Below are 56476 nucleotides of genomic sequence, written 5' to 3'. Positions count from 1 at the left end.
GCGAGCTCCGTGTCGTGGTGCACATCCTGGTAGTCGCGGGAGGCGACGGCCCCGGCGACAATCAGGGTGCGGGTGATGGGGATGGTGAGCGGCGGGAGTTCGTCACCGGCTTTCACGCGATGGCTCCTTTGCGAGCAACTGGCCCAGTTCGGCGAGGAGTTGTGAACCGCATCCGAGGTAGGCGTCCAACTGGCGCCCCCACAGGAAGTGCCGGTGGACGGGATGGTCCAGATCGGCACCCGTCCCGCCGTGCAGATGCTGCCCGGCGTGGACGACGCGTTTGCCGGCCTCGGAGGCCCACCATGCGGCGGTCAGTGCCTCGGCGGCCGCGTCCAGGCCCTCGTCCTGCCGCCAGGCGGCTTCGTAGGCCGTGACCCGTATCGCCTCGGTGTCCATGTACGCGTCGGCAGCGCGCAGCAGCACACCCTGATGGGTGGAGAGGGCGCGCCCGAACTGCTGACGGGTCGAGGTGTACGCGACGGCCCGGGCGAGCGAGCCCGCGCACACTCCGGCCTGCAGCCCCGCGAAGGCGGTACGGCCCAGGGACAGTACGGACTCATACGCACCTGGCCCGCCGAGCCGCTCGCCCGCCGTCCCGGACAGGACGAGCCGCCCAGCAGCCCAGGGCGCGGTGGTCTCCACCTCCGTCACCTCCGCGTCGGCGGTCCGTACGAGCCACAGCGCCCGGTCTGTGTCGGGGACCAGGACGTGGGTGGCGTCCCGCAGCCACGGCACGAACGGCAGCGAGCCACTCAACCGCCCGGGCGCAGCGGTCCGTACAGCACCGCCCGCCGGGAACGCCCCGGTCGCCACCGCCGTACCCTCCCGGAGAGCGGGCAGCAGCCGGGCCCGCTGCCCGTCCGTGCCGTGCGCGGACACTGCCAGCACTCCGTACACAGAGGTCGCCGCGAAGGGCACCTGCGCGGTGGTCCGCCCCTGCTCCTCCAACACCAGCACCAGCCCGAGCAGGCCTATGTCCTCGACGGCCCCGGGCAGCCCCGCCGCACACAGCGCCTTCCACAACTCCGTGTCCGTCCCGGTCCCGGCGGCGGCCAGCCGCTCATGTGTGGAGAGATCGCCGAAAATCTGCGCCGCCAGCTCCTGCGCGGCGGACTGCTCCTCCGTGGGCGTGAAGTCCATCAGCCCTCACCCCTGTCCGAGGCCCGGAAGACCGGCAGCTCCAACTCCTGGTCCACCCACAGGAATTCCAGCTGCACGGACATTCCGATCCGCACCTTGTCGTACGGCACGCCGACCACATTGCTGACCATGCGGACACCTTCCGACAGCTCGATCAGCCCAACCGCGTACGGCGGATCGAAGGCCGGGAACGGCGGATGGTGCATCACCACGTACGAGTAGACGGTCCCCGCGCCGCTCGCCTCGACCGTGTCCCACGCGGGCGACCCGCACGCACCGCATCCCGGCAGCCACGGGAAGCGCAGTGTCCCGCACCCCTCGCAGCGCTGGATCAGCAGCCGGTGCTCCGCCACCCCTTCCCAGAACCCGGCGTTGTCCCGGTTGATCACCGGCCGCGGCCGCTTGCCCGCCCCCTTCGGTTTCCGCCGGGCCGGCGCGTACTTGAGGATCCGGAACCGGTGCGTACCCGCCGGCTCCCCGTCCGCCCAGACGTCCATTCGCGTGGTGACGAAGTGGCCCGTGCCCAGCTTCGTCGTCTTGAGCTCCGAAACCGACTCGATCACCGCGTCGAACGTGATCCGGTCCCCCGGCCGCAGTGGCCGCAGATACTCCTGCTCACAGTCGGTCGCGACCACCGAGGTGTACCCCGCCCCGTCCAGCAGTGCGAACAGCTCGTCCTGCGCCGGGGACCGGTCCGTGTGCCCCGACAGACCGCCCATCGTCCACGCCTGCAGCATCGTCGGCGGCGCTGTGGCGTCCGGCCCGGCATACGCGGGGTTGGTGTCCCCCATCGCCTCGCACCAGTGCCTGATCATCGGCTCATTGACCAGGTCCTTGCCCACGCCCGAGACGGTGGCCGGCCGCCCCTCGTACGCCTTCAGCCGTGCGTACAACTCATCAGTCACCCTTTCCCCTCCGGTCATCTCTTCCCCCTCTTCATACCGAGCCGCATCGTCGCGACGATCTCCCGCTGCACCTCGCTCACCCCGCCCCCGAAGGTGTTGATCTGCGCCGCTCTGTTCATCCGCTCCAGCTCCCCGTCCCCCAGCGAACCGATGTCGAGCGAGCCCGGCGAACCGGCCCGGATCAGCCCCGCCTCCCCCGTGATTTCCTGGCACATTCGATACACCTCCACGGCGGATTCGGTTCCCACGAATTTCACGCCGCTCGCATCGCCGGGTGCCAGCCGGCCTGCCCCCACATCCCCCACCAAACGCCAGTTGAGCAGGCGTGTTGCCGACAGCCTGGCGTGCACCTCGGCCGCCCGGAATTGCACCCATGACTCGTCAATTCGGCGCTCACCCGTCACTGGATCAGGTGTACGCGCGCGCTGCAGTGCCGCCTCGTAGAAGTCCTCGGCCTGCATCCCGATCGCCGCCAGCGCCACCCGCTCATGGTTGAGCTGGTTGGTGATCAGTCCCCAGCCGCCGTTCTCCTCGCCGACCAGATTCGCGGCGGGCACCCGTATCCCGTCGTAGTACGTCGACGTCGTAGTCAGGCCGCCCACCGTCTCGATCGGCGTCCAGGCGAAACCCGGTGCGTCGGTCGGCACCAGGATGATCGAGATGCCCTTGTGTTTGGGTGCCTGAGAGTCCGTACGGCATGCGAGCCAGATCCAGTCCGCGTTCTGGCCGTTGCTGGTGAAGATCTTCTGTCCGTCGACGACCCAGGAATCGGAGTCAGCGGTGCGCTCCCGCACGGCGCGCGTCCGCAGCGAGGCGAGGTCGGTCCCGGCCTCCGGCTCGCTGTAGCCGATCGCGAAGACGAGGTCGCCGCTGAGGATGCGCGGCAGGAAGAACGACTTCTGCTCGGCGGTGCCGAACTTCATCAGGGTCGGTCCGACGGTGTTCAGGGTCACCATGGAGACGGGCGCGCCGGCCCGGTACGCCTCGTCGAAGAAGACGAACTGCTCGTCGGGACCGCGCCCCTGACCTCCGTACTCGACGGGCCAGCCGAGCCCGAGCATGCCGTCCGCGCCGATCCGCCGCAGCAGTCGGCGCTGCTCCGCTCCGGCGTCGGCGGGCGGCGGTCCGTCCGGCATCACATCGCGGAAGTACGAACGAAGTTCGGTGCGCAGCTGCTGCTGCCGCTCCGTCGGGGCGAGGTGCACGGCGGCCGCCTCCCGGGCGTACGGATCAGGATTTCTGACTGTCCGTCAGATCTGCGTCCGCTGTCAAGGTCACCGCCATGAAGACCCACCACCCCACCCGCACAACCGCCTGCGCGACGGCACCGAAGTACCGTCGCGCAGGCAGTGGTTCACCCCTTGGTCAAACCCCCCATCGGGCCGGCCGTCACCAGAGATTCGTGAAGTTCACGACGGCGTTGGACTGGTCGATGTCCGTGAAGCCGAAGCCGTTCACACTCGCGGTGTTGCTCTGGTTGGACGCGCCTGCGCCGCTCGCCACCTGCTGGGTGGTGGTCGAGTTGCCGTAGTTGTCTCCACCGACACCGCTGCCGATGATCGAGGCCACGGTCGCATTCGATCCGTCGTCCGCGAAGGCGCCGTTGTCGGCCTGGGCAATGCCCGAGAACAGGGCTGCCGTGAGGGGCAGAGCGGCGACAGCGGCGAGGACGCGGGCGGTGCGGATGCTTGCCATGTCATTTCCTCCAGGAACCAGAACTGCAGAAGTACGGCTAGTTCCAAGGCAGTTGGCCTACCGCCCCGGATCGTGGTCACGACGTCGCGAGATCAGAATTGCCCACCGAATCCCAGGCGAACCACCCCGGAGGCCCCAATTCCCCCTCAAGCGTGATGACATGTCGATAAACCCCCTTCGGCCCACAGAACCCCGACCCGGGGCGGAACGGACCCGGAACGGACCCGAGCCGGGCCCGGGAGCAACCCGGGAGCGACCGGGACACGACCACCGGGCCCGGTCGCCGCAAGAGATGAACCGTTCCGGCACGTTTTCGGGCAATCTCTCCCCCTTCCCTTCTTCGAACACTCGTACGAACATAGAGGTATGGCCACCACCGACCGGCAGTCCGTCACCCTGGCCCTCGCCCACGCTCTTTCCGCCGCCGAGCGCGGGCTCCCCGTCATACCCCTGTCCCCCACCAAGCTCCCCGCCCTGCGCTCTCCCCACCGTGGCGACCCCGAGCCGGTCCTGTGCCGCGGCGAATGCGGCCTCCCGGGCCATGGCGTCCACGACGCGACCACCGACCCCGCGGGCGTACGCGCCCTCTTCGCCGCCGCTCCCTGGGCCACCGGCTACGGCATCGCCTGCGGGCGGCCACCGCACCATCTGATCGGCATCGACCTCGACACCAAGTCCGCCACCTCATCGACCGACTCCGTGTCCGCGCTCCAGCACCTGGCCCTGCGGCATCTGTTCACGATCCCGGAGACGGTCACGGTCCTCACCCCCAGCGGCGGCCGCCACCTCTGGCTGACCGGACCGCCCGACGTCGTCGTCCCGAACTCCGCGAGCCGGCTCGCCCCCGGCATCGACGTCCGCGGCGCAGGCGGCTACCTCGTGGGCCCCGGCTCGGTCTCCGCCCACGGCGCGTACCGCCTCGCTCCCGGTACCGCCGAGCTGGCACCCGCACCCTGCCCCCGCGCACTCCTCCGCCTTGTCGCACCCCCGGCACACCCCCACCACCCCACCCGCACCGCACCGTCCCGACCACCCCAGGGCCACGGTCAGGGCCAAGGCCTGGTCCAGTTCGTGCTCGCGGCGCACGAGGGCCAGCGCAACACTCGGCTGTTCTGGGCGGCTTGCCGCGCGTACGAGAACGGCTTCGGCGAGGAACTCGCGGACGCCCTCACCGATGCGGCGGTCCACGCGGGCCTCACCGAACGCGAAGCCCGGGCGACGATCGCCTCGGCCGACCGACTGACCTCGGGCCGCCGCCACTGACCCGGTGCCCCTCCGCGGTCAGCCGGACCGGCCCCGGCCCCCGCGTGCCCTGCTCTGCACTGGCCCACCCGCCCGGTCGGGCCCACCCTGGATACAGGGGGGCACGATCCCGCCCGCAGGTGACTCACGGAGACCCGCCATGAGCATTCACAAGGTCGGAAGGGACATCACCGTACTCAGCGATTGCCTGGAGGTGCCCGGGATCGGCTTCCTCCCGGTCAACGCCTTTGTCCTGCACGCCGCCCAGCCCGTCGTCGTCGACACCGGCCTCGGGCTCCCCGACCGGAACTTCGTCGAGACGCTCAGCTCGGCCCTCGACCCCGCCGACGTACGGTGGATCTGGCTCACCCACCCCGATCGCGACCACACCGGCGGACTGTTCGATCTGCTCGCCGCCGCTCCCCACGCGCGCGTGGTGACCACGTTCATCGGCGCCGGGCTCATGTCCACCGAGCGGCCGCTGCCGCTCGACCGTATCTGCCTGGTCAACCCCGGCCAGACCCTGGACGCCGGAGACCGCGCCCTCATGGCCTTCCGGCCACCGCTGTTCGACAACCCCGCCACCGTCGGCTTCTACGACGAGCGATCGGCGGCCTGCTTCAGCTCCGACTGCTTCGGCGCGCCCATGCCCAGCGCCGAACTCGCCCTCACCGACAACGTCGGCGCCTTCCCCGCCGGCCAGCTGCGCGACGCGCAACTGCTGTGGGCCACGGTCGACAGCCCCTGGGTCCACGCCGTCGACATCGGTAAGTACCTCGCCACCGTCCAGCCACTGCGGATCATGGACCCCGAGGTCGTCCTCTGTACCCACCTACCGCCCGCGGTCGGCCTGGCCCCACAGATGACCGACACGCTCGCTGAGGCGCCCGACGCGAATCCGTTCATCGGGCCGGACCAGCAGGCACTCGAGAAGATGCTCGCCGGCTTCGAGCCGGGTGGCGGCAGCTAGCGGCGCGTGCACGGAGAGCGGCCGCGCGGGCGGGTCGCCGCGGCGGCTATGACCTTGCACCGCCACGGCGTGGTCAACGAGTCGGCAAGGGACAGAGCCATCTCCCAACGCGGGGTCCGACTAGGGCAGGGTCGGTCCATGACGGACTCCTTGTGGCTTTCATACGTGCTCGCCTCGACGAGGACATGAACCTGGCACTGGACTGCATCGTGAAGGACGGACGGTGGCGGGCTGAAGGAACCTCCCTGGTTCTCGACACCGCAGCCGAAATCGAAAGGGTCTACCTCGCGATCGCCGACCACATGGCGCGCCACGATCCAGCGCGCGTGATCCGCCGCGTTGAGGCTCACCGGGCCATCGTGGACGCCTACACGGATGCGACGGACCTGGGCACCGACGCCCGAGGTGCATTCGTCAGCGATCGAGCTACCGGCTTGGGCATCGCGGTGAAGAAGATGGCCGCAGAGCACAGCGATCACCCGGACTACGAGGCGGAATGGTCGGTTGAACCCGAGCCGGGTTCATAGGCCGGCGGAAGCCCTGGCCGCAGCTTGGCCACACGCCCTGGTCAACACCGGGATACCGGCGACCCGAAGTGAGACAGGCTGAACGCGGAAGGGGTGCCTCTCGTCGAGAGGCACCCCTTCTGACCAGCTCATACGCTGACCTGCGCGGTGGGTGTGGGATTTGAACCCACGGTGACATCGCTGCCACGACGGTTTTCAAGACCGTTCCCTTAGGCCGCTCGGGCAACCCACCCACGCCCCAGCCACCTGCGGCGGAGCGGGCTACAGACTACCGGCCCCGCGTCACGTGTCGCAGCACCGTTCCTCGGTACGGGCCTTGGGACGAGCAGCTGGAGCGGGCTGGAGCGGGCAGCAGTACGGGCAACCGGTGCCGGCGGGCCGGCGTCAGCTGTCGCCCTTGCGTTCACCGAGGACGAGGTCCGCCGTCTTCTCCTTGCCGTCGCGCTGGAACGTGAGCGTCACCTTGTCGCCCGGCTTGTGGTTCCAGATCTCGCTGATCAGGGTCGGGCCACTGTCGATCGGCTTGCCGTTGAACTTGGTGATGATGTCGCCCGGCTTGAAACCGGCCTTCGCGGCCGGACCGTTCGGGGACACCGCCGCGGTGCCGCCCGCGCCCTGGGTGGCGATCTTGGCGCCCGAGTTCTTGTCCGTCATGTCGACCGTGGCGCCGATCACCGGGTACACCGGCTTGCCCGTCCTGATCAGCTGCTCGGCGACGTTCTTCGCCTGGTTGATCGGGATGGCGAAGCCGAGGCCGATCGAGCCGGCCTGCGTCTGGCCGAGGCCGCTTCCCGCCGACTGGATCGCGGAGTTGATGCCGATCACCGCGCCGCCCGCGTCCAGCAGCGGGCCGCCGGAGTTACCCGGGTTGATCGAGGCGTCGGTCTGCAGCGCGCTCATGTACGAGTTCTTGCCGCTGGAGCCGTCGCCCGAGGCGACAGGCCGGTTCTTCGCGCTGATGATGCCGGTGGTGACGGTGTTCGACAGGCCGAAGGGCGCTCCGATCGCGATGGTCGAGTCACCGACCGCGACCTTCTCGGAGTCCCCGAGGGCCAGCGGGGCCAGCCCGGAGGGGGCGTTCTTCAGCTTCAGTACGGCGACGTCGTAACCCTGGGCCCGGCCGACCACCTCGGCGTCGTACTTCTTGCCGTTGGAGAAGATCGCGGACAGCGTGCCGCCGTCGGCCGCGGATGCCACCACATGGTTGTTGGTGAGGATGTGGCCTTCCTTGTCGTAGACGAAGCCGGTACCCGTACCGCCCTCGCCCTGGCCACTCTCACCCGTACCGCCGCCGCCCGCCTTTGCCTCGATCGTGACCACGCTGGGCAGCGCCTTGCCCGCGACGGCGGCGACCGTGCCGGGCTCCCGCTTGAAGTCCTTGGGTGCCTCGGCTGCGGAGACAGTGGTCGAGCCGGTCGTGTCGTCGTTGCGCTCGGCGGCCCAGTTGCCGATGCCGCCGCCGACACCGCCCGCGACGAGCGCGGCGAGGAGCACCGCGGCGATCAGCCCGCCGGAACGTTTGCGCGGCTGCTCCGGCACCTGAGCCGGCGCTCCCCAGACGGGACCACCGCTGCCGCCCCCGTAGGAGGGGAGGGCCGGCGGGGGCGGCGGCCATGCGGCTCCCGGTTGCTGCGCACCGGCAGGCACACCTCCATGCGCCCCCGCCGACGCGGCAGCGGGTACGGGGCCGGGCAGCGGCGCGGTGGAGGGCTCGGGCTGGGGGGACTGCCCGAGCCGCTCTGCCGCTGCCCGCTCATGAGCCTCACTGTGTGAGGCGTGCGCGTCGTGTGTCCCGTGTGTATCGGTTCCCGGAGCGGACGCATGCGTGCCATCGGGAGCGGCGGCCGGCACAGGAGGTACGGACGGGGCGGCCGGAACCGCAGTGCCCTCGTTGCCCTCGTTCTCAGTGCTCACAGCTCTTTTCTCCTCAGGTTCCACGTCAGTCTTCAGGTTCCACGTCGGTCTTCGGCTTGCATTCCGCTGTGCAAGTGTCTGCCGTCAGCTTTTCCCAGAGCGCGTCAGGCCACTGTAAGCAGGACCTGTGCGTATGCCCGCAATCCTTTACGTCCGACAAAAGGGACGCATCTTCAGGCTCACCTGACGCACTCGTCGGCCGCCGACGGCGTCGGCCCACCGGACGCTCGCCACTGGCTTGTCACCGGCTCCCCGCACACGCGCCTACCCCGCCACGGTGACACCATGACGCGGTGACCCAAGCACGACAGCACAACATCCAGGTCGTCGCCCACCGAGGCGCCTCCGAAGACGCCCCCGAGCACACCCTGGCCGCGTACAAGAAGGCGATCGAGGACGGCGCCGACGCCCTCGAGTGCGATGTACGCCTCACCGCCGACGGCCACCTCGTCTGCGTCCACGACCGCCGCGTCAACCGCACCTCCAACGGCCGCGGCGCCGTCTCCGCCCTGGAGCTCGCGGATCTGGCCGCCCTCGACTTCGGAACATGGAAGGGCCACGAGGACGCCACGGAGAGTCCAGACTGGGGAGACCCCTCGCTCACCTCCGTACTCACCCTCGAGCGACTGCTCGAGCTGGTGGCCGATTCCGGCCGCGGTATCGAGCTGGCCATCGAGACCAAACACCCGACCCGCTGGGCGGGCCAGGTGGAGGAGCGGCTGCTCCAGCTGCTCGGGCGGTTCGGCCTGGCGGACCCCGCGACGGCCGGCGACTCGCCCGTACGGATCATGAGCTTCTCGGCCCGCTCCCTGCACCGGGTCGCGGCGGCCGCGCCGAACATCCCCACCGTCTATCTGATGCAGTTCGTGTCCCCGAGGCTGCGCGACGGACGGCTGCCCGCCGGCGCGCGCATCGCGGGGCCTGGCATCCGGATCGTCCGCAGCCATCCCGGCTATATCGCCCGGCTGCACCGGGCGGGCCACCGCGTCCACGTCTGGACGGTCAACGAGCCGGAGGACGTCGAACTCTGCGCCCGCCTCGGCGTGGAGGCAATCATCACCAATCGCCCCAAACAGGTACTGACCCAGTTGGGTCGTATGTAACCCCGATTACAGGGAGTGCACCGGCGCGTTCGGTCCGTATTCGATCGTTACGAGTGCGTCACTGGCCCCGCCATGGCCGGTTTCCGGTCCAGTCCATTGGGGCATTCACACCGTGGCGTGGGGCAAAGGAGGTCTCGGGGGTGGCGTTGGTGGTGGCACAGGAGGTGCCCACGTCGTCGAGCATGGCCGTACCCCATGGTCCTGCGGGCGTGGGTGAGGCGCGACACCGAATGCGTGAGCAGTTGAGCCGCAGCGGGGTGTCGGAGACGGTCCTCGACGATGCAGTACTGATCCTTTCCGAACTGCTCAGCAATGCCTGCCGGCATGGCCGGCCGCTGGGGCACGCGGAGGTGGGCGACGGCGATGTCCGCGCCGCCTGGCGCATGGACAGAGCAGGCCGGCTGACGGTCGAAGTGACGGACGGAGGCGGTCCGACCCGACCGGTTCCGGCCACGCCTTCGGTCACCGCCCGCGGCGGCCGTGGGCTCAACATCATCAGCGCGCTGGCCCAGGACTGGGGTGTCCGCGACAGCGCGACCGGTGAGGTCACCGTGTGGGTGATTGTCACCGAGGGTCATCGGCGCGAGGATTTCGCTACGCGCGTCGCAGGCCCCAGCTTCGACTTCGGGGGGTCGTACGACGATCTCGACTGAACCGGGACCAACCGCTGTGGGGCGCTGCACCCCCGGGAAGGCGACGGACGGCTAGGCTCGCGCCCGAGACAAGCACCACCGCAGTCGGGAGAGAGCCACACCATGGCCAAGAAGCGCCCCCAGACCAAGGCCGCCAGGCCCCAGGTGATCAACGGCGAGGTTCCGGCCGTCGGGGCCCGTGAGCCCTGCCCATGCGGATCGGGCCGCCGCTACAAGGCCTGTCACGGGCGGGCCGCCGCGCACGCCGTGACCGAGCTGGTCCAGCGCCCCTTCGGCGATCTGGTCGGCGAGTGCGACTGGGTGGCCCTGCGGGAGCTGGTGCCCGCCGCGACCGTCGCGCTGACCCTCAAGGGCGGACTGCCCGAGGGCGTGCCGTCGGTGACCCTCGCGACCGTACTGCCGATGGCGTGGCCGGCACTGCGCCGCGACGACGGCTCCGTACTGCTCGGCCTGCAGAACGACACCTCGTCCGGCGACCTCAGCCGCCATCTCGCCGACACCCTGCAGCGGGCGCTGGCCGCCGATCCCGGCACCCCGGTCGCCGCGCAGCGCGTGCCCGCCGAAGGACCGCGTCTGCAGGATCTCCTCGACGAGAGCGCCGCCTTCGAGCCGACCGTCCACTCCGGCTTCGAGTTCTGGATCCCGGGCTCGGCGGAGAGCGCGTCCCCCGATGTGGCCGCATCCCTGGAGCGCGCCAACGCCGCGGCGATCCCGACCGTGAAGCTCTCCAGCGTGGACGCCGCGTACTGGTGCGAGACCCCGGAGAAGAACCACCTCCGCTGGGTCATGCCGCACCCCGAGGAGCAGCTCCTCGACGCGCTCGCCCGGCTGCACGCCGCCGGTACGTCCTCACTCGGCGATGGCACTCGACTGGTCGGCTCCTTCCGCGCACACGGGCTGATGGTCCCGGTCTGGGACCTGCCGAGCGGGATGGGGGCCGAGGAGTGCGAGAAGCCCGCGGCGGAGTTCGCGGAGCGGCTCACGAAGGCTCTGGAGACCGACGCTCCGCTGACCGCGGAGGAGCGCCGGTCGCGCGGCGGGCTCACCAACCGCCAAGTCACCCTGAGCTGAGAGTGACGGTTTCTGTCGACCGATAGGTGACTCCAGTCACAACTCGCCCTACGGGCCGGTAAATCCCTGTCCGAATACCCGAGATCGAATTTGCGAACTGCCGATCTCTTGTTACCGTTCTAGAAGCCCGGTCGCTGGTGCATCCCCCGTCGCCAGCGACCGGGCGCTTCCATTTCTGCGGAACGGTTCGTTCCGTCAACGACTCGCAGGAGCGCCGGAGTTACTCCCGGACCACAGCAGCAAGTGCTCTTCTCCCGCACCGTCCGCAGTTGCGAACTCCGCCACCACCGAATAGCCCTCGACAGGGTCGTAAGAGGGCTCACGAGGCGTCTCGCAGACGTCCGGGCGTCATCCGCCCAGACCGCCCAGTTGCTCTGCCGAGTGCGCCGGCCGGGGCCCATCGGAGTGAGTACGGAACCCAATTCCTGGCCCGTCGCATTGCGGTAGTAGGTACGTGCTCAGGTGCCGCGCCCCTCGGCCGGCACGCAGGTCTGCGCCTCGCCCCCGTCCGGAGAGGCGAGTTCCGGCCCACATCGCGCGGCCGTCTGCGGCAGTGGCCCCGGTCACACCAGAGACCTGGTCGGTGGGCACCAGCGCCGGCTCCTGGGCTGTTTTCAGCCCCGTTCGCGTACGGGACGGGCGGCAGGCAGCGCGGTGAACACCACGGCGGCGGCAGGCTCGATCGTGCGGAGATTCATGGGATCACCGCGCCGATTGCGCGGGAATTCCTCACGCTGGGCCGAAAATATCGACGGAATGCGGGCGCCCGGGTAGCCGCGCGCCCAATTCCGGTACAACTCGGTCCAGCGCTTACCCGTACGAGTGACAGAGCTGGACCGTGAGCACTCGAGCCCTCGATCGAGCTCAGTAGGCGAGCCGACTACCGCCGTCCGGTGCGCTGGTGCTCGCCTCGACCAGCGCGTCCACCACCGCCTCCACATCCGGCAGCCAGGGAGCCGCGGATCCCGGCAGCGGAGCGCGCTCCCAGCGCACCTGCCCCGTTCCCGTCTCCGAGGGCGGCAGCACCAGATAGCCGCCCTCGCCGTGGAAGCGCAGCGAACTGGGCACACAGTCCTTGACGAAGAGCAGTTCGCCGAGCTGTTCAAGGGTGTACGGAGCCACCAGCAGCGACCAGCGGGTCGGCGTCGCGACAACTGGTCCCAGCCGCATGCCCATCCGGTCGAGCGCCGAGAGCGCGAGCGCCCCGGCGACGGCCGGCAGGCTCACCGCGCACGGCGCAAGGCCGCCCGTGGCCAGCACGATCGGGGCGGTGGGCCGGTTGGTCCACCACCAGCGCACCATCCGCTCGTCGGTCGTCGCGGCCAGGATTGCGGGGTCGAAGGGATGCGCGCCGGGTACGACGCACTCGGAGTCGGGGCAGGCGCAGCCGCGCCCGCGGTCACCGCGAATACCGGCCGCTTTCAGTCCCACACCAGGGAGTACGGGCCATTGCCACTCGGCGGCGCAGGTGAGCGCCGCTTCAAGCTGTACAGGCCCCCTTTTGCGCCGGAACCGGAGCCTGCGTCGCCTTCCGAGGATCTCGCGCATGAGCGCTCGTTCCTTTCCGTTGAACGCCGAGGTCCACATCACACCATGTGTGCAGCTCTTCACTGTGCGTATAATCCGGCGCATCACCGCCCCTTGCCGGTGGCATGGGCAACCCCCCCGCTTTGCCTGCGGCAGGATCGCCGCCGGGGGCCGAACGTGGGCTGTAGTCCATTAAACGCGTGGCGAGGGGTGGCGCGCGCCTGGCGCTTGTAGTCCCGCTGTAACTTTTCCCCGCCACTCGGGGATGGGGCGCGGCCTACGGGCTTTAGGACGCCCGGTCCCGCCGCCAGGTTCCGGGGCGGTCCCAACTGCCCCTGGCCATCACCGTTTACGTACCCATCACGCTTGGAATGACGCTCTGCCGAACGACCTCAGTCGACCCCAGTAGACCGCCATCGGGTGCATTTTTCAGCCAAGTTAACGGTCTCGTAGACACCACCAATCCCACTGGTGCAATGCTGGACATCCCCTTACTTGTGCGTGTACATGTGGATGCATTGATAGCGGCGCAGAATGACATGGGGGTTTGCGATGCTATTGAGCGAAACGCACCAGTCGGAAAGCCGGCTGCCATGAGCGCCCCTCACCTGCCGAAAGTGGCTGGAATCGATTCAGCGGTTCCCGCACCCACGCACACTGCCCCGCCGCTGCCCGCGGTCCCGGCGGCACCGGCCCCTCCCGGAGCGGTGATTCAGGACCGGCTGGCCGGCTGGGTCTCCGATCTGACCACGCTCCACGAACTGACCGAGCGCCTGGCCAGGACCGGTTCGCTCGACGACGCCCTCCATGAAGTGCTGCGCGCCGGGGCCGCCCTGGTCGGCGCCCCCCGCGGCATGATCGTCCTCGAACCGTCGCACGCCACCTCACGGGCCGAATGCTTCGAGTCGGACAGCGGCCCCGCCCTCACCAAGGGCCTCGGGCTCACCCATGCCGAGCTCGGCCATATCGAGACAGTGCCGCGCGGCGCCACCGCATACGGCCGGATCCTGGACGGCAGACTCCCGGACGGGCAACCAGGGCCCACCGGGCCGCCGGAGGCCGTCGCCAACGCCGACCTCCTCGGCGACGAGACGCTCGACCCCCGATACCGCGAGGTCGCCGTCCGCCTCGGGTATGCCGCCAGCTACACCGTGCCGCTCGCCTCCCGGGCGGCCGGGACACTCGGCGCGGCCGTCTGGATGTACGACGAGCCGGCCGCCCCGGTGGAGCGCCAGTGCCATCTCGTCGGCCTCTACATGCGGTACGCCACCGAGCATCTGGACCGTCTCCTCGAGCTGGAGCACGCCCGCGCCACAGTGGCGACCGTTGCCGAAGAACTGCTGCCCAGCCGACTGCCCCGGGTGCCCGGCGTCCAGCTCGCCGCCCGGCACCGCGCAGGACCGCACGGCGGCGGCGACTGGTACGACGCGCTGCCGCTGCCCGAGGGCGCGCTGGGGCTCGCCGTCGGATCGGTCAGCGGCTCGGGGCCGAGCGCGCTGGCGGCGATGGGACGGCTGCGCGCCTCCCTGCGGGCGTACGCCGTGATGGAGGGCGAGGATCCCGTCGCCGTGCTCTCCGATCTGGAGCTGCTGCTGCGGCTGACCGAACCCGCGCGCACCGCCACCGCACTCTTCGCCTACGCCGAACCGGCCCGGGGAAAGATCGTGCTGGCCGGGGCCGGGCACACCCCGCCGCTGATGGTCGGCGAGCGGCGCACCGAGTTCGTCGAGACATCCCTGTCGGCGCCGCTGGGAATGCTCGCCTGCTGGGAGGCGCCGAGCGTGGAGCTCGCGCCCGAGCCTGGAGAAACGGTGCTGCTGTATACGGACGGGCTGCTGCGGCATACCGGAGATCCCATGGACCGGGCCTTCGCGCGGCTGCACGCAGCGGCCGTGAGCGTGCCGAAGGCCGCCCGCGACGATCCGGCGGCGATCGCCGATCACGTGCTGCGCACCGTGCTGCCCAAGGGGCTCAACGAGGCCGAGACCGGTGAGGACGTGGTACTGCTCGCCGCCCGTTTTGACTGATTTCCCACACGTTTTCCACAGGGCGCAGGGCCGTCTTCCCGTCGCACATACGATGGAAGGCGGTCCAGTGTCGTATCGAGGAGGCAGACGTGGCCGAGGAGCTCACCCCGGCGGAATCCGATCTTGCTGCTGACGCAGCGGGCCCGGAAGAAGAAGAGCAGCCGATCAAGCAGCGCAAGAACGGCCTGTACCCGGGCGTGTCCGACGAGCTCGCGGAGAACATGACGACCGGCTGGGCCGATACCGAGCTGCGCGATCTGGAGCCCATCGCGCAGGCCTCGCACACCGCCGCCCGCCGTGCCGCGCTCTCGGCGCGCTTCCCCGGCGAGCGCCTGGTGATCCCCGCGGGCAATCTGAAGACCCGCTCCAATGACACCGAGTACGCCTTCCGCGCCTCCACGGAGTACGCCTACCTCACCGGCGACCAGTCCGAGGACGGCGTCCTGGTGCTCGAGCCGACCGCCGGCGGGCACCGGGCGACCATCTATCTGCTGCCCCGCTCCAACCGCGAGAACGGCGAGTTCTGGCTGTCCGGCCAGGGCGAGCTCTGGGTCGGCCGCCGCCACTCCCTCAGCGAGGCCGAGCAGCTGCTGGGCATCCCCGCCAAGGATGTGCGCGAGCTGCCCGAGCAGCTGCGCCAGGCGACCGGCGCGGTCCGCGCCGTACGCGGGCACGACGCCGGCATCGAGGCGGCGCTGACCGACAAGGTCACCGCGGAGCGCGACGAGGAGCTGCGCGTCTATCTCTCCGAGGCGCGTGCCGTGAAGGACGAGTTCGAGATCGGCGAGCTGCAGAAGGCGTGCGACTCCACCGCGCGCGGATTCGAGGACGTCGTCAAGGTCCTGGACAAGGCCGAGGCGACCAGCGAGCGCTACATCGAGGGCACCTTCTTCCTGCGCGCCCGCGTCGAGGGCAACGACATCGGTTACGGGTCGATCTGCGCGGCGGGCCCGCACGCCACCACCCTGCACTGGGTGCGCAACGACGGCCCGGTCCGCTCCGGCGAGCTGCTGCTGCTGGACGCCGGCGTGGAGACCCACACCCTCTACACCGCCGACATCACGCGCACCCTGCCGATCAACGGCCGCTTCAACGAGCTGCAGCGCAAGATCTACGACGCGGTGTACGAGTCTCAAGAGGCGGGCATCGCGGCGGTGAAGCCCGGCGCCAAGTACCGCGACTTCCACGACGCCTCGCAGCGTGTGCTCGCTGAGAAGCTCGTCGAGTGGGGTCTGGTCGAGGGCCCGGTGGAGCGTGTCCTCGAACTGGGTCTGCAGCGCCGCTGGACGCTGCACGGCACCGGCCACATGCTCGGCATGGACGTCCACGACTGCGCCGCCGCGCGCACCGAGGCATACGTCGACGGGACGCTGGAGCCCGGCATGTGCCTCACGGTGGAGCCCGGTCTCTACTTCCAGGCGGACGATCTGACGGTGCCGGAGGAGTACCGCGGCATCGGCGTCCGGATCGAGGACGACATCCTGGTCACCGAGGACGGCAACCGGAACCTGTCGGCGGCGCTGCCGCGACAGGCCGACGAGGTCGAGGCCTGGATGGCCTCGCTCAAGGGCTGACCGAGCGACGGATACGGCGGAGGGCGCGCGGCTCAGGACACCTTGAGCAGCGCGTCCTCCCGCCACTTCAGGATCTTGTCGAAGCTGACCACCGCGCCCCGGCCCGGCCGGTTGCGAAAGTGGACATGGTCGGCGAGCTGCTCGATCAGACAGAGCCCGCGGCCGCTCTCCGCGGTCGGCGAGGCAGGCGTCATGGTGTACGCGCACTGCCCGCCGTGCCGCATCGGAAAGCCCGGCCCCGAATCGGCCACTTCGATACGGCACGTCTCGCCGTCCAGATATGCGGTCACCCGGTAGGCAGCCGAGGCTTCGCCGGACCCCCGGTCACCGCCGTGCTCGACGGCATTCGCGCAGGCTTCGCTCAGCGCGACCGAGAGATCGTACGAAATATCAGGATCAACCCCCGCGGTCTCCATCGTGCCGAGCAGCAGCCGACGGGCGAGCGGAACGCTCGCAGCTTCGCGCCTCAAGTGGAGAGACCACCAGATGCTCATGCTCCAGCCTCCTGGCTGCGCCTCGACATACCGATACGTATTGCCGCAAGACACGGTCCGTAAGCACACAGTTGACGTGATTCCGCTCATTCGGCGGATGCGCCCCCCGAGCGCGCCGGTGTATGTCGGAAAAGGGGATCTTCCGGACCTGCCGTATGGGCCGTCCCACCGCAGTGCGATGATGGCCCGGCCATGTCGTCCATCCCCGTTGCACGCGCCGGAGCCGGTCTACGGCTGCTGAGGGCCGCGGTGTTCACCGCGGTCTGTGTTGTGCTGTCCGCGACGGGACATGCGCTGGCCGCTTGTGCGGCCGTCCCCTGGTGGACGCTGGCGTTCGGCTTCCTCGCGGTGTTCGCACTGGTCGCGCCGTTCGCCGGACGGGCGCGCTCACTGCCGTCCATCGCCGTCGCGCTGACCGTCGGACAGCTCGCTCTGCACACTCTGCTCGGCCTCGGGCAGCAGCAGCAGCTGCGGCTGACGCCGACGGCCGACGACGCGCTGATCAGGATGGCCGCGAAGCTGGCGTGCGGCGCGGGCGCCTCGTCCCTGAGCCACACCGACGCGCAGCGGATCGTCACCAACGCGGGCATCGCTCCGGCGGGGCACAGCACCCACGTCCATATGGCGCAGACCGCCGCCGCATCGCCCGAGCTGCTGCCGACCCTCCCCATGATCCTGGGGCATCTGCTGGCCGCGCTCGCCACCGGCTGGCTGCTGCGGCGCGGGGATCTGGCGCTGCTCCGACTGATCAGGCTCTCTGCCGACTCGGCGCATGAGGTGGCTCAGGCGGCGTGGCTGCGTTCGCTGCGTGCCGCGCTCGTTCTCGTACGGGCGCTGCGTGCCGGGCTCCAGGGGGCGCCCGCGGTGGATCCGCGCGCTCCCCGGCCGTCCTCCGGTCCGCCTCCGCCACCGGCCGGTGAGGCGCTTCAGCACACGGTGATCAGGCGCGGGCCTCCCGCCCGCCTCGCTCTCGCAGCCTGACGCGGCCCACTCGACGGGAGTGGTGTCGCGGTGCCCGCGCACCCGTATGCGCCGTCACTCACTCGCCTCTCCTGATCCGGAGTGTCTTCTGCCATGAACGTTTCCCGTATCGCGCTCGCGACCGGCGTCGCCGCCTCCTCCGTACTGCTGCTTTCCGGCACCGCCTTCGCGCACGTCAGCGTGCAGCCGCAGGGCGAGGCCGCCAAGGGCGGCTACGCGACGGTCAACTTCAAGGTCCCCAACGAGCGCGACAACGCCTCGACCGTCAAGCTCGAGGTCAACATCCCCACCGAGCACCCGCTGTCGTCCGTGATGCCGCAGCCTGTGCCCGGCTGGAAGGTCGAGGTCACCAAGTCCAAGCTGGCCAAGCCGCTCCAGGTGCACGGCAAGCAGATCACCGAGGCGGTCTCCAAGGTCACCTGGACGGCGGACGGCTCCAAGATCGGGCCCGGCCAGTTCCAGCAGTTCCCGCTCTCTCTCGGCAAGCTTCCCGAGGACGCCGACCAGTTGGTGTTCAAGGCCCTCCAGACGTACGACAACAAGGAAGTCGTGCGCTGGATCGAGGAGGCGAAGGAGGGCGCCGCGGAGCCCGAGTCGCCCGCGCCCGTCCTGAAGCTGTCGGCCGCCACCGGGGACGAGCACGGCGGCGGCGCGAAGGGCGCGTCCGCGAAGGACGGCAAGAACGCCGGTCATGACGAGGACACGAAGTCCGAGGAGGCGTCGGACAGCAGCAGTGACACCACGGCCCGCATCCTGGGCATCGTCGGCATTCTCGTCGGTGTCGCGGGTGTTGCCTTCGGCGTCCTGGCCGGACGCCGCCGCACGTCCTGATGCGCCGCCCGACGCTTCGTACATCACCTTTGGGATATTTCTCCATGCGTAAGAAGACTGTGCTCGCGGCCACGCTCGTCGTGGCCGCCGGGCTCACGCTGTCCGCCTGCGGGGGCGACTCCGCCAAGAGCCCCGTCGCCGATGTCTCCGCCAAGGCGAACCGGCCCGCGACCCTGCTCGACCAGCCCTACACCAAGCCGAACCTCGTCCTGACGGACACCCACGGCAAGAAGTACGACCTGCGCGAGCAGACCAAGGGCAAGCCGACGCTGATCTACTTCGGCTACACGCACTGCCCCGACGTCTGCCCCCTGACGATGAGCAATATCGCCATCGCCAGGAAGAAGCTCCCCAAGGCCGACCAGGACAAGCTCCAGGTCGTCTTTGTCACCACCGACCCGGAGCGGGACACCGCGGCCGAGCTCGCCAAGTGGCTGCCGAGCGCAGGCGATCCGTCCTTCACCGGTCTCACCGGCGACTTCCCGACCATCCAGGCGGGCGCGCGCCAGATCGGCATCGGCATCGACCCGCCGAAGAAGGAGAAGGACGGCACGGTCGTCTCCATGCATGGCGCGCAGGTCATCGCGTTCTCCCCGAAGACCGACGCGGGCTACGTCCTGTACAGCCAGGACACCACGGCGGACGACTACGCCAAGGACCTGCCGAAGATCATCCGTGGGGAGAACCCGTGAGCCGCCGTTCGACCCTCGCCGGCGTCATCGCCCTGAGCGCGGGGCTGGCGCTGGCGGGCTGCTCGTCCGACGGCGAGCCCGAGTTGAAGGTCAATGGTGCCTTCATGCCACAGCCCGTCGGCGACGACATGGCAGCCGGGTTTCTGACGGTACACAACAGCGGGGGCACGGCCGACAAGCTCACCTCCGTCACCAGCGACCTCTCCGACGACATCACGATCCACGAGTCCAAGGACCAGAGGATGCAGGAGGTGAAAACCTTCGACGTACCGGCGGACGGCGAACTCAATCTCGAACGCGGTGGAAACCACATCATGTTCACGAACCTCAAGCAGAAGCCGAAGCAGGGCGAGAAGGTCACCTTGGAGCTGCGCTTCGAGAAGTCCGGCCCGATCAAGGTCGAACTTCCCGTGAAGGAACCCACCTACAGCCCGAAGAAGCACTGAGCACCGAGGGACTGATCACGCCATGACAGCCACCGCCCCGCGCTTCGGCCCTTCACCGGTCCGGCTGCTGCTCGCCGCGACCGTGCTCCTCGGCACGCTCATCGGCGCACTCCTGGCCGGCGCGAACCCCGCGTCGGCCCATGCCGCACTGACCGGGAGCAACCCGAAGGACGGGGCGGTGGTCGCCACCGCCCCGGGCAACGTCACGCTCACCTTCTCCGAGCAGGTCGCCATGGGCGACGACTCGATCCGGGTCCTCGAACCCAGCGGCAAACGCGCGGACAAGGCCAAGGTCCGCGACCTCGGCACCGGCGGCAAGGTCATGTACGGCGTCGATCTGCTGCCCGGACTGCCCAACGGCACGTACACCGTGGCCTGGAAAGCCGTCTCCGCCGACAGCCATCCGGTCTCCGGAGCCTTCACCTTCTCCATCGGAGCGCCCTCCAAGACCACCGCCGCCGTACCCGACCAGAAGGCCGGCGGAGGTGTGGTCGGGGTCCTCTACGACATCGCGCGCTACGCCTCGTACGCCGGTTTCGTACTGCTCACCGGCGGCGCGGCCTTCGTCCTCCTCTGCTGGCGGCGCGGTGCTTCCGTAAGGCCGCTGCAGCGCCTGGTCGTCCAGGGATGGGTGACGCTCACCGCGGCCACCCTTGCGCTGCTCCTGCTGCGCAACCCCTACACCGGCTCCGGAAAACTGGCGGACACCTTCGACCTCGGCGGGCTGCGGGACGTCCTTCAGACCAAGACCGGGGCCGCGCTCAGCTCCCGGCTGATGCTGCTCGGGGCCGCCGCACTGTTCATCGCCGTGCTCTTCGGGGCGTATGCGAAGCGGGAGGACGAGACCGAAAAGAAGGATCTGACCTTCGGTCTTGCCGTCGGCGGCACGGTCGTCGCGGCCGGGATCGCCGGGACCTGGGCGCTGTCGGAGCATGCATCGACCGGTATCCAGCCGGGGCTCGCGATGCCCGTGGACGTACTGCATCTGCTGGCCGTGGCGACCTGGCTCGGCGGGCTCGCGGCGCTGCTGACCGCGCTCTACCGGGCGCCGTCGATCGAGCGCGCGGCGGTACGGAGCTTCTCGAAGGTCGCGTTCGGCAGCGTCATGGTGCTCGCCGCGACCGGGATCTACCAGTCCTGGCGGCAGGTCGGCTCGTGGTCGGCGCTGACCGGGACGACGTACGGACAGCTGCTGCTGGCCAAGGTGGCGCTGGTTGTTGTCATGGTCGCCGTGGCGTGGATCTCGCGGCGGTGGACGGCGCAGCTCAGTGAGGCGCCGACGGCCGAAGCTCGGACCGACGAGGCCGAGCCGGAGCCGGTGACCGTCCCCGAGAACGCCGACGCCAAGGAAGCGGAGGACTCGCAGGTCTCGGGGCTCTCGCACGTCTCGGAGGTCTCGGAGGTCTCCGCCGACCCGGAGCGGGCGGCTCAACTTGCCCGCCAGCAGGCCGCGGTGGCGACGGCGGAGAAGAAGCGGAACCGGGACGCCGATCCCGAGCGCTCCGGACTGCGCCGTTCCGTGCTGGCCGAGGCAGGCATCGCGGTGATCCTGCTGGCCGTGACGACCGTGCTGACGAGCACCGAACCGGGCCGTACGGAGGAAGAGGCGGCCAAGGCCGGCAGCACTCAGGCGGCCGCCACCGTGCCCCAGGGGCCGACCGAGATCAAGATGCCCTTCGACACCGGCGGCCGGAGCGGCAAGGGCACGGTACGGCTCACCTTCGATCCGGCCACCTCGGGCGCCAACGAGATGCACGTCTGGGTCGACCGGCCGGACGGAAAGCCGCTGGACGTGCCCGAGGTGAAGGTCGCCTTCACGCTCAAGGCCAAGCAGATCGGTCCGCTGCCGATCACCCCCGACCGCATCACTGCCGGGCACTGGAGCGCGGCCGCGGTCCAGATCCCGATGCCCGGCGACTGGCAGGTCCAGGTGACCGTACGGACCTCCGACATCGACCAGACGACCATCGACAAGAACATCAAGATCGGCTGACGTACCCGTGAGTGACCCTGTGCGCGACAACGACATCTCCAGGCGGCGGCTGCTCGGCACCGTGGGCGCCGGCGCCACCGGTCTTGCGCTGGGCGCTGCGGGCGGCGCCGCCGCGTACGCCAGTGCGGCAGGCGAAGCCCCGCCCGCGCTGACCACCGTCGGCGCGACCGGCATCGCCTTCCACGGCGAACACCAGGCGGGCATCACCACGCCCCTGCAGGCGTGCGGCCATCTGATCGCCTTCGACCTGGCGCCGGGCGCGGGCCGCAAGGAGGCGGCCGCGCTGATGCGCCGCTGGTCCGCGCTCGCGAGCGAACTGATGGCGGGCAGGGCGGCCGGCGACGGCGACACAGGCGTCGCGCTGGACGCCGGGCCCTCTTCGCTGACCGTCACGTTCGGCTTCGGCCGCACCTTCTTCGACCGTACGGCGCTGGTGGCACAGCGGCCGCCGGAGCTGGATCCGCTGCCCGCCTTCTCCTCCGACCAACTGGACGCCAAGCGGTCCAACGGCGATCTGTGGGTGCAGATCGGCGCGGACGACGCGCTGGTCGCCTTCCACGCACTGCGCGCGATCCAGAAGGCGGCCGGGGACGCGGCCCGGGTGCGCTGGCAGATGAACGGCTTCAACCGCTCGCCGGGCGCCACCGGAAAGCCGATGACCGCACGCAATCTGATGGGCCAGCTCGACGGAACGGCCAATCCGAAACCGTCCGAGGCCGACTTCGACAAGCGGATCTTCGTGCCGTCCGAGACGTCGGGGACGAAGTACGACTGGCTGGCAGGAGGCTCGTACGCCGTTGTACGACGCATCCGGATGCTGCTCGACGACTGGGAGCGGCTCTCGCTGAAGAAGCAGGAGCTGGTCATCGGCCGGCGCAAGTCCGACGGCGCCCCGCTGACCGGTGGAACCGAGACCACCGAGCTCGCGCTGGACAAGACGGGGCCCGACGGGAAGCTGGTCATTCCGGACAACGCCCACGCCCGGATCTCGGCTCCGGAGCAGAACGGCGGTGCGGCCATGCTGCGTCGGCCGTTCTCCTTCCACGACGGGATCGGCGCGGACGGAACGCCGGACGCGGGGCTGCTCTTCGTCTGCTGGCAGGCCGATCCGCTGCGCGGCTTCGTACCGGTGCAGCGCAAGCTCGACCGGGGCGACGCGCTGTCGGCGTTCATCCGGCACGAGGCGAGCGGGCTGTTCGCGGTGCCTGGCGGGGCACGGACCGGCGAGTACGTGGGCCAGCGGCTTCTGGAGTCGTAAGGATCGCGGGCCCTTCGGATCCCGGGCCCATTAGGGTGACGGTATGTCGGCCACGCGCTTCACGTATCTCGGTCCCGAGGGCACCTTCACCGAAGCCGCCCTGCGCACGCTTCCGGAAGCAGCCACCCGCGAGCTCGTCCCGATGCTGTCCGTGCCCGCGGCGCTGGATGCCGTACGGAACGGGGATGCCGCGGCCGCCCTCGTACCGATCGAGAACTCCGTGGAGGGCGGCGTCACCGCGACCCTCGACGAGCTGGCCTCCGGACAGCCGCTGATGATCTACCGCGAGGTGCTGCTGCCGATCGCCTTCGCGCTGCTCGTGCGGCCGGGCACCAAGCTCTCCGAGGTGAAGACGGTGACCGGCCATCCGGTCGCCCAGCCGCAGGTGCGCAACTGGCTGCGGGCGAATCTGCCGGACGCGCTGTGGGAGTCGGCCGCGTCGAACGCGGACGGGGCGCGGCTGGTGCAGGAGGGGCGGTACGACGCGGCCTTCGCGGGCGAGTTCGCGGCCGCGACGTACGGACTCGAGCCGCTGGTCAGCGAGATCCATGACGCGGAGAACGCGGAGACGCGTTTCGTGCTGGTGGGCCGGCCCGCCAGGCCCGCGGCGCCGACCGGCGCGGACAAGACCTCGGTGGTCATCTGGCTGGGCGACGACCACCCGGGTGCGCTGCTGGAACTGCTCCAGGAATTCGCGGTGCGCGGGGTCAACCTGATGCTGATCCAGTCCCGGCCGACCGGAGCGGGCATCGGGAACTACTGCTTTGCCGTGGATGCCGAGGGCCATATCTCGGACCGGCGGGTGGGCGAGGCGCTGATGGGGCTGAAGCGGATCTGCCCGAAGGTGCGGTTCCTCGGTTCGTATCCGCGGGCGGGTGTTGCGGTGGAGGACGTACGGGCGCTGCGCGCGGGGACGTCGGACGCCGAGTTCACGGCCGCGTCGGACTGGCTGGCGCGCTGCCAGGACGGCCGGGCCTGAGCGGTCGGTGCTGAGGGATCGGAGCAGCCGGTCCTACCTGCACATTTTCGTTGTCCACAGAAGTTATCCACAGGCATGCTTCTCGACCTGGGGACAAGTCGACATCGGAGGGCGACATGGTCGACATATCGGCTCACTCACCCCACTTCCCTCCACAGAACGGCAGGTTGCCCCGCGTCACCTCAATTCCATTGATCAACCCTTTGGGGCGAGGAATTCCCACCCGAATGAGTGTGTGGGGTGGGTTCGGGTGAGGAATCCTTCGACCCGCGCGGGACTTTCGGAACGATCTCTTCCGTAGTCCACAGATCCCCCACACAGGCTGTGGATAACTTTACGAAGGCTCGCATCCCTGTGGACAAGGGATGTCCAAATCCCGGACAGGGCAAGGGGAGCAGGTCAATGCGGGCGCTCACCGGGTGCCCCATTTCGGCGAATAGCATCCCGTTTATTGACGCTTACGCCGGCGATTTACCCACACCTTTCTAAATTCCGGCAATTCGGGCAAAGTGACACGCAAGGCTATATCGAGTGAGGTGGCGCGAGTCCGCACCGGTAGCCTGGTGGGGTGATTGACCTTCGCCTGCTTCGTGAGGACCCCGACCGTGTTCGCGCCTCCCAGCGCGCCCGTGGAGAGGACGTCGACCTCGTCGACGCCCTGCTCTCCGCCGATGAGCGGCGCAGGTCGTCCGGCCTTCGCTTCGACGAGCTGCGCTCCGAGCAGAAGTCGCTCGGCAAGCTCATCCCCAAGGCCACTCCGGAAGAGCGCGCCGAGCTGCTGAAGCGGGCCGAGCAGCTGAAGGCCGACGTGAAGGCGGCCGACGCCGCACAGAACGAGGCCGACGAAGAGACCAGGCGGCTGCTGCTCCAGCTCGGGAACATCGTGCACGAGGACGTCCCGGTCGGCGGCGAGGAGGACTTCGTCGTCCTCGAGACGCACGGCACGATCCGCGACTTCGGCGCCGAGGGCTTCGCGCCCAAGGACCACCTTGAGCTCGGCGAGGCGCTCGGCGCCATCGATGTCGAGCGCGGCGCGAAGGTGTCGGGTTCGCGCTTCTACTACCTGACGGGCGTCGGCGCGCTGCTTGAGCTCGCGCTGGTCAACGCCGCGATCGCGCAGGCGACCGAAGCCGGTTTCATCCCGATGCTGACCCCGGCGCTGGTCCGCCCGCGCGCCATGGAGGGCACGGGCTTCCTCGGCCAGGCTTCGGAGAACGTGTACCACCTGGAGAAGGACGACTACTACCTGGTCGGCACCTCCGAGGTCCCCCTCGCCGCGTACCACATGGACGAGATCATCGAGGCCGACAAGCTGCCGCTGCGGTACGCGGGCTTCTCGCCGTGCTTCCGCCGCGAGGCCGGCACGTACGGCAAGGACACCCGGGGCATCTTCCGGGTGCACCAGTTCGACAAGGTCGAGATGTTCTCGTACGTCGCTCCCGAGGACGCGGAGGCCGAGCACAGGCGTCTGCTGGACTGGGAGAAGCAGTGGCTGACCGGCCTCGAGCTGCCCTTCCAGGTGATCGATGTGGCCACCGGCGACCTGGGTGCCTCGGCCTCGCGCAAGTACGACTGCGAGGCGTGGATCCCGACCCAGGGCAAGTACCGCGAGCTGACCTCCGCGTCGAACTGCGACAGTTTCCAGGCCCGACGGCTCTCGGTCCGGATGCGTGACGGCAAGAAGGTGCAGCCGCTGGCAACGCTGAACGGCACGCTCTGCGCCGTACCGCGCACGATCGTGGCGATCCTGGAGAACCACCAGCTGGCCGACGGTTCGGTGCGGGTGCCCGAGGTGCTCCGTCCGTACCTGGGGGGACGAGAGATCCTGGAGCCGATCTCCAAGTGAGCCCCGCCCCCTTTCCGTACAAGCTTGTTGCGACCGATCTCGACGGCACGCTGCTGCGTGGCGACGACACGGTCTCGGAGCGCACGCGCGCCGCGCTCGCCGCGGCCACCGCGGCGGGCGCCGCGCACATCATCGTCACCGGGCGTGCTGTGCCGTGGACCCGGCACATCCTGGACGACCTGGGGTACGACGGCCTCGCGGTCTGCGGCCAGGGCGGGCAGGTGTACCACGCGGGTGAGCACCGGCTGCTGACCTCGGTAACGCTGGACCGGCAGCTGGCCGGACTCGCGCTCTCCAAGATCGAGGCGGAGGTCGGGCCGCTCGCGGTGGCCGCGAGCCGCGACGGGCTCGACGGCGAGGTGCTGGTCGGTCCTGGCTACCGGGTGCAGGAAGGCCCGCTGCCGGTGGTGGCGTTCGAGGACCCGGCCGAGCTGTGGTCCGCGCCGCTGAGCAAGGTGTTCATCCAGCATCCGGAGCTCGGTGACGACGCGCTGGCACAGGCTTCCAGGGCGACGGTCGGCAGCCTGGTGAATGTGGTGGTGGCGGGGCCCGGCGTCGTCGAGATGCTGCCGCTGGGGCTGAGCAAGGCGACGGGGCTCTCGCTGGCGGCGCGGCGGCTGGGGCTGCGGGCCTCGGACACGATCGCGTTCGGTGATATGCCGAACGACATCCCGATGTTCGGCTGGGCCTCGCACGGTGTGGCGATGGCCAACGCGCACGACGAACTGAAGGCCGTGGCGGACGAGATCACGGCGTCGAACGAGCACGACGGCATCGCGGTGGTGCTGGAGCACTTGCTCGGCTGAGGCGGAAGAGGTGGGGGTCGAACCCACACGGGCATTCACATGCCCCAACACTTTTCGAGAGTGCGGCCGGCGCCTGCTGTCGGCTGGCTCTTCCCGTAGGTACTGCGTGACTGCCGGACCGGGCGACTGCGCAACTGCCGGACCGGGCGCCTTCGTGACTACGTAACTGCCTGACTGCGTGACTGCGTGACTGCGCGGAGGATGCGCGGATCGAACGCGCGCGGGGTTCACGGCCCCGACGACGGCTTAGCAAGCCGCTGCCTTACCACTCGGCCAATCCTCCGGGAGGGGGCGGCCCGCGCGGATGCGCGCTCGAAGCGGCCGCCCCCGGACAGTGCCCCTGGGCGGCTCGGCGGAGTGGTCGGTGGCTACTCCGCTGCCTGCCCGGGGCTGCCCTGACGGGAGCTCGACGGACTCGCACTCGTACTCTCGGTCATCGCCGCGCTCCTCTCCCGGTAGGTGACGCCGGCCGCACTGGCGTGCTCCGGCTCAACTACTGTGCCTCGGACAGCGGTTCGATGCCACCGAATTACGGTCCGGACGTACGGCTCGGTCCGTCCTTGCCGTCGCACGCCGGTTGCTCATGGCCCCGACGACCTGGTTGGTGGCGTCAAGCCGCCGGTCGAGCCGGTCGAGCCGGACGGAGATCCCGTTGATGACCGGCCCGAGATCCTGAAGCGCGTGCCCGACGGTGTCCAGGTTCACCTCGACCTTGGTGACACGTCGGTCGAGAGAGGCGTAGTCCTGGCGCCGGCCACCGGCCTCCTCGGCGTCGAGGAGGTACGTCCGGACGCAGCGGGCGATGTCGCTGTCGCGAAGCAGCATCGCGACATTGAGCACCGTGCGGCGGGTGTAGAGCCTGAGATGCGCGCGCCCCTGTGGATAACCTCTCGATCCGTCGCCCTCTGAAGTGGCCAAGTTGGCCACTTCAAATTCCTGCAGGTCAGACCCCCGGAGCGTGATCATCCCGCTGGAGCCCAGCTCCTCTCGGTGCCGCTTGACGACGCTGTTGATGGCCTCCCTGTGGATTTCGAAGTACCGCGCGACGCCCTCTGTGGATACGTGCATTCCGTCCCGGAGCATGACAAGCGCCTTCACCTTGTCCAGGACTTCGACCCGCCCTTGATGCTCGCCGCGCAGCGCGCGCGACTCGAGCAGGGCGACTTCCGATGGCATGAACAATGCCTTCCGTTCGTGAAACCGATCATGGACGGCCCTCTCCCCGGGCACAGGGGTGGAGGTCGGCTCACGGTGCTGCTCACCCAATGACCGGCCCGGCTTTCGATCCGGCACCGGCAATCCCCAATTTCACGAACTCTCGTCGCTACGAACTCCAGTTGCCTCCACGCACAGTGGACAACGAACCGATAAACGCACAGTTACGCGGATACGCGTCAACCCCCGCCCACCGGACGGGGGTTGACTTACCAGCGCGATGCTCTACGGTCACTCCTCGCCGGCGAGCTTCAGCACCCGCAGCTTCTGCCCCGCATACCAGGTCGCCACCACCGTGACCCCCACCAGCAGTGCCACCGCCAGCGGCAGGCCCACGTCCGAGCCGATCAGGCCCTCGCCGCCGATCTTCTCGGCGAGCGACAGCGACCACTGCTGCACACTCAGCGTGCGCGCGCCCGGGACCAGGCTGCCGAACAGCGTCTCCCAGACCAGCGCGTAGACGAGCCCTATGACCACCGCGTGCCGGCTGACCGTCCCGAGCAGCAGGAACAGCGCGCTGTACGCGATCGAGGCGACCAGCGCCGCCACCGTGTACGCCACCGCGACCTGCTGGCCGTTGCCGTTGAGGATGAACCCTGCGACAAAGGTGGGGAGCGCCGAGAATGCCATCGTGATCGCGATCGCGACGATCAGCTTGGTGAAGACGATCGTCGACCGCTTCACCGGCTTGGCCAGCAGATAGACGATCGAGCCATCGTCGATCTCGGGCCCGATCGCCCCGGTGCCCGCGATCACCCCGATCAGCGGCACCATCGTCGCGATGGCGAACCCGCCCAGGACATCGGCGGCGACCTGGTCGTCCAGGCCGTTGAAGCTGCGTACCGCCGCCGCGATGAGCAGCAGCAGACCGGGCAGTACGAACAGAATCGCTGCCCGCCGCTTGCCGAGCACGGCCCGATAGGTGAGCCGGGCGACTGTGGGGTTGTACATGGACGTCACAGCTCCTTTCAGGCCGCTACGAGGTAGGAGAAGACCGACTCGAGGGACTCGTCCGACGGCGAGACCGTGAGCAGCCGGATGGAGTGCTCGCGGGCGACCCGCGGCAGCAGTTGGGTGAACCGGCCGAAGTCGACGGCCTGGATGCGCAGCGCACCCTCGGTCAGGTCGACCTCGATGCCGGCCGTCGACGGGTCGGCGATCAGGGCCGCGGCGAGCGCCCGGTCGTCGCTGGACCGTACGAGATAGCGGTGCGGCCGGTCCGTCATCAGCCGGCGGATCTTGCGGAAGTCGCCGGACGCCGCATGCCTTCCGGCCACGATCACCTCGATATGGGAGGCGAGTTGTTCGACCTCCTCCAGGATGTGGGAGGAGAAGAGCACGGTGCGGCCCTCCGCTCCCATCCGCCGCAGCAGGTCCATCAGCTGCATGCGCTGGCGCGGGTCCATGCCGTTGAAGGGCTCGTCAAGGAGGAGTACGGACGGCTCGTGGACGAGGGCCGAGGCCATCTTCACGCGTTGCCGCATGCCCTTGCTGTACGTCGCGATCTTGCGGTCCTGCGCGTACTCCATCTCCACGGTGGCCAGGGCGCGTTGGGCCTCCTTCCTGCCCAGTCCGTGCAATTCGGCGTTGGCGACGACGAATTCGCGGCCGGTGAGGAAGTCGTACATCGCTTCCCGCTCCGGTACGACGCCGATCTGCCGGTAGACGGACTCGTTGCGCCAGATCGTCCGACCGTCGAGCGTGACGCTTCCCGTGGACGGGTTGAGGAAACCACCCATCATGTTGATGAGCGTGGACTTGCCCGCGCCGTTGGGACCGAGCAGACCCGTGACGCCGGGGCCGATCGTCATGGTCACGTCGTTGACGGCCACGACATTGCCGAACCACCGCGAGGTGTGCTCGATGTTGATGGTGGTCACAGCCCGACCTTTCGGTAGCGGCGCATCAGGACGGCGTACGAGCCGAAGACGAGCGCGAGGACGACGAGCAGATAGACCATGCCCACGCCGGCTTCCGGCCCCGCCTTGCCGGGGAAGGCGGAAGTGGCGCCGAGGAAGGCAGTCTGTACGCCGTCGATGAGCGTGACCGGCGAGAAGAGGCCGAACCACTTGATCACATCGGGCGAGCCCGTCTCCCAGGCGATGGCCTGGACAGTGGAGACGGCGCCGTACGTGATGGTCAGCGTGGCGATCACGGCGGCGACGCCGAAGCCGCGGCGCGGCGTGAGCGCGGCCATCACCAGGCCGAGGCCGCCGAAGAGGACGGAGAGAAGCGCGACGGAAAGCATCCCCTGCGCGAATCCCTTCGTCTGGTCCACGAAGTCCATCTTGGCGAGCAGCGAGCCGATGTAGAGGATGACCAGCGGTGCCGCGGTGAGTACGAAGAGGGCCGAGGCCATTGCCCCGTACTTGGCGAGGACGTAGTCGATGCGCTCGATCGGGCGCGAGAAGTACAGCGGCACGGTCTTGAAGCGCAGATCACGGGAGACGGACTGCGGTGCCTGTGCGGCCAGGAAGAGGCCGATGACCGCCTGGGTGACGATCGCGTAGCGCGTGTAGTCGAGAGGAAGGTCCTTGAGTTTGGTGGCGACGGCGACCGCGACGATGATCGCCGCGGGCAGGCACATCACCGCGAAAAGAATCATCGGCAGCACCTTGGACTTGGCCGAGCGCCCAAGTCCGTAAGCCCCGCGCAGGGACTGCGAGTAGAGGGAGCGGCGTGCGTACGCGCGGCCGAGCCGCGGCCCGTCGTAGTTCCGGTAGCCGATGTTGTGGATCCGGGTGGTCTCGGCCCCGGTCACGGTGTTGGTCTCGGTGCTCATCGAACCTGCACCTCCTGCTCCTGGGCGCCCTGCGCGCCCTGATCACTCTGTGCCTCGGGGCGGAAGACCTCCGCGATGTGGTGGCGGCGCTGTTCCATCCGTACGAGACCGAGGCCGAGCCCGGCGACGGTGTCGCGCACCACGTCGTACGTCTCCTCTCCCGTCGCCTCGAGGAGCAGGATGTGGCCCGCGCCGGGCAGACCGTCCTCCACGCGCGCGTGGAGCGTGATTCCGGCGGCGGCGAGTGCCTCACGGAGCACCGCGGTGCCGTCGGGATGCGTGTCCGTGTCGGTGACCTCGACCGCGAGGGTCGTGGTGATCTGGGTGAAGTCGCTGGTGGAACTGGAGCGCAGCAGCGATCCGCCGTCGATGACGACAACATGGTCACAGGTGCGCTCAAGCTCGCCGAGGAGATGCGAGGTGACCAGGACCGAGATGCCGAAGTCGGTGTGGACGCGACGGATCAGTCCCAGCATCTCGTCGCGGCCGACCGGGTCGAGACCGTTGGTCGGCTCGTCCAGGAGGACCAGCTTCGGGTCGTGGACCAGGGCCTGCGCGAGCTTGACGCGCTGCTTCATACCGGTCGAGTAGCCACCGATGGGGCGATACCGCTCCTCGTACAGACCGACATGGCGCAGGGTGTCTGCGGTGCGCTCGCGGGCGGCCGTGGGCGGCAGCCCGGACATGCGCGCCATGTGGACGACGAACTCGGTGGCCGAGACATCGGGCGGCAGGCAGTCGTGCTCGGGCATGTACCCCACCTGCTCACGGATGGCGCCGCCGCTGGTGGCGACGTCGAGTCCGAGCACCGCGGCCCGGCCTTCCGTGGCGGGGGACAGACCCAGCAGGATCTTGATCAACGTGGACTTGCCGGCTCCGTTGGCGCCCACCAGGCCGGTCACACCGGGTCCGATGTCCAAGGAGAGCCGGTCAAGAGCGGTCACCCTGGGGAACCGCTTGCTCAGGCTTTCGGTCGCGATCACAGTCACATTTCGAAGGTAGTGGCGCACGACACATCGGGCGTCAGCCCTGGCGGCTGGATCGGTGTCCGACTCGAGAGGTACGGACCCGTAGGGGCCCACGACGAAAGTGGACAGCCGGTCTCGGGGCCCATGACCTTCGGATGAGTTTTCCACAGGCGGGTTTTCCACAGGCTGACGCACGACTCTTGACGCAGCCGCCGAGCATTGTCACATTCATCAGTGTCAAGTTACGGACACGTACCGCACTCGGGACGGACGGTGGCATGGCCTCAGCAGTGGCAAGCGAACTGACCGCGGAACTGCGGGGGTTCAAGGAAGTGCAGCGCCTCGCGTACGCATGCGCGGAGGCGGTCGCGGCGCAGCTCAAGCCCGGAGTGACGGAGCGCGGGGCGGCGCGGATGCAGCGTGAGTGGCTGCGTGAGCGGGGTGTGCGCGACTGGTTCCACCTGCCCTTCGCCTGGTTCGGGGACCGTACGGCCTTCGTCAACTTCCGGATACCGCTCCAGTTCTTCCCGACCAACCGCGTGCTCGAGGCGGGCATGCCCTTCATCCTCGACATGGCCCCGGTCCACAAGGGCTACACCGCGGACATCGGTTACTCCGGCTGCCTCGGCCCGAGCCCCGTGCACAACAAACTGCTCGCCGATCTGGAGGCGCACCGCGAGCTGATCCTGCGCGAGGTGCGGGAGCGGCGTTCGCTGCGCGAGATCTACGAGGACGTGGACCGGCTGATGGTCCGGCAGGGGTACGCCAACCGGCACCGCGCGTATCCCTTCGGGGTCATCGCCCACAAGATCGACCGAGTGAAGGAGCGCCGCTTCTCGCCGCATCTCTTCGGGTTCGGCACACAGTCGCTGAAGGGGCTTGCCGGCGATGCGGTGCGCGGTCACCGGGACGGCTGGTCACCGCTGTGGAGCCCGTACAGGTTCTCCGACCACCCGCCCCGACCGGGCCTGTGGGCTGTCGAGCCGCACCTCGGATTCAGGGGTACGGGGGCGAAGTTCGAGGAGATCCTGGTGATCACCGACTCCAAGGACCCTCAGCAGAGCGCGTTCTGGCTGGACGACGATCTGCCGCATGTGCGGCGCTGGGCGGAGGAGACGACCGCGTGAGCGACGCACGGGGGACCGCCGGGCCGCAGAAGACCACGATGGCCATGGTCGCCGCGATCGCCGCAATGACCGCGAGGGCCGCGATCGCCGCGCCTCTGCGCCGAGCGGGCGGAAAAGCGAACGTCAAGGAGGAAGCGTGAGTCTCAAGGGGGCGCGGGAGCGCTGGGTCCGTACGGGCGGAATCGAGCTGTGCGTCGCCGAGCTGGGGGACGCCTCGCAGCCGACCGTGCTGCTGCTGCACGGCTATCCGGACAGCAAGGAGGTGTGGTCTCAGGTCGCGGAGCGGCTGGCGGACCGCTACCGGCTCCATGTAGTGCTGTACGACGTCCGGGGGCACGGCCGCTCGACAGCTCCGACCCCGCTGCGCGGCGGCTTCACGCTGGAGAAGCTGACGGACGACTTTCTGGCGGTCGCGGACGCGGTGAGTCCGGACAAGCCGGTGCATCTGGTCGGACACGACTGGGGTTCTGTGCAGTCCTGGGAGTTCGTCACGGTCAAGCGCACCGAAGGCCGTATCGCCTCCTTCACCTCGATGTCAGGACCGTCCCTGGACCACTTCGGGCACTGGATCAAGAAGCGGATGAGCCGGCCCACACCACGCAGGATCGGCCAGTTGCTCGGACAGGGTGCCAAGTCCTGGTACGTGTACATGCTGCATACGCCGGTGCTGCCGGAGCTCGCCTGGCGCGGCCCGCTGGGCAAGCTGTGGCCGAAGATCCTGCAGCGGGTGGAGAAGGTGCCCGGCGGCGACTACCCGACGGCCTCGCTGCCGCAGGACGCGGCGCACGGCGCCTGGCTCTACCGCGACAACGTCCGTACCCGGCTGCGCCGCCCCCGCTCCGACGCGTACGCACACACACCCGTTCAGTTGATCACGCCGACCGGCGATATTTTCCTGTCCGAGCGGCTCTACGACGAACTGGGCGGATGGGCCCCGCAGTTGACGCGCCGCTCGCTGCCGGCGAAGCACTGGGTACCCCGCACCCGGCCCGATCAGCTCTCGGCCTGGATCAGTGAGTTCGTCACGGCCAACGAGGACAGCGCGGCCGGAGTGGCCGGAGTGGCCGCGCTGGACTCCGTAGCCCGGGGTCCGTACGCCGAGCGGTTCGCCGGGCAGCTCGTCCTGGTGACGGGTGCGGCCAGCGGCATCGGGCGGGCCACGGCCTTCGCGTTCGCCGAGGCGGGGGCGCGAATCGTGGCCGTGGACCGGGACGCGGAGGGCGCAGCCAGAACCGCGGAGATGTCGCGGCTGATCGGCTCCCCCCAAGCCTGGGGCGAAACGGTGGACGTCAGCGACGAGCAGGCGATGGAGAGGCTCGCCGAGAGGGTCGCCACCGAGTACGGCGTCGTGGACGTCCTGGTCAACAACGCCGGCATAGGTCTCTCGGGCTCCTTCCTCCAGACCAGCGCCGAGGACTGGAAGAAGGTCCTCGACATCAATCTGTGGGGCGTCATCCACGGCTGCCGGCTCTTCGGCAGGCAGATGGCCGAGCGCGGCCAGGGCGGCCATATCGTCAACACCGCGTCCGCTGCCGCCTATCTGCCTTCGAAGACCCTGCCCGCATACAGCACCTCCAAGGCCGCGGTGCTCATGCTCAGCGAGTGTCTGCGGGCGGAACTGGCCGGACAGGGGATCGGGGTCTCGGCGATCTGTCCCGGCTTCGTCAACACCAACATCACGTCCACGGCGCGCTTCGCGGGCGTCGACGCGGCTGAGGAGAAGCGGCGCCAGAAGAAGACCGCCCGGCTGTACGGGCTGCGCAACTACCCGCCGGAGAAGGTCGCCGACGCGATCCTTCGCGCCGTCGTGAAGAACCAGGCGGTGGTGCCGGTGACGCCCGAGGCCCGTGGAGCCCTGTTCATATCCCGCTTCACGCCCAGGACGCTGCGTGCGATCGCTCGATTGGAGCCGCCGCTGTGAGCACCGAGGAGCACACCGGCCACTACGCCATCGCGCCGCGCCGGGTCTCGTTCGACTGGGACGGGACGCCGCTGCACTGGATACCGGACGAGCCCACCGCCACGCATGTCATCAATGTGCTGCATCTTCTGCTGCCGGCCGGCGAGCGGTGGTTCGTCAAGGTCTTCAAGGAAGCGCTGCCCCTGGTCGACGACCCGGAGCTGCTGAAGGACGTCAAGGGCTTCATGGGCCAGGAGGCCACGCACAGCGTGCAGCATGCGTATGTGCTGGACCACCTGGCCGCGCAGGGGCTCGACACCGAGGCATTCACCAAGTACGTCGACCTCCTCTTCGAAAAACTCCTCGGCGAGAAGCCGCCGTTCGGGGCGCCGGTACCGACCCAGGAGTGGCTGCGCTTCCGCCTGTCGGTCATCGCCGCGATCGAGCAGTTCACGGCGGTCCTGGGCAACTGGGTGCTGCACGCCGAAGGACTCGACCGGGCAAACGCCGACAAGATCATGCTCGATCTGCTGCGCTGGCACGGCGCGGAGGAGGTCGAGCACCGGGCAGTCGCCTTCGAGATGTACCAGCACTGCGGTGGCGAGGGACTGCCACGCTATGCCCGCCGCATCGAGGGCATGGCCGTCACCGCGCCCGTGCTGGCCTGGCTCTGGGTGTGGGGCACCGCCTACCTGATCCGGCACGACCCCCAGCTCGCCGGCCGGCTGCGTTACTCCCTGCGCGAGCACAACCGCGCGGTCGGCCAAGGACTGCTGCCCACGTGGCGCGAGCTGGGCGCGGCCATACCTCGATACTTCCGGCGGTCGTACCATCCCTCGCAGGAGGGCTCGCTGCGCAAGGCCGTCGACTATCTCGCGACCTCGCCCGCGGCCCGTGCCGCGGCGGGAGCGGTGGGCCGCGCCGCCTTGTCGTAGGCGGCCTGTCATCGAGGGAGCGGGCTTGTCCGAGCAGTCAGTCGCCCAGTCAGTCGCCGAGTACCGGATCGAGGACCTGGCGCACCACAGTGGCGCCACCGTCCGTACGATCCGCGCCTACCAGGACCGCGGGCTGCTGCCGAAACCGGAGCGGCGCGGGCGGGCCAATGTGTACGGGGCCGCCCATCTCGCCCGGCTGCGGCAGATCGCCGATCTGCTCGACCGCGGCTACACCCTGGCCTCGATCAAGGAGCTGCTCGAGGCCTGGGACGCCGGGCGCGGGCTGGGCGGGGTGCTGGGTCTGGTCGCCGAGGTGCAGGGACCCTGGACGGACGAGGAGGCGGCCCGGATCTCCCGCGCGGAGCTGGACGGCAAGTTCGGCGGGAAGCCGGACGAGGCCGCCGTCGCGGAAGCGGTGGACCTGGGGGTGCTGGAGCGCATCCCCGGCCGGGACGACGAATTCCTGGTGCCGAGCCCCCAGGAGCTGGCGGTAGCCGCAGAGTTGTACGCCGCCGGGGTACCGCTTCCGGCAATCTCCGGTCATCTGCGGGAACTTCGCGGGCAGGTCGAACACATCGCCTCCCGTTTCCTGGAGTTCACCACCGAGCATGTCTTCGCCCGCTATCTGGGGCATCGGCTGCCGACCGACGCGGATGCGGCTGAGGCGGCGTCCCTGGTCCGGCGGCTGCGCCCACTCGCACAACAGACGATCGATGCCGAACTGGCGCGGGCCATGAGGACGTTCGCCACCCGCCATCTTCAGCAGCACCTGAGTGCGGAAGGACCGCCACAGGTGGAGAGTGCGCTCTGTCCGGTGACGTTGCCTCCGGAGACAATTCGCTCGGTCCAGGCCCTGGTTGGCAAGGAGAACGCGGCAGCCTTCATCACCGCAGCGACCGAACGGGAGCTGCATGCCAGAACCTTGGATGCCCTCATCTCAACCGATAGCGATTCGCCGCAACTTGACCAAAGCCCTTAAATGACCCATGAGTTGTCCACAGAATCGCCAATTCCCCTGTGGATAACTACAGTTGGCTGTGGATCAAACCTGTGGAGCGACATTTTCGATGTGGAGCGATATTTTCAGTGGCGCTGTTGGCGAGCGGACGGGCACGCTGACGGGATGAACGCAAGACCCGAACGACCCGATGGGCCCGATGAGCCCGATGAGCGACGCACCGTGAAGGTGTCGAAGTACCTCTCGAAGCATCTGCGCCACCAGCCGGAGCGGATCGGCATCGTCCTCGACGAGAACGGCTGGGTGGCCGTCGACGAGCTGATGCGGGCGGCGGCCGAGCACGGCTTCCGGATCACCCGCGCCGAGCTCGACCATGTCGTGGCTGTCAACGACAAGCAGCGCTTCACGATCGACGGCACCCGCATCCGCGCCAACCAGGGCCACTCCGTCGAGGTCGACCTGGACCTGCCTCCGGCCGAGCCGCCCGCGTATCTCTACCACGGCACCGTCGCCCGCAGCCTGGACGCGATCCGCGCCGAGGGACTGCGCGCCATGAACCGCCACCATGTCCATCTCTCGCCCGACCGCGAGACCGCGACCCGCGTCGGCGCCCGCCGCGGCCGCCCCGTCGTCCTCTCCGTGCATGCCGGAGCGATGTATGAAGCGGGCCACCTTTTCCACGTCAGCGCCAACGGCGTCTGGCTCACCGCTGCCGTACCGCCGAAGTTTCTGCGCTTCCCAGGCCGCTAGATCCTCCTGCGGTGCCCTCCTGAGGGGGCCTCCTGCGGGTCAGCGACTCAGCTGGGCAAGCCCCTCCGTGGCGATCTGCTCGAAGACCGCCTGGTCCGCTGCGAAGTCCGAGTCCGGGATCGGGGCGTGGATCACGAGCTCCGTGAAGCCGAGCTCGAAGTGCTTGCCCGCGAAGTCCACAAAGGCGTCGAGGGACTCCAGCGGCCGGCCGGCCTCCGGCGTGAAGCCGGTGAGCAGGATCTTGTCCAGCTCGGCCACGTCACGGCCGATGTCCGCGCACGCCTTGCCGAGCTTGTCGATCTGCCCGCGGATGGCCTCGACGGACTGCTCGGGCGTACCCGTCTCGAAGAGCTTCGGGTCACCTGTGGTCACCCACGCCTGCCCGTGCTTCGCCGCGAGCTTCAGTCCGCGCGGCCCGGTGGCGGCGACCGCGAAGGGCAGCCGGGGCCGCTGGACGCAGCCGGGAATGTTGCGGGCCTCCACCGCCGAGTAGAAGCTCCCGTCGTACGTCACGGAGCCCTCGGTCAGCAGCCGGTCGAGCAGTGGCACGAACTCCCCGAAGCGGTCGGCACGTTCGCGCGGCGTCCATGCCTCCTGGCCCAGCGCCGTGGCGTCGAAGCCATTGCCGCCCGCGCCGATGCCGAGCGTGATCCGCCCGCCGGAGATGTCGTCCAGCGAGATCAGGTCCTTGGCAAGGGTCACCGGGTGGCGGAAGTTCGGTGAGGTGACCAGCGTGCCGAGGCGCAGCCGCTCGGTGGCGGCGGCCGCGGCGGTCAGCGTCGGGACCGCGCCGTACCAGGGGCCGTCGCGGAAGGTACGCCACGACAGGTGGTCGTAGGTGTACGCGGTGTGAAAACCGAGCTGCTCGGCTCGGAGCCACTCGTCGCGGCCACCTTCGTGCCAACGGCGGACGGGGAGGATCACGGTACTCAAACGCATGCCTTCGAGAGTACGTGGCTCCGCAGCGGCCCGAGCGCACTCAAATGTGCGACCCGTCGCACGCCCGTGCGCCCGCGTACGGGAGAATGGATCTGTGACCTCAGCTACCGATCCCAGCCCGCTGCCCGCCACCCCCCGGCTGATCGCCACCGATCTGGACGGCACCCTGCTGCGCGACGACAAGTCCGTCTCGGACCGTACGATCGCCGCGCTGGCCGCCGCCGAGGAGGCCGGGATCGAGGTCTTCTTCGTCACAGGCCGCCCGGCCCGCTGGATGGACGTCGTCAGTGACCATGTCCACGGCCATGGGCTCGCGATCTGCGCCAACGGCGCGGCGGTCGTGGATCTGCACGCCGGGGGGAAGCTGCTGGAGGTCCGCGCGCTGGAGCGGGAGACCGCCCTCGGTGTCGTGAGGATCCTGCGCGACGCCGCCCCCGGCACCTCTTTCGCGGTCGAGACGACGACCGGCATCCACTACGAGCCGGACTATCCGCCGTTCCATGTCGACCCGGGCGCGACCGTCGCCACCGCGGAGAAGCTGCTGCACGAGGAGCGGCTGGGTGAGGGCGCCCCGGTGATCAAGCTGCTCGCGCACCACCCCGAGCTGACACCCGACGGCTTCCTCACCCTGGCCCGTACGGCCGCCGGTGACCTGGCATCCTTCACCCGCTCCAGCCCGACCGCGCTGCTCGAGGTCAGCGGCCTCGGTGTGAGCAAGGCCAGCACCCTGGCGCTGTGCTGCGCCCGGCGCGGGATCTCCTCCGACGAGGTCGTCGCCTTCGGGGACATGCCCAACGACGTGGAGATGCTGACCTGGGCGGGCACCTCGTACGCGATGGGCAACGCCCATCCGGACGTGCTCGCCGCGGCCTCCGGCCGGACCGTCGCCAACAACGAGGACGGCGTCGCGGTCGTCATCGAGCAGATCCTCGCCCGGCGTGCGGAAAGCAGCGAAGAGCTCTGAAGCAAGAGCGCTGAAGAACGAGAACTACTCGACCCGGACCCCGCGTTCGCGGAGCCAGGGCAGCGGATCCACTCCGGAGCCCAGATACGGCGTGAGCCGCACCTCGAAGTGCAGGTGCGGCCCTGTCGAGTTGCCCGTGGTGCCGGACTGCCCGATCCACTGCCCGGCGCGTACCTGCTCGCCCTGGTCGACGGTGGTCGTCGCCAGATGCGCGTACTGCGAGTAGTAGCCGCCCGGGTGCTGGACGACGATCTCGATGCCGAATCCACCGCCGCACGAGACAGACACCACCCGGCCCGCCCCGACCGACCGCACCGGGGTGCCGATGTCCACCGCGAAGTCCTGCCCGGTGTGCCGATGGGCCCAGTGCTCACCCGCGCTGTCGAACCCGGCGGACAGTTCGTACTTCTCCACAGGCGTCACCCATGCCGTGCCCGGCGGCGTTCCACGCTTCCCGAGCCGGACGACGCCCGCGCACTTGCCCGCCGCCACGCTGCGGTCCGCCTCCCCCTGCAGCTCCCACTGTGCCTCTTCCAGCTTCGAGTTGATGCCCTGCTTGATGGTTGCCAGCTGTGCCTGGCGTACCTCGAGCTCGCGCCGGGCCGTCCGGGCATTCCCCTCGGTCACGGAGAGCCGCCGCTCGGCCTGCCTGGCCCGGCCGAGGAGCTGGTTCACTGCCGTCTCCGCCTGCCAGGCTAGCCGCTGTCCGCGCATCAGCTCCTCGGGGTTGTCGGCGAACAGCAGCTGAGCGGTGACGGCGAGCGGGCCGCCGGTGCGGTACTGGGCGCGGGCGACACCGCCGATGGCGTCGTGGATCGTGGTGAGTTCGTTCCGCTGCAGTGCCAGCTTCCCCTGGAGCCGGGCCGCCGCGGTGCGCTGCGCGTCAGCGGCACGCCTGCCTTGTTCGTACTTCGCAGTGGCTTTCGCCGCGTCCTCGAACAGTCGCGCCACCTCGGCGCCGGTACCGATAACGGGCCCGTCGGACGCCATGGCGGCGGGTACCGCCGTACCGAGGAGCGCGCACAGCACCGCCAGGACGAGCAATGGCCGGTCGCGGTGTCTCAAGCACATCCTCGGATCGTCACCCGCCACCGCGGCGTTTTCGGGTACCAGTGAGGTGTCGTGACTCCACCTGGCCTACTGGGACGCCTCTCCGTACACCGTCGTACCCCCCTTCGTCCTGTCGCGGCTTCCAGCGGACCCTTCGGTTCGGCGCTGTCACGCCCTTGAGAGGAGCAGGTCCTGTCCGGCGACGAGAGCCGGGTACTAAACCGGGTACTCGGCTGTCGAGAGCCGGGTACCGAGCAGGTCCGCGGCCCGCTCGCGCTCCAGCATCCGGCGCAGCGGCCCCTCGGCGGTGGCGAGTTCTGTGTACGAGCCGCGCTGCACGGTCCGGCCTGCCTCCAGGACGACGATCTCGTCGACGGCGTCGAGCCCTTGCAGCCGGTGCGTGATCAGCACTGTCGTCCGGCCTTCCGTCGCCACCAGCAGATCCGCCGTCAGCGCATCGGCCGTCGCCAGGTCGAGGTGCTCGGCCGGCTCGTCGAGTACGAGTACGGGGAAGTCGGCGAGGAGCGCGCGGGCCAGCGCCAGCCGCTGCCGCTGACCGCCCGACAGCTGCGCCCCGTGCTCGCCGACGAGAGTGTCGAGACCGTCGGGCAGCACGTCGACCCACTCCAGCAGCCTCGCCTTGGCGAGCGCCTGCCGAAGCTCGTCCTCCGTCGCCTCCGTACGCGCGAGCCGGAGGTTCTCCCGTACGGAACTGTCGAAGAGGTGGGCGTCCTGCGCGCACAGCCCGACGAACCGCCGGACCGCGTCCCCGTCGAGCGCGGCCGCGTCCACGCCGCCGATCGTGTACGTCCCTTCCCTCACGTCCAGGAAGCGGAGCAGCACCTGCGCGAGGGTGGTCTTTCCCGAACCCGAAATGCCGACGACGGCGATGCGCCTCCCCGCGGTGAGCGTCAGATCGAATCCGCGGAGCGCGTCCCGCTCCTGTCCGGCGTACCGGGCGCCGAGTCCTCGCACCTGGAGCGGGAACGCCGTCGCCGGTGGAGCCGCCGCCCGGTCCGGCTCGTGTACGGGGACGGGCGCGTCCAGCACCTCGAACACCCGCTCGGCGCTCCGCCTGACCCGCTGCCGGTACTGCACAGCCGCCGGAAGCCCGGTGACCGCCTCGAAAGCGGCGAGGGGAGTGAGCACCACCACCGCCAAGGACACCCCGTCCAGCCGCCCGTCACGCACCGCCTGCACTCCGGCGAAGGCGGCGCACACGACGGTCAGCCCGCAGGCCAGCGCGGAGAGGCCGCCGCCGAGTGCGGTGGCGACGGCGCCCCGGGAGGCGATGCGCGTCAGCTGCTGGTCGGCTTCCCGCGTCCTCTCCACCCGTCCCTTCAGGGCTCCGGCGACGGTCAGTTCGGCGGTGCCGCCGAGCAGTTCGACGACACGGGTCGCCAGCACCCCTCGTGCGGGCGCGAGTTGACGTTCGGCCCGCCGTGCGAAAGCGCCGCTGATCAGCGGTACGGCCACACCGGCGAGGAGCAGGCCGACGGCGAGCACGGCCCCGGCCTCGGGCAGCAGCCACGCCGTGAAGCCGACAGCACCCGCGCCGACGACGACGGCCACCCCGGCAGGCAGCAGCCAGCGCAGCCAGTAGTCCTGCAGGGCGTCCACATCGGCGACGAGCCGCGACAGCAGATCCCCGCGCCGGGACTGCCGCAGCCCGGCGGGCGCGATCCGCTCCAGCCTGCGATAGACCGCGACCCGCATCTCGGCGAGCATCCGCAGCACGGCGTCGTGCGACACCAGACGCTCGGCGTACCGGAAGACGGCCCGCCCGATGCCGAAGGCGCGGGTCGCCGTCACAGCCACCATCAGATAGAGCACCGGCGGATGCTCGGACGCGCGCGAAATGAGCCAACCGGAAACGGCCATAAGCCCTACGGCGGAACCCAGAGCAAGGCTGCCCAGCAGTAGCGCGAGCCCGAGCCGGCCCCGCAGCTCCCCGGCAGCGCTTCGTACTCGTGCCAGCGGCGACCGTGTGCGCGCCGACTGCGTCGGCCCTGCGGTGTCAACGGCCTCGGCGGGCTGATCTCTGCCCACCTCCGTGCGCGCTGCCGCCGCAGTGTCCGCCGAACTCGATGTCTGAGTACCTCCGTACGCCGTAACTCCCGACCTCGCGGGCCCTGGAATCAGCGATGCGCGGCGGGAGAGCGTGACCACCCGATCCGCCACCGCCAGCAGTGCCGGCCGGTGGACGACCAGCAGCACCGTCCGCCCCTCCGCCAGCCGTCGCACCGCGTCGACGATGCCCGCTTCCGTCTCGCCGTCCAGCGCGGCCGTCGGCTCGTCGAGCAGCAGCAGCGGCCGGTCCGCGAGGAACGCCCGGGCCAGCGCGAGCCGTTGCCGCTGGCCGGCCGAGAGCCCGGTGCCGTCCTCGCCGAGCAGGGTGTCCACACCCTGAGGGAGCCCGGCCACAAAGTCGTACGCACCAGCGTTCCGCAGCGCTTCCCGCACCGCGGCGTCATCGGCGTCCGGTCGCGCGAGCCGTACGTTCTCCGCGATCGTCCCCGCGAAGAGATACGGCCGTTGTGGCACCCAAGCGATCTGCTCGCGCCACCGGTCCAGGTCGAGCGTCGCCAGATCGGTACCGCCGACGCGCACCCGCCCCTCGGCCGGCTCCACGAAGCCGAGCAGCACATCCAGCAGCGTCGACTTCCCGACCCCGCTCGGTCCGACCAGCGCGACCGTGTCGCCGGGCTCCACCGCCAGTGAGGCCGCATCCAACGACGCCTCGCCACGCCCCGCGTGACGGACGGTCACTCCGTCGAGCTCCAACCGGAGTGTGCCCGGTACCTCGCTCGTACCGCCCGCCCGCGGCTCGGTCTCCAGGACCTGGAAAATCTCCTCCGCGGCCGAAAGCCCCTCAGCCGCCGCGTGGTACTGCGCGCCCACCTGCCGGATCGGCAGATACGCCTCGGGCGCGAGGATCAGAATCACCAGGCCCGTGTACAGATCCAGGTCCCCGTGCACCAGCCGCATACCGATGCCGACGGCCACCAGCGCCACCGAGAGAGTCGACAGCAGCTCCAGCGCGAACGACGAGAGAAACGCGATCCGCAGCGTCCGCAGCGTCGCCTTCCGGTACTCCGAGGTGATCGACCGGATCGACTCGGCCTGGGCCTTCGCCCGTCCGAAGACCTTCAGGGTCGGCAGACCGGCGGCCACGTCCAGGAAGTGCCCCGACAGCCGGGACAGCAGCCGCCACTGGCGGTCCATCCGGGCCTGGGTGGCCCAGCCGATGAGAACCATGAACAGCGGAATCAGCGGCAGGGTCAGCACAATGACCGCCGCCGAGATCCAGTCCTCGGTCACGATCCGCGCCAGCACCGCCGCGGGTACCACGACGGCGAGCCCCAACTGCGGCAGATAGCGCGAGAAGTAGTCGTCCAAAGCGTCGACACCGCGGGTGGCGAGCGCGACCAGCGAACCGGTCCGCTGCCCACTCAGCCACTCGGGCCCCAGGTGAGCGGCCCGCTCCAGCAGCCGCCCCCGCAGCTCCGACTTGACCGCGGCACTCGCCCGGTGCGCGGCCAGTTCGGTCAGCCAGGAGACGACAGCCCGTCCGACCCCGACCGCCGCCAGGAGCGCCAGCGGCGTCCCCAGAGTGGAGGTGGACAGCCCCCGCTCAAACGCGCCCACCACCACGTCGGCGATGAGCATCGCCTGGGCGACGACCAGCGCCGCCCCGGCAACGCCGAGGAGCACCACCGCGGTCAAGAAGAGGCGGGTGGCCTGGGCGTACCGGAGCAGACGCGGGTCGATCGGTTTCACGTGAAACATCCCCCACTAATGAACATCGGCGATGTGCTGCGTGCCGATCCGCTTGCGGAATACCCAGTACGTCCAGCCCTGGTAGAGCATCACCAGCGGCGCGGCGATGCCCGCGCACCAGGTCATGATCTTCAGCGTGTACGGACTCGACGAGGCGTTGGTGACCGTAAGGTTCCACTCCTCATTGAGCGAGGACGGCATGACATTCGGGAAGAGCGTCAGAAACAGCATCGCGACCGCGGCAGCGATCGTCACGCCCGACAGCGCGAACGACCAGCCCTCGCGTCCCACCTTGATCGCCCCGACCGCTCCGACCAGCGCCACCACCGCGACGATCATCGCGATCAGGCTCTTGCCGTCACCGCGCGAGACCTGGGTCCAGATCAGAAAGCCGAACGCCAGCACGGCCGTGATCAGCCCCAGCTTCAGCGCCAGCCTCCGGGCCCGGACCCTGATGTCCCCCACCGTCTTCAGCGCCGCGAACACCGCACCATGGAAGGTGAAGAGCGTCAGCGTCACCAGCCCGCCCAGGATCGCGTACGGGTTGAGCAGATCGAAGAGGTTGCCGACGTACTCCTTCCGCCCGTCGATCTTCACGCCGCGCACGATGTTGCCGAACGCGACGCCCCACAGCAGGGCCGGCAGCAGCGAGGTCCAGAAGATCGCGTGCTCCCAGTTGGTCTGCCACCTCTCCTCGTCCCGCTTGTGCCGGTACTCGAACGCGACTCCGCGAACGATCAGGCAGAACAGGATCAGCAGCAGCGGCAGATAGAAGCCGGAGAAGAGGGTGGCGTACCACTCGGGGAAGGCGGCGAAGGTCGCACCGCCGGCCGTCACCAGCCAGACCTCGTTGCCGTCCCAGACGGGCCCGATGGTGTTGATCAGGACCCGCCGCTCGGTCCGGTCCCGGGCCAGCAGCTTGGTCAGGACGCCGACCCCGAAGTCGAAGCCATCGAGGAAGAAGTAGCCGACCCAGAGGAAGGCGATGAGTACAAACCAGACGTCGTGAAGTTCCATGCCTCAGCAGCTCCTCAGGGCCTCAGTACGAGAAGGCCATCGGGCGGTCGGCGTCACGGTCGTCGCCGCCGATCTTGGTGGGCGGGTTGAGGTCGGCCTCGGTGAGCTCTGGCGGTCCGGCCTTGACGTACTTCAGAAGCAGCTTGACCTCGATGACGGCGAGCACCGCGTAGAGCAGGGTGAAGACGATCATCGAGGTGAGCACCTCACCCTGCGAGGCACTGGGGGAGACGGCGTCGCGGGTACGGAGCACGCCGTACACAACCCACGGCTGACGCCCCATCTCGGTGAAGATCCAGCCCCAGGAGTTGGCGATCAGCGGGAAGAGCATCGTCCAGAGCGCGACGATCCAGTACCACTTGGTCAGCTTGGGGTTCAGCGCCTTGTTCTTGAAGAGCACCAGCTGCGGCACTTCGTCCGCGCCCGTCCGCAGGCCCGGCGGCAGCATGAACTTCTTGCGGGTGAGCCAGAGCCCGAGCAGGCCGATGGCGAAGGACGTCATCCCGAAGCCGATCATCCAGCGGAAGCCCCAGTAGGCGACGGGGATATTGGGCCGGTAGTCGCCGGGGCCGAACTTCTCCTGCTCGGACTTGTTGACGTCGTTGATGCCAGGGACGTACGAGGAGAAGTCGTCGTTGGCCAGGAAGGACAGCAGTCCCGGGATCTCTATCGCGACCGTGTTGTGGCCTTTTTCGACGTCGCCGTACGCGAACACCGAGAAGGGCGCGGGCGCCTCGCCGTCCCACAGCGCCTCGGCTGCGGCCATCTTCATCGGCTGCTGCTTGAACATGACCTTGCCGAGCAGGTCACCGCTGACAGCGGTGAGCATTCCGGCGATCACGACGGTGACCAGCCCGAGCCGCAGCGAGGTGCGCATCACCGGAATGTGCTTCTTGCGCGCCAGGTGGAAGGCAGCGATGCCGACCATGAAGGCGCCGCCGACGAGGAAGGCGGCCGTGATGGTGTGGAAGAACTGGGTGAGCGCGGTGTTCTGCGTGAGTACGTGCCAGAAGTCGGTGAGCTCTGCCCGGCCCCGCTCCTTGTTGATCCGGTAGCCGACCGGGTGCTGCATCCAGGAGTTGGCCGCCAGGATGAAGTACGCCGAGAGGACGGTGCCGATCGAGACCATCCAGATGCAGGCCAGATGGATCTTCTTCGGCAGCTTGTCCCAGCCGAAGATCCACAGCCCGATGAAGGTGGACTCGAAGAAGAACGCGAACAGCGACTCGAAGGCGAGCGGGGCACCGAAGACGTCACCGACGAAGCGTGAGTAGTCGGACCAGTTCATGCCGAACTGGAACTCCTGGACGAGGCCGGTGACCACACCCATGGCGATGTTGATCAGGAAGAGCTTGCCCCAGAACTTGGTGGCCCTGAGGTACTTCTCCTTCTCGGTGCGCACCCAGGCGGTCTGCAGGCCGGCGGTGAGCGCGGCGAGCGAGATCGTCAGAGGGACGAAGAGGAAGTGGTAGACGGTGGTGATGCCGAACTGCCATCGCGCCAAGGTCTCCGGCGCCAGAGCTACGTCCACGTCGTCTTCTCCTTACATCGCCGTGGTCACTGCGGCAGTCTGCCCCTTTAATCCCGCCCATGACGGGAGAAACGAAGCATGCTTGTGAACGCGTTCACATTCACAAGCATTATGGCTCATACGAAATTCGCACCTTCGACCGGGGGTACCTCTTCCCAAGCTCTTCAACATCTTGTTGAATCCGGCGAATGCAGATACGGATCTCCTGGCCCGCCGGCCACCTGACCGCGACCCTCGAAGAAACCCCCACGAGCACTGCGCTCATGGGGGCTCTGCCACTCGCCTCCACCGCCCACACCTGGGGCGAAGAGGTCTACTTCGACACGACCATCTCCCCCGCCCTGGAGGCAGCCGCCCGGCAGGTGGTGGAACCGGGCACGGTCGCTTTCTGGACCGAGGGCGACGCACTCGCGCTGCCCTACGGCCCCACACCGATCTCGCGCGGCGACGAATGCCGGCTCGCAGGCCCGTGCAATGTCCTCGGCCGGATCGACGGCGATCCCCTCCTGCTGGCGACGGTACGCGCCGGCGACCCGATCCGCGTGGAGAGGGTCGAGACCTAGAACTCCTTGCGGAATGCCTCGGTGACGTGCAGGAAGAGGTCGTTGGCCTCGGTCTCACCAATGGTGACCCGCACGCCCTCACCCGCGAAGGGCCTGACTACGACACCGGCCTTCTCGCACGCCGCCGCGAAGTCGAGCGTACGGTCGCCGAGCCGCAGCCAGACGAAGTTCGCCTGGGTCTCCGGCACCGTCCAGCCCTGCTTGACCAGGCTCTCGTGCACCCGTACGCGCTCGGAGACCAGCGAGCCGACCCGGCCGAGCAGTTCGTCCTCGGCGCGCAGCGAGGCGACCGCCGCGTCCTGCGCGAGCTGCGAGACACCGAAGGGGACCGCGGTCTTGCGCAGCGCTGCGGCCACCGGCTCATGGGCGATCGCAAAGCCGACCCGCAGCCCGGCAAGTCCGTACGCCTTGGAGAACGTACGCAGTACCGCCACGTTGGGGCGGTCGCGGTAGATCTCGATGCCGTTCGGGACGTCGACATCGCGGACGAACTCGATGTACGCCTCATCCAGCACTACCAGGACGTCGGATGGCACCCGGTCGAGGAAGCGCTCCAGCTCGGCACGGCGCACCACCGTGCCGGTCGGGTTGTTGGGGTTGCAGACGAAGATCAGCCGGGTCCGGTCGGTGATCGCATCGGCCATCGCGTCCAGATCATGCACATCACCCGCCGTCAGCGGCACCTGCACCGGCTTGGCCCCGCTGATCTGCGTGATGATCGGGTACGCCTCGAAGGACCGCCAGGCAAAGATGACCTCGTCGCCGGGGCCCGAGGTGGACTGCAGCAACGACTGGGCGACGCCGACCGAGCCGGTGCCGGTGGCCAGATGCGTCGCGGGCACCCCGAAACGGTCCGCGAGCTCGTTCATCAGCCCGGTGCAGGCCATGTCCGGATAACGGTTGAAGCTGTGGGCAGCGGCGATCGCGCTCTCCATCACACCGGTCAGCGGCGGATACGGGTTCTCATTGGACGACAGCTTGTACGCGACCGGGCCGCCCGAAGCAGCCGGCTTGCCGGGCTTGTACGTGGGGATGCCGTCCAGCTCGGCGCGCAGCTTGGGGCTCGTCTCGCTCACCGCGGGTCCTCCTCGACCATCTGTACACAGCAGTACTCCAATACTGCTCACCTTAAGAGGATTCACGTCCGCTGCGAATGGGGGCCCGGAAAATAGGGGGGCGCTCCTCCATATCGCGCGCGCCGGTAGCTCACTCCGTGGCGCGCATCCCTCGTAGTGGTGAGTTGAGACCTCTTCGAAACATCAACCATTCGACAGGCCCATGCAGCTGGACGCGCGAGACGCCGTGGGCGTACCACCCAACTGCCTTGATTTCCAAGGTGATTGATGATGAAAAGCCATGCAGAAACGTGCCTGTCAACGAGTGAATATGCGACCGGCTCAACCGCCCGCGCGAGCCCTACTATCGGCTCGCCATGACAGCAGCAGGGAAGCACCAGGTGAGCCGGACGGAGACATCACGCCGGGGCAGCCGGCAGAGTCGGGCGGGCATCCGAGATGTGGCCGCCGCCGCCGGTGTCTCCATCACGACAGTCTCCGACGCACTCAACGGCAAGGGCCGGCTCCCGGACGCCACCCGCCGACATGTCCGCGAGGTCGCCGACCGGCTGGGCTATCGCCCGTCCGCCGCGGCCCGCACGCTCCGTACCGGAAAGTCGGGCCTCATCGGCCTGACGGTGACGACGTACGGGGATGAACCTTTCACCTTCACCGAGTTCGCGTACTTCGCCGAAATGGCGAGAGCCGCGACCTCCGCCGCGCTCGCCCGCGGCTACGCCCTCGTCATTCTCCCCGCCACCTCACGCCATGACGTCTGGTCGAACGTCGCCCTCGACGGCACCGTCGTCATCGATCCGTCCGACCACGACCCGGTCGTCACCGAACTTGTCCGCCAGGGCCTGCCCGTCGTCTCCGACGGCCGTCCAGCCGGCACGCTCCCGGTCACCGCCTGGGTCGACAACGATCACGAAGCCGCCGTACTCGATCTGCTCGACCATCTCGCCGCCGCCGGCGCCCGCCGTATCGGCCTGCTCACCGGCACCACCACCGACACCTACACACGACTGTCCACCACCGCGTATCTCAGCTGGTGCGAGCGCGTCCGCCAGGACCCGGTCTACGAGTCCTATCCGGCCCACGACCCGTGCGCCGGAGCCGTCGCGGCCGACCGGCTGCTCGCCCGCCCCGACCGGCCCGACGCCGTCTACGGGCTCTTCGACCCCAACGGCACCGATCTCCTCGCCGCCGCCCGGCGGTACGGCCTGCGCGTCCCCGACGATCTGCTGCTCGTCTGCTGCAGCGAGTCGACCGTGTACGCCACCACCGAACCGCCCATCACCACGCTCTCGCTCAAACCGCGCCGGATCGGCACAGCGGTCGTCCAGCTCCTCATCGACGCCATCGAAGGAGTCGACGAGGACCGGCCGGTCGGGCAGGTAATACCGACCGAACTGATCGTACGGACGTCATCACAGCGCCGCCCTCAGCGAACGACTGTGAGCGCCCCGCGATCCCCTTCTCCGGACTAGACCTTCCTAATCGGTACGAAACAGTCGGCGCACCAGGGGTGCGAAACGGATTCACCACCCCTGGTGCGTCACACAGCGCGGAGCTCATTCCTATGATGGGCGCACGACACCGCGGACCACCCCGACCAGGCTGGGCCGAGAGGTGAACGGCGGCGCGACGGTGGTGGAGGGGTCGATGACTCAGGGGGCCGGTCAAGGACCCGTGGTGCGGACGGCGACGTTGCGCGATTTCCGTGTACCGCCCTATGCGCAGGTTCCCGTGCAGTCGCAGGAACCTCAGTCCGCTGCACCGCAGCAGCAGGAACCGCCATCCGCGGCGCCGCAGCAGCACGCACCGCAGCCGCAGGAACCACAGGCACAGCAACCACAGCCTCAGCCACAGCGGTTTCAAGTACAGCAGTCCACGGAGCCCGGCCATCCCGGCAACGCGGTCCCGGAGGGCGAGACCCCGGACGGCTACACCCCCACCGCGCGCGACCTCCCGGTCATCAGCCGCAGCGGCCCCGGCGACACCGTCCAGGTGCAGATCAACCCGTCCGAGACGCCCGCGGCCGACGGGCTCGGCCCGCTCTATGTCGTCGGCGACGTCCACGGATATCTCGACGAACTCCACGCGGCCCTCACCGAACAGGGCCTCATCGACGCGGACGGCCAGTGGGCCGCGGGCAACGCCCGGCTCTGGTTCCTCGGCGACTTCACCGACCGGGGCCCCGACGGCATCGGCGTCATCGACCTCGTCATGCGGCTCTCCGCCGAGGCCGCGGCCGCCGGCGGCTACTGCAAGGCCCTGATGGGCAACCACGAACTGCTGCTGCTCGGCGCCAAGCGGTTCGGCGACACCCCCGTCAACTCCGGGGCCGGAACCGCCACTTTCCAGGCCGCCTGGCTGCTCAACGGCGGCCAGAAGTCCGATATGGACCGTCTGCAGGACGTCCATCTGCAGTGGATGGCGCGCCTCGACGCCATCGAGCTGGAGGACGAGCATCTGCTGATGCACTCCGACACCACGGCCTATCTCGAGTACGGCGACTCGATCGAAGCGGTCAACGACACCGTCCGCGAGACCCTGACCCGCAATGACGCCGACGAGTGCTGGGACCTGTTCCGCAAGTTCACCAAGCGCTTCGCCTTCCGCGACGACGGCGGCCCGCAGGCCGTACGCGAACTGCTCTCCGCCTACGGCGGCCGACGCGTTGTGCACGGCCACAGCCCCATTCCGTATCTGCTCGGCGAGGTGGGCACCGAGGACGGTGAGGACGGCGCGCGTCCGGTTGTCGAAGGCCCGCATGTGTACGCCGACGGCCTCGCGATCGCCATGGACGGCGGCGTGACCATGGCCGGAAAGCTGCTTGTGGTCGAACTCCCGCTGCATGACTGAGCCAACCCTCGACAGGGGATTTACGGAAACCCCCTGTCACCCCGTGCCGTAACCGCTCTACCATCGGCTTATCCGTAGCAGGCTCTCCTCCGTTTCTGCCCAACCGCCCGGTCGATGCGGGCAATCCGGCCCTACGGAGCATCGGGGGATGCACATGAACAGCGCTCCGCACCTGCTGACCGAGGATCGTGCCGAGTACGAGCGAATCCTCGATGACGCGCTGCGCAACGCCCATGACCGTCCGGATCTCGCCGCCGTGGGGCAGCGCCTGAACACCGAGCAACTCCGCACCATGGCCCTGAACGCGACAGCGCTCATCACCACAGCGGCCGCAGCCGAGTACGAGCACTATGTGAAGGTCCGCGAGGATCTGCGCGCGCCCACGGCCGCCGCGTCCGTGCACAATTCCGTGCTGGCCCCGGCCGCGGGCGAGGCAGACGAGAGCGGCGCCGGATTCGCCGCCGTCATCGCCGTACTGGCGCCGGTGCTCGCGGGAACGGCTGCGGCGATCTTTCTGCTGGTCGGCTACATCCTGAAGATGCTCAGCCCCACGCCGTCCTTCGCGGAGAGCCTGCTCACCGCCGGGTGGTTCTTCGGCGCGGTAACGGCGGCCGGAATCCTGGTCGCCGCGGTCGCACTGCTGCTCACCGCTCTGCGCAACGGCGCGACCCAGGTCCCGGCCGAAGAGTCGGCGGGCGAGCCGGACGAGGTGGCCCGCGCCAGGGAGGCCTGGCGTCATGCAGTGCTGGAACGCGGCCTGCTGCCGTTTCTGCGGGCAGCGCTGGCCGATCCCAGCGCCGACCCGTCGTCCGCGGACCCGCCGCGCCATGTGAGCCGTATCCCGAAGGTCGGCTACAGCGGCCCGGACTACTCCAGCCCGAGCGAGGGCTCGACGACGGGCCAGAGACCCACCTTCACCAGTCCGGACTTCACCAGTCCGGACTTCGGCGGCCCCGAGCACCAGCCGGAGTGACCCAGGCCGGCGCCCGTGGCCGGGAGTTCACTCGGCGATCGGCAGATAGACCCGGTTGCCGGCCGCGGCGAACTCCTTGGACTTCTCGTCCATGCCCGCCGCGATCTCCTCCTGCAAGGCGCCGTGCTGCCGCCGGATGTCCTGGGAGATCTTCATCGAGCAGAACTTCGGACCGCACATCGAGCAGAAGTGCGCGGTCTTCGCCGGCTCGGCCGGCAGCGTCTCGTCGTGGAACTCCCGTGCCGTGTCCGGGTCGAGGGCCAGATTGAACTGGTCCTCCCACCGGAACTCGAAGCGCGCGTCGGAGAGCGCGTCGTCCCACTCCTGCGCTCCCGGATGGCCCTTCGCGAGGTCCGCCGCATGCGCCGCGATCTTGTAGGTGATGACACCGGTCTTCACATCGTCACGGTCCGGCAGGCCCAAGTGCTCCTTGGGCGTGACGTAGCAGAGCATCGCCGTTCCCCACCAGGCGATCATCGCGGCGCCGATACCGGAGGTGATGTGGTCGTACGCGGGCGCGACGTCCGTCGTCAGCGGGCCGAGCGTGTAGAAGGGGGCCTCCTCGCAGATCTCCTGCTGAAGGTCGATGTTCTCCTTGATCTTGTGCATCGGGACATGGCCCGGGCCCTCGATCATCGTCTGCACGTTGTGGCGCTTGGCGATGGTGTTGAGCTCGCCGAGCGTACGCAGCTCCGCGAACTGCGCCTCGTCATTGGCGTCCGCGATCGAGCCGGGGCGCAGTCCGTCGCCGAGGGAGTACGTCACGTCGTAGGAGGCGAGGATCTCGCAGAGCTCCTCGAAGTTCTCGTACAGGAACGATTCCTTGTGGTGCGCCAGACACCAGGCCGCCATGATCGAGCCACCGCGGGAGACGATGCCTGTCTTGCGGCGGGCGGTGAGCGGCACGTACCGCAGCAGCACGCCCGCGTGGACGGTCATGTAGTCGACGCCCTGCTCGGCCTGCTCGATGACCGTGTCCTTGTAGACCTCCCAGGTCAGCTCCTCGGCCTTGCCGTCGACCTTCTCGAGCGCCTGGTAGAGCGGCACGGTGCCGATCGGGACCGGGGAGTTGCGCAGCACCCACTCGCGGGTGGTGTGGATGTTGCGGCCGGTGGAAAGGTCCATGACCGTGTCCGCGCCCCACTTGGTGGCCCAGGTCATCTTGTCCACCTCCTCCTCGATGGAGGAGGTGACCGCGGAGTTGCCGATGTTGGCGTTGACCTTCACCAGGAATCGCTTGCCGATGATCATCGGCTCGATCTCGGGGTGGTTGACGTTGGCGGGCAGGACGGCCCGGCCCGCCGCGATCTCTTCACGGACGACCTCGGCGGAGACGTTCTCACGGATCGCGACGTACTCCATCTCCGGGGTGATCTCACCGCGGCGTGCGTACGCGAGCTGTGTCACCGCCTGGCCGTCGCGGCCCCGGCGGGGCTGGCGCGGGCGGCCGGGGAAGACGGCGTCGAGGTTGCGCAGTCCCCCGCGCGGCGAGGTGTGCTTGATCCCGTCGTCCTCGGGGCGGACCGGGCGGCCCGCATACTCCTCCGTGTCGCCGCGGCCGATGATCCAGTTCTCCCGCAGCGGCGGCAGGCCGCGGCGGACGTCGGTCTCGACGGTGGGATCGGTGTACGGGCCGGACGTGTCGTACAGCGTCACGTCCTTGCCATTGGTGAGGTGCACTTGCCGGACCGGCACCCGGAGGTCGGGGCGCGAACCCTCGACGTACCCCTTGTGCCAGCCGGGCTTGCGCTCCGCCTGGTCGGCGGCAGGCGTGCGTGCATCCTGAACGGTCATGAGACCTACTCCCTACGCCGGCATTACCCGGTAACAGGTTCGGCGGTCGACGCAGCGGCTTCCGTACGATTCGTCACGACTCGTACGAAGGTCAGCGCCCTCTCAGCCCGGTGCTCCGAGCTCCCGCGTGTGCAAAGGTGCCACCACGCTAGCGTCATTTCTGGCGTGCTGAACAGTGGGCCCCTCCCGTTGTTGCGATGATCGGCCGGTGACCTCCTCGCAGCAGAAGCCCGAAGCACACGGCCATTCGCACAGCCATGGGCCGGCCGCGCCTGTCTCCAAGCACCTTCGCAAGGTCATCGCCGCGGTGCTGATTCCCTTCTCCACCGCGGTTTTGGTCGGGTTGTTCGTGCTCTGGCCGGGCGGCGCTCCCGACCATCAGCGCAGCGGTGTCGGCTTCGACCGGCAGACCGAGCAGGGCAAGGTGGTGACGGTCGAGAAGGTCAACTGCAAGGACGTGAATGCGGCGCAGGTGCCGCCGACCGGCGACACCTCCACGCCCGAGGGGCGCGAGGCGGCCAATTCCCAGCGGGGCAGCTGCGCGAAGGCGACGATCGAGGTCACCAGCGGTAAGGACAAGGGCCGTACCTTCACCGAGATCGTCCAGCCGGACGCTCCACGGCAGTTGAGCAAGGGCCAGGGGGTGGTGGTGGCGTACGCGCCCGATGCGCCCCGCGATCTTCAGTACTCCGTGACCGATGTGGACCGGAAGTTCCCGATGGTGCTGCTGGCCGGGATCTTCGCGCTCGCGGTGGTGCTGGTGGGACGGATGCGCGGTGTGATGGCGCTGATCGCGCTCGCCGCCTCGTTCGCCGTACTGACCCTGTTCATCCTGCCCGCGATCCTGCAGGGCTCAAATCCTCTGATCGTCGCGGTGATCGGGGCGAGCGCCATCATGCTGATCGCTCTCTATCTGTGCCACGGACTCACCGCACGTACGTCGGTCGCGGTCCTCGGCACGCTGATCTCGCTGCTGCTGATCGGACTGCTCGGTTCGCTCTTCATCGGCTGGGCGAGCCTGACCGGCAACACCGACGACAGCACCGGCCTGATCCATGGCCTGTTTCCGAACATCGACTTGAGCGGTCTGCTGCTGGCCAGCGTCATCATCGGTTCGCTCGGTGTGCTCGACGATGTGACAGTGACCCAGACCTCGGCGGTCTGGGAGCTGCACCAGGCGGATCCGGGCCTGGGGCCGCGCGGGCTCTACCGGGCCGCCATCCGGATCGGCCGGGACCATATCGCGTCGGTCGTGAACACGCTCGTACTCGCTTACGCGGGCGCGGCGTTGCCGCTGCTGCTGCTCTTCTCGATCGCGCAGAGCAGTGTGGGCACGGTGGCCAACAGTGAGTTGGTGGCGGTGGAGATCGTTCGGACGCTGGTGGGGTCGATCGGTCTGGTTGCTTCGGTTCCGGTGACCACCGCGCTCGCCGCGATGGTGGTGTCCGCGGACCGGCCGAGTTCGGCGGGAGCGTCAGTCGCGGTGAGCGGTCCGCCGGTGCCGCCGGTGCGGAGCGGGAAGGGCCGCCGCCGCAAGAAGTAGATCATCGGCGCTCCGGCCACCGCTCAACCGGCGTTCTCCTCGGCGAGGATGCGCCCGAGCGCCTCTTCCAGACTGCCCTCGAATTCGCCCAGTGTGCGCTCCTGCCCCAGCGGCACCAGCTTGTCGGTGCGGTCGAGGAAGCCCACCAATGGCGCCGCGCTCGACCGGAACAGCGCCCGGTCGCGGCCGACCTGGAGCCTGATGCCGACGTCGGACAGCCCTCCGGGCCCGGTCGGCGCAATGTGCACATCGCCGTCCCCGCTCGGCCCGTTGATGCCGTCGAGCAGCAACTCACGGCCGAATGCCCAGGTCACGGGGGCGTCTCCGGGTAGATGGAAGGTCATCCGCACCGCGTAGGGGTCCTCCGTCTCGTATCGGAGCTCCACCTGGATCCGGAAGGAGAGCTCCTCTGAGACAAGGAAACTCATGAGGACCTCGGCATGGACCGACTCACGCATCGTGTACCCCGCAGTGGCTGAAGCAGTGAATGAAACCTGCTGAAAACGGCCAGGATTGGCACCCCATGGCCCTCTTGACGCAATGGTGCTGGAAGCGCTGGAAGATCACAAGGAGTGATTTTTCAGATACTGATAGAGAAGGTTAGCGAACTTAGCAGCCCAGCCATACCGCTACGTATCTGTTCGATCTCAGGCAGTAATCGCTCGTCCAGGCGAAGGGAGGGAAATGGCCATCACGGCGACAGGATCCGGCCATGACCTCGATTGCGGGCCCGATGTTCACGGCGGATCTGCTCGTCGCACCGGCTCAGCCGACGCCGACCAAGGGCACCGGTCGCTCTACCAGTCGCTGCTCGAACTCGAGGACGCCATGAACTTCCGTACGACAAAGATGAGTCCGCCGACGAGAGCGACGAAGACCAGAGCCTTGAAGAGCAGCCCGATCACAAAGCCGACGACACTGGCAATCAGCCCACCGAACACAACAAGGGCGATAACGGGCACAGCAACCCACTTCACCCACCACGGCATCCCCGCGAACATCTCTCGCACAGCCATCGTCCTTACCTCGTTTCTCTGAGTTCCTGGCTTCGATGCTAGGCGGGAGAGAGGGGCAACGGGGGCTCGCAGGC

51 protein-coding genes, 3 tRNA genes, 1 pseudogene and 1 riboswitch (1 of these 56 running past the window's edge) are annotated in these 56476 nt (G+C 68.9%); of the genes and pseudogenes, 29 read left to right on the top strand and 26 right to left on the bottom strand.

All coding sequences use genetic code 11. The annotated features are described in order from the left end of the window. The 5 genes from ACFYXH_RS15545 to ACFYXH_RS15525 form a co-directional block, all read right to left on the bottom strand. A protein-coding gene (locus tag ACFYXH_RS15545; RefSeq protein WP_389562818.1) for a MaoC family dehydratase crosses the window boundary here: on the bottom strand, positions 1 to 116 show its start. Its footprint begins 289 nt before the window's first position; the window shows 116 of its 405 coding nt (coding positions 1-116); it begins with the start codon at positions 114 to 116; its stop codon lies beyond the left edge, outside the window. Next, a complete protein-coding gene (locus ACFYXH_RS15540) occupies positions 103 to 1140 on the bottom strand; it encodes an acyl-CoA dehydrogenase family protein (protein ID WP_389562815.1) in 1038 nt (345 codons plus the stop codon). Before ACFYXH_RS15540 ends, ACFYXH_RS15545 begins: the two co-directional genes overlap by 14 nt. Beyond that, positions 1140 to 2063, bottom strand: a complete 924-nt coding sequence (locus ACFYXH_RS15535; protein ID WP_389562813.1) for a bifunctional MaoC family dehydratase N-terminal/OB-fold nucleic acid binding domain-containing protein — start codon at positions 2061 to 2063, stop codon at positions 1140 to 1142. The genes ACFYXH_RS15540 and ACFYXH_RS15535 overlap by 1 nt, the downstream gene beginning before the upstream one ends. Beyond that, positions 2060 to 3250: an acyl-CoA dehydrogenase family protein gene (locus tag ACFYXH_RS15530; RefSeq protein ID WP_389562811.1), complete on the bottom strand. Its 1191-nt coding sequence runs from the start codon at positions 3248 to 3250 to the stop codon at positions 2060 to 2062. The genes ACFYXH_RS15535 and ACFYXH_RS15530 overlap by 4 nt, the downstream gene beginning before the upstream one ends. 184 nt (positions 3251 to 3434) lie before the next feature. Beyond that, positions 3435 to 3740 (bottom strand): hypothetical protein, encoded by a 306-nt coding sequence (locus ACFYXH_RS15525; protein ID WP_327324669.1) that lies wholly within the window; start codon positions 3738 to 3740, stop codon positions 3435 to 3437. Positions 3741 to 4106: 366 nt separating this feature from the next. On the opposite strand from ACFYXH_RS15525, the gene ACFYXH_RS15520 reads away from it, so the two are divergent. The 3 genes from ACFYXH_RS15520 to ACFYXH_RS15510 all read left to right on the top strand — a co-directional run bounded on the left by ACFYXH_RS15520 (position 4107) and on the right by ACFYXH_RS15510 (position 6479). Continuing rightward, a complete protein-coding gene (locus ACFYXH_RS15520; RefSeq protein WP_389562809.1) occupies positions 4107 to 5003 on the top strand; it encodes a bifunctional DNA primase/polymerase in 897 nt (298 codons plus the stop codon). A gap of 139 nt (positions 5004 to 5142) precedes the next feature. Beyond that, positions 5143 to 5952, top strand: a complete 810-nt coding sequence (locus tag ACFYXH_RS15515; RefSeq protein ID WP_389562807.1) for an MBL fold metallo-hydrolase — start codon at positions 5143 to 5145, stop codon at positions 5950 to 5952. A 152-nt stretch (positions 5953 to 6104) separates the two neighbouring features. Further along, positions 6105 to 6479: a DUF6221 family protein gene (locus ACFYXH_RS15510; RefSeq protein WP_389562805.1), complete on the top strand. Its 375-nt coding sequence runs from the start codon at positions 6105 to 6107 to the stop codon at positions 6477 to 6479. Between the two features lie 145 nt (positions 6480 to 6624). On the opposite strand, the gene ACFYXH_RS15505 is transcribed toward ACFYXH_RS15510, so the two are convergent. Together ACFYXH_RS15505 and ACFYXH_RS15500 are read right to left on the bottom strand one after the other, a co-directional pair. Further along, positions 6625 to 6711 (bottom strand) — tRNA-Ser (locus ACFYXH_RS15505). Between the two features lie 152 nt (positions 6712 to 6863). Continuing rightward, a complete protein-coding gene (locus ACFYXH_RS15500) occupies positions 6864 to 8393 on the bottom strand; it encodes a S1C family serine protease (RefSeq protein WP_389562803.1) in 1530 nt (509 codons plus the stop codon). A gap of 293 nt (positions 8394 to 8686) precedes the next feature. Between ACFYXH_RS15500 and ACFYXH_RS15495 the strand changes: the two genes are divergently transcribed. The 3 genes from ACFYXH_RS15495 to ACFYXH_RS15485 all read left to right on the top strand — a co-directional run bounded on the left by ACFYXH_RS15495 (position 8687) and on the right by ACFYXH_RS15485 (position 11220). Further along, positions 8687 to 9496, top strand: a complete 810-nt coding sequence (locus tag ACFYXH_RS15495) for a glycerophosphodiester phosphodiesterase (protein ID WP_389562801.1) — start codon at positions 8687 to 8689, stop codon at positions 9494 to 9496. Positions 9497 to 9549: 53 nt separating this feature from the next. After that, positions 9550 to 10149 (top strand): ATP-binding protein, encoded by a 600-nt coding sequence (locus ACFYXH_RS15490; RefSeq protein WP_389562799.1) that lies wholly within the window; start codon positions 9550 to 9552, stop codon positions 10147 to 10149. Between the two features lie 102 nt (positions 10150 to 10251). After that, a complete protein-coding gene (locus tag ACFYXH_RS15485) occupies positions 10252 to 11220 on the top strand; it encodes a DUF5926 family protein (RefSeq protein WP_389562797.1) in 969 nt (322 codons plus the stop codon). Positions 11221 to 11415: 195 nt separating this feature from the next. On the opposite strand, the pseudogene ACFYXH_RS15480 reads toward ACFYXH_RS15485, so the two are convergent. Both ACFYXH_RS15480 and ACFYXH_RS15475 read right to left on the bottom strand, forming a co-directional pair. Further along, positions 11416 to 11765 (bottom strand): annotated as a pseudogene (locus tag ACFYXH_RS15480) (hypothetical protein); the annotation flags it as partial. 319 nt (positions 11766 to 12084) lie between these two features. Next, the gene (locus tag ACFYXH_RS15475) at positions 12085 to 12768 is read right to left on the bottom strand and encodes a bifunctional DNA primase/polymerase (RefSeq protein WP_389562795.1); all 684 of its coding nucleotides are present in this window, start codon (positions 12766 to 12768) and stop codon (positions 12085 to 12087) included. A gap of 455 nt (positions 12769 to 13223) precedes the next feature. Between ACFYXH_RS15475 and ACFYXH_RS15470 the strand changes: the two genes are divergently transcribed. Together ACFYXH_RS15470 and ACFYXH_RS15465 are read left to right on the top strand one after the other, a co-directional pair. Then, positions 13224 to 14774, top strand: a complete 1551-nt coding sequence (locus ACFYXH_RS15470) for a PP2C family protein-serine/threonine phosphatase (protein WP_389562794.1) — start codon at positions 13224 to 13226, stop codon at positions 14772 to 14774. Between the two features lie 89 nt (positions 14775 to 14863). Beyond that, positions 14864 to 16348 (top strand): aminopeptidase P family protein, encoded by a 1485-nt coding sequence (locus ACFYXH_RS15465; protein WP_389562792.1) that lies wholly within the window; start codon positions 14864 to 14866, stop codon positions 16346 to 16348. A gap of 32 nt (positions 16349 to 16380) precedes the next feature. Here ACFYXH_RS15465 and ACFYXH_RS15460 read toward each other — a convergent pair whose 3' ends face one another. Next, positions 16381 to 16842: an ATP-binding protein gene (locus ACFYXH_RS15460; RefSeq protein ID WP_389562790.1), complete on the bottom strand. Its 462-nt coding sequence runs from the start codon at positions 16840 to 16842 to the stop codon at positions 16381 to 16383. A 192-nt stretch (positions 16843 to 17034) separates the two neighbouring features. Between ACFYXH_RS15460 and ACFYXH_RS15455 the strand changes: the two genes are divergently transcribed. The 9 genes from ACFYXH_RS15455 (at position 17035) to ACFYXH_RS15415 (ending at position 26674) form a co-directional block, all read left to right on the top strand. Continuing rightward, positions 17035 to 17823, top strand: a complete 789-nt coding sequence (locus ACFYXH_RS15455; RefSeq protein ID WP_389562788.1) for a hypothetical protein — start codon at positions 17035 to 17037, stop codon at positions 17821 to 17823. Positions 17824 to 17916: 93 nt separating this feature from the next. Then, positions 17917 to 18654, top strand: a complete 738-nt coding sequence (locus ACFYXH_RS15450) for a YcnI family protein (protein WP_389562787.1) — start codon at positions 17917 to 17919, stop codon at positions 18652 to 18654. Between the two features lie 44 nt (positions 18655 to 18698). Beyond that, positions 18699 to 19346, top strand: coding sequence for an SCO family protein (locus ACFYXH_RS15445; protein WP_389562785.1), 648 nt, complete (start codon positions 18699 to 18701; stop codon positions 19344 to 19346). After that, positions 19343 to 19792: a copper chaperone PCu(A)C gene (locus ACFYXH_RS15440; RefSeq protein ID WP_389562783.1), complete on the top strand. Its 450-nt coding sequence runs from the start codon at positions 19343 to 19345 to the stop codon at positions 19790 to 19792. Before ACFYXH_RS15445 ends, ACFYXH_RS15440 begins: the two co-directional genes overlap by 4 nt. 22 nt (positions 19793 to 19814) lie before the next feature. Next, the gene (locus tag ACFYXH_RS15435) at positions 19815 to 21785 is read left to right on the top strand and encodes a copper resistance protein CopC (RefSeq protein ID WP_389562781.1); all 1971 of its coding nucleotides are present in this window, start codon (positions 19815 to 19817) and stop codon (positions 21783 to 21785) included. Positions 21786 to 21792: 7 nt separating this feature from the next. Next, a complete protein-coding gene (gene efeB, locus ACFYXH_RS15430; protein WP_389562779.1) occupies positions 21793 to 23043 on the top strand; it encodes an iron uptake transporter deferrochelatase/peroxidase subunit in 1251 nt (416 codons plus the stop codon). Positions 23044 to 23086: 43 nt separating this feature from the next. After that, positions 23087 to 24022, top strand: coding sequence for a prephenate dehydratase (gene pheA / locus ACFYXH_RS15425; protein WP_385304213.1), 936 nt, complete (start codon positions 23087 to 23089; stop codon positions 24020 to 24022). A 568-nt stretch (positions 24023 to 24590) separates the two neighbouring features. Further along, on the top strand, positions 24591 to 25868 hold the full coding sequence (gene serS, locus ACFYXH_RS15420; RefSeq protein WP_389562777.1) for a serine--tRNA ligase: 1278 nt from the start codon (positions 24591 to 24593) through the stop codon (positions 25866 to 25868). Continuing rightward, on the top strand, positions 25865 to 26674 hold the full coding sequence (locus ACFYXH_RS15415) for an HAD family hydrolase (RefSeq protein WP_389562775.1): 810 nt from the start codon (positions 25865 to 25867) through the stop codon (positions 26672 to 26674). The genes serS and ACFYXH_RS15415 overlap by 4 nt, the downstream gene beginning before the upstream one ends. Positions 26675 to 26676: 2 nt before the next feature. On the opposite strand, the gene ACFYXH_RS15410 is transcribed toward ACFYXH_RS15415, so the two are convergent. From ACFYXH_RS15410 to ACFYXH_RS15380, 7 genes are all read right to left on the bottom strand, one after another. Continuing rightward, a tRNA-Ser gene (locus tag ACFYXH_RS15410) sits at positions 26677 to 26768 on the bottom strand. Between the two features lie 101 nt (positions 26769 to 26869). Then, positions 26870 to 26957, bottom strand: a tRNA-Ser gene (locus ACFYXH_RS15405). A gap of 206 nt (positions 26958 to 27163) precedes the next feature. Beyond that, entirely contained in the window at positions 27164 to 27850 is a 687-nt protein-coding gene (locus tag ACFYXH_RS15400) for a hypothetical protein (RefSeq protein WP_389563018.1), read from the bottom strand. 270 nt (positions 27851 to 28120) lie between these two features. After that, a complete protein-coding gene (locus ACFYXH_RS15395; RefSeq protein ID WP_389562773.1) occupies positions 28121 to 28840 on the bottom strand; it encodes an ABC transporter permease in 720 nt (239 codons plus the stop codon). A 17-nt stretch (positions 28841 to 28857) separates the two neighbouring features. Further along, on the bottom strand, positions 28858 to 29769 hold the full coding sequence (locus tag ACFYXH_RS15390) for an ABC transporter ATP-binding protein (RefSeq protein WP_327324706.1): 912 nt from the start codon (positions 29767 to 29769) through the stop codon (positions 28858 to 28860). Beyond that, on the bottom strand, positions 29766 to 30671 hold the full coding sequence (locus ACFYXH_RS15385; RefSeq protein WP_389562771.1) for an ABC transporter permease: 906 nt from the start codon (positions 30669 to 30671) through the stop codon (positions 29766 to 29768). The genes ACFYXH_RS15390 and ACFYXH_RS15385 overlap by 4 nt, the downstream gene beginning before the upstream one ends. After that, positions 30668 to 31654: an ABC transporter ATP-binding protein gene (locus tag ACFYXH_RS15380; RefSeq protein WP_362684651.1), complete on the bottom strand. Its 987-nt coding sequence runs from the start codon at positions 31652 to 31654 to the stop codon at positions 30668 to 30670. Before ACFYXH_RS15380 ends, ACFYXH_RS15385 begins: the two co-directional genes overlap by 4 nt. A gap of 263 nt (positions 31655 to 31917) precedes the next feature. Between ACFYXH_RS15380 and ACFYXH_RS15375 the strand changes: the two genes are divergently transcribed. The 6 genes from ACFYXH_RS15375 (at position 31918) to ACFYXH_RS15350 (ending at position 37309) form a co-directional block, all read left to right on the top strand. Then, positions 31918 to 32766, top strand: coding sequence for a M24 family metallopeptidase (locus tag ACFYXH_RS15375; protein WP_389562769.1), 849 nt, complete (start codon positions 31918 to 31920; stop codon positions 32764 to 32766). Then, positions 32763 to 32906, top strand: coding sequence for a hypothetical protein (locus ACFYXH_RS15370; protein WP_389562767.1), 144 nt, complete (start codon positions 32763 to 32765; stop codon positions 32904 to 32906). Before ACFYXH_RS15375 ends, ACFYXH_RS15370 begins: the two co-directional genes overlap by 4 nt. Continuing rightward, complete coding sequence (locus ACFYXH_RS15365) at positions 32903 to 34687, top strand: SDR family oxidoreductase (RefSeq protein ID WP_389562766.1); 1785 nt, start codon at positions 32903 to 32905, stop codon at positions 34685 to 34687. The genes ACFYXH_RS15370 and ACFYXH_RS15365 overlap by 4 nt, the downstream gene beginning before the upstream one ends. Further along, positions 34684 to 35601 (top strand): metal-dependent hydrolase, encoded by a 918-nt coding sequence (locus ACFYXH_RS15360; protein WP_389562764.1) that lies wholly within the window; start codon positions 34684 to 34686, stop codon positions 35599 to 35601. Before ACFYXH_RS15365 ends, ACFYXH_RS15360 begins: the two co-directional genes overlap by 4 nt. Positions 35602 to 35626: 25 nt before the next feature. Further along, a complete protein-coding gene (locus ACFYXH_RS15355; RefSeq protein WP_389562763.1) occupies positions 35627 to 36580 on the top strand; it encodes a MerR family transcriptional regulator in 954 nt (317 codons plus the stop codon). A 144-nt stretch (positions 36581 to 36724) separates the two neighbouring features. Beyond that, the gene (locus ACFYXH_RS15350; RefSeq protein ID WP_389562761.1) at positions 36725 to 37309 is read left to right on the top strand and encodes an RNA 2'-phosphotransferase; all 585 of its coding nucleotides are present in this window, start codon (positions 36725 to 36727) and stop codon (positions 37307 to 37309) included. A gap of 39 nt (positions 37310 to 37348) precedes the next feature. Here ACFYXH_RS15350 and ACFYXH_RS15345 read toward each other — a convergent pair whose 3' ends face one another. Then, positions 37349 to 38248, bottom strand: coding sequence for an LLM class flavin-dependent oxidoreductase (locus ACFYXH_RS15345; RefSeq protein WP_385304186.1), 900 nt, complete (start codon positions 38246 to 38248; stop codon positions 37349 to 37351). Positions 38249 to 38342: 94 nt separating this feature from the next. Between ACFYXH_RS15345 and ACFYXH_RS15340 the strand changes: the two genes are divergently transcribed. Beyond that, positions 38343 to 39212: an HAD family hydrolase gene (locus ACFYXH_RS15340; RefSeq protein WP_389562759.1), complete on the top strand. Its 870-nt coding sequence runs from the start codon at positions 38343 to 38345 to the stop codon at positions 39210 to 39212. A 24-nt stretch (positions 39213 to 39236) separates the two neighbouring features. Here ACFYXH_RS15340 and ACFYXH_RS15335 read toward each other — a convergent pair whose 3' ends face one another. The 4 genes from ACFYXH_RS15335 to ACFYXH_RS15320 form a co-directional block, all read right to left on the bottom strand. Beyond that, positions 39237 to 40283 carry a M23 family metallopeptidase gene (locus ACFYXH_RS15335; RefSeq protein ID WP_389562757.1) on the bottom strand — a complete coding sequence of 349 codons (1047 nt, stop codon included), beginning with the start codon at positions 40281 to 40283 and terminating at the stop codon, positions 39237 to 39239. A 195-nt stretch (positions 40284 to 40478) separates the two neighbouring features. Further along, the gene (cydD, locus tag ACFYXH_RS15330; protein ID WP_389562756.1) at positions 40479 to 44042 is read right to left on the bottom strand and encodes a thiol reductant ABC exporter subunit CydD; all 3564 of its coding nucleotides are present in this window, start codon (positions 44040 to 44042) and stop codon (positions 40479 to 40481) included. Positions 44043 to 44057: 15 nt separating this feature from the next. Then, the gene (gene cydB, locus ACFYXH_RS15325) at positions 44058 to 45059 is read right to left on the bottom strand and encodes a cytochrome d ubiquinol oxidase subunit II (RefSeq protein WP_389562754.1); all 1002 of its coding nucleotides are present in this window, start codon (positions 45057 to 45059) and stop codon (positions 44058 to 44060) included. Between the two features lie 22 nt (positions 45060 to 45081). Beyond that, the gene (locus tag ACFYXH_RS15320; RefSeq protein WP_389562752.1) at positions 45082 to 46590 is read right to left on the bottom strand and encodes a cytochrome ubiquinol oxidase subunit I; all 1509 of its coding nucleotides are present in this window, start codon (positions 46588 to 46590) and stop codon (positions 45082 to 45084) included. A 188-nt stretch (positions 46591 to 46778) separates the two neighbouring features. On the opposite strand from ACFYXH_RS15320, the gene ACFYXH_RS15315 reads away from it, so the two are divergent. Continuing rightward, a complete protein-coding gene (locus ACFYXH_RS15315) occupies positions 46779 to 47153 on the top strand; it encodes a cyclophilin-like fold protein (RefSeq protein ID WP_389562750.1) in 375 nt (124 codons plus the stop codon). Here ACFYXH_RS15315 and hisC read toward each other — a convergent pair. Beyond that, positions 47150 to 48229 carry a histidinol-phosphate transaminase gene (hisC, locus tag ACFYXH_RS15310; protein ID WP_389562748.1) on the bottom strand — a complete coding sequence of 360 codons (1080 nt, stop codon included), beginning with the start codon at positions 48227 to 48229 and terminating at the stop codon, positions 47150 to 47152. The two genes, ACFYXH_RS15315 and hisC, sit on opposite strands and share 4 nt — an antisense overlap. Positions 48230 to 48585: 356 nt before the next feature. Here hisC and ACFYXH_RS15305 point away from each other — a divergent pair, with 356 nt between their 5' ends. The 3 genes from ACFYXH_RS15305 (at position 48586) to ACFYXH_RS15295 (ending at position 52049) form a co-directional block, all read left to right on the top strand. Beyond that, positions 48586 to 49698 (top strand): LacI family DNA-binding transcriptional regulator, encoded by a 1113-nt coding sequence (locus tag ACFYXH_RS15305; RefSeq protein WP_362684169.1) that lies wholly within the window; start codon positions 48586 to 48588, stop codon positions 49696 to 49698. A 175-nt stretch (positions 49699 to 49873) separates the two neighbouring features. Further along, positions 49874 to 51076: a metallophosphoesterase gene (locus tag ACFYXH_RS15300; RefSeq protein WP_389562746.1), complete on the top strand. Its 1203-nt coding sequence runs from the start codon at positions 49874 to 49876 to the stop codon at positions 51074 to 51076. Between the two features lie 148 nt (positions 51077 to 51224). Beyond that, positions 51225 to 52049 (top strand): hypothetical protein, encoded by an 825-nt coding sequence (locus tag ACFYXH_RS15295; protein WP_389562744.1) that lies wholly within the window; start codon positions 51225 to 51227, stop codon positions 52047 to 52049. A gap of 27 nt (positions 52050 to 52076) precedes the next feature. Here ACFYXH_RS15295 and thiC read toward each other — a convergent pair whose 3' ends face one another. Next, the gene (gene thiC / locus ACFYXH_RS15290; RefSeq protein ID WP_389562742.1) at positions 52077 to 53843 is read right to left on the bottom strand and encodes a phosphomethylpyrimidine synthase ThiC; all 1767 of its coding nucleotides are present in this window, start codon (positions 53841 to 53843) and stop codon (positions 52077 to 52079) included. After that, positions 53836 to 53980, bottom strand: a riboswitch (TPP riboswitch). (Overlaps the previous gene by 8 nt.) 71 nt (positions 53981 to 54051) lie before the next feature. On the opposite strand from thiC, the gene ACFYXH_RS15285 reads away from it, so the two are divergent. Beyond that, positions 54052 to 55386, top strand: coding sequence for a YibE/F family protein (locus tag ACFYXH_RS15285; protein ID WP_389562740.1), 1335 nt, complete (start codon positions 54052 to 54054; stop codon positions 55384 to 55386). A 23-nt stretch (positions 55387 to 55409) separates the two neighbouring features. On the opposite strand, the gene ACFYXH_RS15280 is transcribed toward ACFYXH_RS15285, so the two are convergent. Together ACFYXH_RS15280 and ACFYXH_RS15275 are read right to left on the bottom strand one after the other, a co-directional pair. Beyond that, positions 55410 to 55844, bottom strand: a complete 435-nt coding sequence (locus ACFYXH_RS15280; RefSeq protein ID WP_389562739.1) for an SsgA family sporulation/cell division regulator — start codon at positions 55842 to 55844, stop codon at positions 55410 to 55412. 339 nt (positions 55845 to 56183) lie between these two features. Beyond that, entirely contained in the window at positions 56184 to 56396 is a 213-nt protein-coding gene (locus tag ACFYXH_RS15275; RefSeq protein WP_385304418.1) for a DUF5326 family protein, read from the bottom strand. Positions 56397 to 56476: the final 80 nt, after the last annotated feature.

The sequence above is a fragment of the Streptomyces sp. NPDC002730 genome (genome assembly GCF_042888805.1).
Taxonomy (GTDB): Bacteria; Actinomycetota; Actinomycetes; order Streptomycetales; family Streptomycetaceae; genus Streptomyces.
The sequence above is the reverse complement of the archived record's forward strand: the minus strand, read 5'-3'. Positions and strand labels throughout refer to the sequence as shown.

What these genes read in the sequence shown, in the direction of transcription:
- ACFYXH_RS15540 (WP_389562815.1), bottom strand. Translation starts at nt 1,140, where the DNA reads ATGGACTTCACGCCCACGGAGGAGCAGTCCGCCGCGCAGGAGCTGGCG.
- ACFYXH_RS15535 (WP_389562813.1), bottom strand. Translation starts at nt 2,063, where the DNA reads ATGACCGGAGGGGAAAGGGTGACTGATGAGTTGTACGCACGGCTGAAG.
- ACFYXH_RS15475 (WP_389562795.1), bottom strand. Translation starts at nt 12,768, where the DNA reads ATGCGCGAGATCCTCGGAAGGCGACGCAGGCTCCGGTTCCGGCGCAAA.
- ACFYXH_RS15395 (WP_389562773.1), bottom strand. Translation starts at nt 28,840, where the DNA reads ATGTACAACCCCACAGTCGCCCGGCTCACCTATCGGGCCGTGCTCGGC.
- ACFYXH_RS15305 (WP_362684169.1), top strand. Translation starts at nt 48,586, where the DNA reads ATGACAGCAGCAGGGAAGCACCAGGTGAGCCGGACGGAGACATCACGC.
- ACFYXH_RS15515 (WP_389562807.1), top strand. Translation starts at nt 5,143, where the DNA reads ATGAGCATTCACAAGGTCGGAAGGGACATCACCGTACTCAGCGATTGC.
- ACFYXH_RS15280 (WP_389562739.1), bottom strand. Translation starts at nt 55,844, where the DNA reads ATGCGTGAGTCGGTCCATGCCGAGGTCCTCATGAGTTTCCTTGTCTCA.
- ACFYXH_RS15470 (WP_389562794.1), top strand. Translation starts at nt 13,224, where the DNA reads ATGCTGGACATCCCCTTACTTGTGCGTGTACATGTGGATGCATTGATA.
- ACFYXH_RS15520 (WP_389562809.1), top strand. Translation starts at nt 4,107, where the DNA reads ATGGCCACCACCGACCGGCAGTCCGTCACCCTGGCCCTCGCCCACGCT.
- ACFYXH_RS15315 (WP_389562750.1), top strand. Translation starts at nt 46,779, where the DNA reads ATGCAGATACGGATCTCCTGGCCCGCCGGCCACCTGACCGCGACCCTC.
- ACFYXH_RS15300 (WP_389562746.1), top strand. Translation starts at nt 49,874, where the DNA reads ATGACTCAGGGGGCCGGTCAAGGACCCGTGGTGCGGACGGCGACGTTG.
- ACFYXH_RS15350 (WP_389562761.1), top strand. Translation starts at nt 36,725, where the DNA reads ATGAACGCAAGACCCGAACGACCCGATGGGCCCGATGAGCCCGATGAG.
- ACFYXH_RS15385 (WP_389562771.1), bottom strand. Translation starts at nt 30,671, where the DNA reads ATGAGCACCGAGACCAACACCGTGACCGGGGCCGAGACCACCCGGATC.
- ACFYXH_RS15455 (WP_389562788.1), top strand. Translation starts at nt 17,035, where the DNA reads ATGTCGTCCATCCCCGTTGCACGCGCCGGAGCCGGTCTACGGCTGCTG.
- ACFYXH_RS15435 (WP_389562781.1), top strand. Translation starts at nt 19,815, where the DNA reads ATGACAGCCACCGCCCCGCGCTTCGGCCCTTCACCGGTCCGGCTGCTG.
- pheA (WP_385304213.1), top strand. Translation starts at nt 23,087, where the DNA reads ATGTCGGCCACGCGCTTCACGTATCTCGGTCCCGAGGGCACCTTCACC.
- ACFYXH_RS15400 (WP_389563018.1), bottom strand. Translation starts at nt 27,850, where the DNA reads ATGCCATCGGAAGTCGCCCTGCTCGAGTCGCGCGCGCTGCGCGGCGAG.
- ACFYXH_RS15335 (WP_389562757.1), bottom strand. Translation starts at nt 40,283, where the DNA reads ATGTGCTTGAGACACCGCGACCGGCCATTGCTCGTCCTGGCGGTGCTG.
- ACFYXH_RS15525 (WP_327324669.1), bottom strand. Translation starts at nt 3,740, where the DNA reads ATGGCAAGCATCCGCACCGCCCGCGTCCTCGCCGCTGTCGCCGCTCTG.
- ACFYXH_RS15485 (WP_389562797.1), top strand. Translation starts at nt 10,252, where the DNA reads ATGGCCAAGAAGCGCCCCCAGACCAAGGCCGCCAGGCCCCAGGTGATC.
- ACFYXH_RS15375 (WP_389562769.1), top strand. Translation starts at nt 31,918, where the DNA reads ATGGCCTCAGCAGTGGCAAGCGAACTGACCGCGGAACTGCGGGGGTTC.
- ACFYXH_RS15450 (WP_389562787.1), top strand. Translation starts at nt 17,917, where the DNA reads ATGAACGTTTCCCGTATCGCGCTCGCGACCGGCGTCGCCGCCTCCTCC.
- ACFYXH_RS15345 (WP_385304186.1), bottom strand. Translation starts at nt 38,248, where the DNA reads ATGCGTTTGAGTACCGTGATCCTCCCCGTCCGCCGTTGGCACGAAGGT.
- thiC (WP_389562742.1), bottom strand. Translation starts at nt 53,843, where the DNA reads ATGACCGTTCAGGATGCACGCACGCCTGCCGCCGACCAGGCGGAGCGC.
- cydB (WP_389562754.1), bottom strand. Translation starts at nt 45,059, where the DNA reads ATGGAACTTCACGACGTCTGGTTTGTACTCATCGCCTTCCTCTGGGTC.
- ACFYXH_RS15445 (WP_389562785.1), top strand. Translation starts at nt 18,699, where the DNA reads ATGCGTAAGAAGACTGTGCTCGCGGCCACGCTCGTCGTGGCCGCCGGG.
- ACFYXH_RS15460 (WP_389562790.1), bottom strand. Translation starts at nt 16,842, where the DNA reads ATGAGCATCTGGTGGTCTCTCCACTTGAGGCGCGAAGCTGCGAGCGTT.
- ACFYXH_RS15295 (WP_389562744.1), top strand. Translation starts at nt 51,225, where the DNA reads ATGCACATGAACAGCGCTCCGCACCTGCTGACCGAGGATCGTGCCGAG.